Origin of the sequence: Spirosoma agri (genome assembly GCF_010747415.1) — a bacterium.
In the GTDB taxonomy this organism is placed as follows: Bacteria; Bacteroidota; Bacteroidia; order Cytophagales; family Spirosomataceae; genus Spirosoma; species Spirosoma agri.
The window spans coordinates 1-57,671 of sequence record NZ_JAAGNZ010000006.1 but is presented as its reverse complement, the minus strand read 5'-3'; the positions used below and the strand labels follow the sequence as shown (position 1 = coordinate 57,671).

Here is a 57,671-nt window from a genome sequence, read left to right as displayed (position 1 = left end):
TGGGTTAGTCCTTAAGCAGGCCAAAATTCCCTATCAACAGGCGTATGCACGATTTAGTCGGAGTGACCTCTGGAAACCGGAGCAGATGATTCAGATTATGGAGGTTCTTCGGCGCCTACAACTCTGAAACTAATCTTAAAATCAAAGGGACGTTTTTCTGAACGATTGCCGGGTTAGGTGGTCAAAACAAAGCCAACTGCTTGTTTTACAAAGCGTAAGCGAGTCCAGAAACTCGAAGTATTGACCGTTAATTGAACGATTTTGAGCGAGGGAGGGGGGCTTAATCCCTGTTAAATTCATAACACAAGTCTTAAACACGACGATTTACCAGTCGATTGGACTTGCATTGTAGCTTTCGATTTAGCTTTCCAGTACGGCAATGATTCTCGAAGAGCCCATATCAGTTTCTGTCAAGTAACTCGAAATGTTTCTTAGTAGGCTCTCGCGCGTCTAGAACCTTGGCCAGGACCTGCTGAGCGGTATCAGCTTGTTGTTTACCGACGCTAGTTTCAATCAGCGAAATCAGTCCCTTGAGTTGCGCTTCGTTGAGGCCTACCTGTAGGCCTGCTCCCATATGAAACTGCAACTGGGACTCAACACCGACCATGCTAGCAAGACTCGAAATGGTGACCAGTTCCCGCTGACGATACGTTAGCACATCGCGACTGAAGATGTCGGCAAACAGGTGTTCTTTTAGAAAGGTATCGATGACCGGCGCAAAGGCATTGGCACCCATCTCGGCCGTGATGTCCGGTTTACCCATCAGCACTTCCAGGGTTTTCTTGCCAACGGTGTATTTATCGGCCTTCTGGTCAATCGGTGTAGCGTCTTTACCAAGGGAGTCGTTTTTACCCATAGCTTTCCGATGGTCAACAACGGCCATCAACGCATTAATGCCATTCAGACTGCGGGGAAAGCCACAGTAGGCATAGAGTTGAACGAGCTCTTCCTTGATTTCATTGATTGTCAGGCCTACGTCAAGCCCGGCGTTCAGCGCTTGTTTGAGCTTCGGAATGTCGCCCATAGTAGTTAGCGCCGAAATTGTTACGATAGACTGCTGTTTGGCATCTAAAGATTCAGTAGACTTGGTCTGCGCGTGCATAGGATAACTTATACTGACAAATAAAATGAATAGAATCAATACCTGAGTGAGTAAACCCGTTAAGTTCCCAGAGGTTGAGGTGACTTTATGATCGCGCATAACAGTAGGGTAGCTAACTTTTAGTCGTCTTGAGTTGCCTGATGGATGGCTCTTACGAAGACTGATTCTGAACATGTTAAGCAACCAGAACAGCTACCAGCAGATGAATAAGGGCCGAGGTTCGAGCTATGTAAATTTATCGAACAATGATAGTCTGGACAGATCGAACGACCATTGCTAGTCAACTTATTTTTGGCTATACTCCGCATCCGTAACGGGCTGAAGCCACGTGACAATGCCTTTCTCCGTATTCGGAATAATATACAGGTGAGTCATCTTACTACCAGGGCTGGCTCCGTGCCAGTGAACCACATTGGGTGGACATTTAACCACATCACCTTTGTGAATCAGTTGCCTGGGCTCCCCTTTGATCTGATGATAACCGATCCCATCCGTAACAATGAGGATCTGCCCGGTCGGATGAGAATGCCAGTTCGAGCGCGCACCCTTCTCAAAAGCGACACTGCCGGAAATAGTCGTAAAGATCGAGTCATTGGGGACAAGGCTCGTTACCCAAACAGTTCCCGTAAACGTGTCGGCGGGGCCTCGCTTCGCTGCCTGCGAACCCGTAATGACATTACTTCTTTGTCCTATGGCTAGAGGAGTAATTGCAATCAGGACGACCAACAGCAGTATACTCGTGCGGGCTATGTTTATTAATTGCGGGGTTACTACGAAATAGCCTGAAAAGTGGGCTGTCCTGTAGTGGCTTGAATTTTCCATAATCATTTGGCTAGTTTTCTGTTGCTTCAACTACAGTGTCTTCACCACTTTTGCCGGTATCCCAGCAACCACCGTATTGGGTGGTACGTCCCGGCTTACAACCGCACCCGCTGCCACGATGGCGTTTTCGCCAACCGTAACGCCCGGTAAAATAGTAGCTCCTGCACCAATCCAGGCATTCCGTTTGATCAGAATGGGCTGGAGAATGACTGTTTTGCGGTCAGTGGGGTCTAACGGGTGATTTTCAGACGTAAGCTTGACGCTGGGGCCAATCTGCACGTCGTCTTCTATCGTGATGCCACCAATATCCAGAAACGAACAGTTGTGGTTGATAAAGACGTTTTTACCCAAATGAATAAACTGGCCAAAGTTGGTGTAAAACGGAGGGAAAATCGTGGTCGACTCGTCGATCCCGGTGCCAATGATGTCACTCAATCGGCTGCGGACCTGGTCCAGCTCGGTGGCCGTGGCGTTCATCTGGACACATAGTCGTATGGTACGCGCCACGACCGCTGAAAACTGAGCATAGTCAGGATCATCTTTTCGGAGCGGTTCACCCGCTCGCATCCGCTGGAAAATATTGCTGGTTTCAGTTGAATGACTCATGTTTATTCTTGTTACGTCGGTGTTAATCAGCAAAAATTTATATCGACATTGTGTCTTCTTTTGTACCCAGTTAAACGAATCGACCCGGTATTGTTCAGTAGGAATAAGCAAGGCTGACATTCCAGACAAAATCATCGCTTGGTATATCCGACTGAATCTTTTGGTTGATGATTGAGGAAAAAGCAATGGGAAAGGAGGGCTTTGTCAGGGTAAACGTAGCGGTCGCATAGTAACCCTGCCGTCCATCTATTGTTACCAAATACAGTTGAGGGGCTACCCTCATATAAACCGAACCAAAAAAAGGATTGGTTAAACCATTTCCAGTAAGCGATACAAAATGGGTGTTTTTGGACCCGCCCGAAAGACCGTGTGAGTATAAGTAATACATACCTACGCTGACTTTGCTGGTAATACGGTAAACGGGGGCTAGTTCGCCCGCAAAATAGCGAACCGCAGTCAGATTATCAGTGGCAGGTGTGCCGGTGGGCAACAGTGGGCTATTTACAAAAACTACTGATGGATGCAACCCTGTCCCCAGTCGAAACTTTTTGGTTTCCAGAAGCTTATAGCGTACCCAAAAGATAAAATACCAGGGTTTGGCATCTTTCAGCGCAAAGGTCAATTGAGGTTCGAAGCTCAAGCGGTTTTTTCGCATCGCTACATCGAAGAATACAGCCGGTTTGCCCAGGGTGAAGGTTGGAATCAGCGAAACGCCATTGTTGGTGACGGCAATAGCGCCCGTTAAGCCTTTCTGCCGCAGCAAACTATCTGTTTGTTGAGAAAAAACGAGATAAGGAGTAAGACTGAACAGTAAAACAGACAAAACGCGCTTTATTAGCAATTCGGGCAGGGACTATGATTAGGTCAAATACGGTGGGATAGACTCGTTACATCATCGTTCATAAAAACAGCCTGGTTAACAACTGCACTTGGTGCCACAATGGCATTTAATCATATCGTAAGAGCGGGTAAATAATTCCCGCTCTTACGCAGTTAAACCGTACGCAGTAGCTTATCAGGGGTGATAGGCAGGTCACGGACACGCTGACCGGTGGCGTTGAAAACCGCGTTGGCCACGGCTCCGGCAAATCCGATCAGGGCAATTTCACCCATCCCTTTGGCACCCATCGGATTGATAATCGGGTCGGGCTTGTCGATCATGATCGTTTCAATGGCGGGTACGTCGGCGTGAACCGCTACGTGATAATCAGCCAGGTTGTTATTGACGAAACGACCGAATCGGTGGTCAATGACCGCTTCTTCGGTCAGGGCCATACCGATGCCACCGGCCACGCCCCCGATCATCTGACTGGCCGCCGTTTTGGGGCTCACGATACGACCCGAATCAGCTACGCTTACTGCCTTACTCACCCGCACCACACCCGTCAGCGGATTGACCCGTACCTGTACGAAATGCACCGAAAACGAATACATCGAATATTTCTCTTGTTCCGGACTTCCCTTCGAATCTTTCGTTTTGTCGATCACGGTCAGCTTATTGGCCTGCATCAGGTCGCTGACGGAAACTTTCTTTCCCGAATCGGTTGAAACCGACAGCACGCCATCGGCCAGCGTCAGTTCGTCGGCCTGCCGCCCCGCCAGGGGAGCACCCGCCTTAAGGGCTAGCTCCATCAGTTCGTTTTTGATGCCTGTACAGGCATCAAAAACCGCCGACCCCACGGCGGAGACAATGGCTGATCCGCCCTGTGTGGGCGCCTTGGGAAGCGACGTATCTCCGTACTCAATCTTGATGCGGTTCATAGGTACGCCCAGTACGTTGTGCGCGATCATCGTCAGAGCCGTTCCGGTGCCCGGCCCGATGTCGGTCACGGCACTTTGAATCGTTAGTGATCCATCCGCCTTTAGTAAGGCACGGGCGCTGGCCTCCCAGCGGAAGGCGCTAAATACGCCGGTACTCATGCCATAGCCAATCAGCCAGTCACCATCACGGGTGCTGCCCGGCTGGTTCTTCCGCTCTTTCCAGCCAATGGCGTCGGCTCCACGCTGATACGCTTCTTTTAGGTTTTTGCTCGAATAGGGTCGGTTTCGTTCCGGATCAGTCTCGCTGTAATTGCGCAGGCGAAATTCTATCGGGTCGAGGTTCAGTTTGTGGGCCATTTCGTCCATGGCTGACTCCAGCGCAAACGCACCCGTGGCTTCACCGGGGCCCCGCATCCAGATCGGTACGCTCCGGTCAAGCCGCACGATGCGGTATCGGGTACTTACGTTGGGGCAGGCATACATGAACTTGGTCATGTTGACGGTCGCTTCGGTAAAATCCTCGTATCTGGCCGTTTCGGCGGTAGCTGCGTGGGCAATCCCGATCAGTTTCCCGTCCTGATCGGCCCCCATGTTGATCGTCTGCACCGTAGTGGGCCGGTGACCCACCAGCGTAAACATCTGACTCCGGTTCATCACCAGTTTCAGCGGTCGCCCAATTTTTCGGGCAATGGCTACCACCGCCGTTTCCTGTGGCCAGGTACGCAGCCCCATACCAAAGCCGCCACCCATGAACTCCGTATGCACATGGATGTTCTTGGGGTCGATTTTAAAGGCTTGCGCCATCGCATTTTGCGTAGCATTCACACCTTGTGTTTTGGCATAGATCAGTAGCTGCTTGTCGCCCGTCCAGTGAGCTAGTATACCATGCAGTTCCATGGGGTTGTGCACTTCCACTGGAATCGTGTAGTTGGCTTCGAGGGTAACCGGAGCGGTTTTGTAACCGTCGGCTGTTCCCCGCAGGTAGTTGCCTCCATCGGCTCCCCTTGGCGCAACGCCTTCCGACACATGTTTTTGCAGATCAGTGCGGGCTGCTTGTTTGGTATACGTCGCTTTGACGAGGGAAGCCGCATAGATGGCCCGTTCGTAGGTATCGGCCACTACGATAGCGATAGGCTGACCATCGAACAGGATTTTGGGACTGCTTAGAATCCTATAGGTCTCCTCCGTTTTCGGCTTGGGTGCTGGCCCGTCCGCTTCACCACCCACGGGGGCGTCCCAGCCCGGAATGGGCGGCATATTCTGGTGCGTAAACACACCCAGTACGCCGGGTGCACCCTGCGCTTTTTTGGTATCCAGACTAGTGATAGCTCCTTTCGCAATTTCGCTGCCGACGATGACGCAATAGGATGTATTTGGTAACTCAAAATCGGCGAAGTACTTGGCCCCACCAGTCACTTTCATCCGCCCGTCGATTCGATCAATCGGAGGATTTTTTGTGTTATTTGTCATGATCAGGCGGTTTTAGTGGCGGTTTTCAGCGCGTCAACAATCGAGTTCGGGGCCAGCGTGAGTTTGAAATCATTCTCGCCGTAGCCTTTCGCCCCTTGCATGGCCAGCGTGGCGGCCTGTTTAAAGTTGGCTTCGGTAGCGGCTTTTCCTTTAAGGAATTCCTCAGCCGCCGTCAGTCGCCAGGGTTTGTGGGCAACCCCACCCATCGCTAGCCGAGCGTTTAGAATCGTCTTGCCTTTCATGTCAAGTCCGACACCCACCGATATCAGCGCGAAGGCATACGAAGCTCTATCCCTCACTTTCAGGTAGTGCGAATGCTCCGCAAACTGGTTCGTCGGTAGATCAACCGACATAATCAGTTCACCAGGCTGCAGGGTATTATCTTTCTGCGGTAGCTCGCCAGGTAGCCGGTGGAACTCGCTGAACGGAATTTTACGGTCGCCCTTGGGACCCGACACATTCACCGTTGCATCCAGTGCCACGAGCGCAATACACATATCGCTGGGGTGAACGGCAATGCACTTATTACTGGTGCCAAAAATGGCGTGCATTCGATTGTGACCGCCAATGGCTCCGCAACCCGCTGGCCCATTGGCCTGTCCTTTGTCGGGACCTGCCTGTACGGAGCTACGCTTGTTGCAGGGCATCGACGTATCGTAGAAATACGCGCAGCGGGTGCGCTGCATCATATTGCCGCCAACCGTGGCCATATTTCGAAGCTGGGCCGAAGCACCTGCATTCAGGGCCATCGACAGCAGCGGAAAATGCTTCCTCACTAGTTCGTTGTCAGCCACGGCCGAATTTTTGGCCATGGCCCCAATCCGCAGACCGGTGGCTGTTTTTTCAATCGTGGCCAGCGGCAGCTTATTAATGTCGACCAAGCGTTCGGGCTTGATAACCTCGCGCTTTATCAAGTCGATGAGATTGGTGCCGCCCGCCAGAAAGTAGGTGCCACTTTCTTTCGTGATTGCAGTAATGGCGGCTTTAGGGGTCGTAACCCGCGTAAACTGAAACGGATTCATACCTTGGCTCCTCCTTTTTTTACGTCCATGATCGCATCGACAATGTTGGCATAGGCCCCGCAGCGGCAGATGTTGCCACTCATGTATTCGCGGATCTCGTCGGGACTGTTGGCGTGCCCTTCGCGGATGCAGGCCACCGCCGACATGATCTGACCGGGGGTGCAGTACCCGCACTGGAAACCATCATGCTTGATAAAGGCTTCCTGCATGGGGTGTAATCGGGCTGTCGCGGGTGATGCGGCCGGTTCGCCGGAGCGATTCCGATCTCCGTCCGTCAGGCCTTCAATTGTCGTTACCTGGCAACCTTCAGTGGTCATGGCCAGGGTCAGGCAGGCGTTGACCCGCGCACCATCAACATGAACCGTGCAGGCTCCGCATTGGCCGTGGTCACACCCTTTCTTGGTGCCAGTCAGGTGGAGTTGCTCGCGCAACAGATCGAGCAGCGTGACGCGTGGCTCAATGGATAGCTGCCGAATCGTCCCGTTGATATTGACATGAAGTGGCATCTGCTCAAACGCAGTGGCTACTTTTTCATTTAGTCCATTGTTGACCGCAGCCATGGCGGCTGGCGGAGTCATAACTAGCGCGGCCAGCGCAGACGATTGCTTCAGGAAAATCCGCCTGGATGATGCTGAGTTAGTTGACTCGTCTTCTATGTTTTTAATCTCATCCATATAGCTTTATTTTTAAGGTTAGGAGATTACTAGTTTCTGCTCTGGGTACCCATTGGGAGCCGGAAACGTTTAGGCTATTGTAGGTCGTAACTTACCGTTACACTACCCGATCCCAAGGCAGCTTCAAGTCCGGCTGGGTTATCGACCTGTCCCAGTTTGGTGTAACTATAGCTTGTCGGGAATGACTTATAAAAGAGTACCAATGTAGTGGACCCATACAACATCAGATCACCGGCATTAATCGTTCGGGGATTGGCTGAATTGGTAGGCAAGCCTGCGGGGAAATTGTAAAGTTTTTCGTTCCCGTTTAACTCACTCATCGAGACAGTCATGGGTAGCCTGGTTTTAAAGGCCGTGACAGTCGGATTGTCCAGCAGGGTTGCGGTGAACGTAGTGGCCCCGACTCGGATTCTAAGCTTATTGCCGAGCGGCTTAGTACTAGCCGTATCCGGTTCCGTGTTGCCGCTGTTTTCAGGCACAGCAGCCGAAGGAGCCCCATTGTCATCCATTTTGCACGCCATGATTCCGATAAGAAAAAATAGAAGTAAGGTAAGTCGCGACCCGTTTATTGTTTTCATACTGATTCATTGATAACGTTGAACGTTATGAAGTTGAAAGGATTACTTTTCAGTACACAAAATTACCCGAAAGACATGGGCTGGTTTATAGCAAAACCACAGCCTTTTTTATGAATACCGCATCTCTAGGCAGGATAGATAGGTGGGCGGATTAGTTTCCAATAAAGGTTTGTTCTGGCTGTTAAAGCTTATTTACTAAGGACTTAAACGTGCATCAGGAATAGCAATTGAGTAGAAAGGCATTTGTTGTAGGCTAAAAATTACCCGTTCAATTATGAAAATACGATTACACCAGCATGCTGGTGAACTGACTGTAGTACCAAGCCATTCGCACGATTAATAAAGGATATTATTCGTTTGTTTATGATTGCTTGGTGTGAAGTCTGCCTAGTAGGCTCATCGTTATAGACTATACGGTTTATGAATCAACCAGTCGCTTAGTTCAACCCGGCTTCTGGGTGAGCTTGATATAGGCTAGATAAGACGGGGAGAGGTATGAGCATCCAGGCCAAAACTTTATTGACCGGTTCGTACGTCCATGCCAGGCTTTTATTGATGCTGTCAATGTCATTGTACTGGTCAAACCGTTCGCAATGCGAGCCGAAATAGCGTTCGCAGTTTTTGCAAAACTGGTTTCGTTTATGATCATAGAAACCAGCGACCACACCAACGAGCGCAATATTTAGAATGAGTTGGTAACTCATCTCTTCTTCCAAACTTAACTGGGGCGGGTTTGTGCTCGCAGGATACCAGGCGTAGGGTCTAATTTTAGTTAAGAAATGGCCATTCATGCGTTTTTGTTAGGTTTGATGTGTCTGTAAATGTTGGTGATCAGATTACAATCAGTGACCCTTATCGCCGATCGATCCGGTACAATCTTCCTCCGTCTGTAATAGCATACAAAGCCCCATCTATCCCCTGGGTGACGTCCCTAAAACGCTGCCCCTCACCCGCCAGCAATCGTTCTTCACCAACCACCCGGTTGTTTGCGATCACCAGGCGGACCAGGTGCATCCCGCTCAGTGACCCAATGAACAGATTGTTTTGCCACTCCGGAATTCGATTGCTGGTATAAAACGTCATTCCGCTAGGGGAGATGACTGGGTCCCAGTAATAAACCGGTTGTTCCAGCCCTTCCCGTTGCTGAATACCCTCACCCACCCGGGTTCCACTGTATTCAATCCCATACGTGATGATCGGCCAGCCATAATTTGCGCCAGGTTGAATTCGGTTGATCTCATCACCTCCTCTTGGACCGTGCTCACTTTCCCATAGCTCGCCCGTTACCGGGTGAAAAGCCAGTCCTTGTGGGTTACGAAGGCCAAGTGAATAAACTTCGGGTAAGGCCCCGGCCGTAGTCGCCAAGGGATTACCGCTGGAAGCCGTGCCGTCTTTATTGATGCGAATGATTTTGCCCAGACCTGAGTTAATCGACTGCGCTTGCGGCCGGGTAACCAGGTCTGAACGCTCTCCCGTACTCACCAGCAAGTTCCCTGCTGGATCAATCACCAGCCGACCCCCATAATGCGCTATTCCAGAGTATGCGGGTAAGGCGCGGTAAATGACCGTTGCTCCCTCAATTCTTGTTTCATCGGGTGATAAGGTGCCCTTGGCCACTGCCGTTACGTTCCCATCAGGCCGCGCTTCGGAAAATACCCAGTAGATCATTCGGTTGGTACTAAAAGCGGGGTCAACCCGGACGCCCAATAGTCCCCCCTGACCCGCGGGATTAACCGCTGGAATTCCCGTGATGGGTCCACTAAGCTGACCAGCCGGGGTAGCCAAGCGCATGCTACCGGCCTTCTCGGTGATAAGCAGTCGCCCATCGGGCAGGTTGGTAATTCCCCAGGGACTTCGCAGTGATTCGGTTACTACGCTACTCGTGAAAGGAGTCGTGGTACTGACTCCTGCGATTCTGGTTTGGCCCGAAAAGGCTGGGCGATAGGTTGAGTTCGCCGGGTTGGTTTCAACCGCTGCTGAGCCGGTGGAGCCCGTTGGAGGATTTGCGTTATCGGCCACGTCGGGCGAGCAAGACGTAAGCCCAAAGCAGATACTGGCAATCAATATTAGGCCGTGATTTTTCATTTTATGTTGAGCGTTAATGGATAGAACAATTAAACTAAAGTCTCCGACGCTGGAGTTAATTGCCGTTCATGGATAGGCCCTATTTTCTCTTTCAGGAAACCGCCTGTCCGCTGGCTGAAAAAAGCTTTAATTTCAGATAGAATAGACAGCGCGATTTCATCCGGGGTTTCGGCCCCCAGGTCTAAGCCTATCGGAGAATGAACCCGATCTAGTTCCTGTTGTGAAAAATGGTGGCCCGTATTACGCCACTCATTTTGCATTTTTTCATATCGTTTGCGGGGGCCTAAAACGCCTACGTAGGGTACGATAGTAGCTAGCAGGTTTGTCAAAACAGCCTGGTCATACTTGTAATTATGGGACATTAAAACGGCGGCAGTCCGGTCCGTAATCGAAATTTTCTGGGTCACCGCCTGCGCGTCTACATACAGCACACAGGTGGCCTCGGGAAATCGTTTAGGCGACAGGTGCGCGATGCAGTCTTCGGTAATGGTCACCTGCCATCCGATTTCGGTGGCAAGACGCGTGAGCGGAATTGTATCGTAGCCAGCTCCAAAAATGACTAGTTCGATGCCGGTATCAATCCGCTCGATGAACATATCCACCAAGCCACCCTCCAGCAGGTAGGTCGTCGTCAAGGGTTTGCCCAGGTCCATAACGGCTTCCATATCGTTCAGAAGCCAGCCCGGAACGGCGTCAACCGAATTATCCGTACAGACAAACCGGGATCCTGCCGATAGCCTTGTCGCGGGGTCACTTCGGTAAACCGTAGCGATAACACGCTGATCCCGCAGCTGGACGAAGTCTCGTAACAGGGCAATGGGGTTGGTCTCATCCGTGGGATCAATGGGCTCGATAAACACATCGATGATGCCATTGCAACCCAGCCCGATCCCTAAGCTGTTCGCATCATCATCCATTGTGTCGTAGCGAACTACCATGGATTGACCATCCAGGATAACTTGCCGCGCTTTGCGGAGAGCATCACCTTCCAGACAACCCCCACTAATAGCTCCTTCCCAACGGCCATCGTCGCTGATAAGCATCCTGGCTCCGGGTCGACGATACGCTGATCCTTCTACGTAGACAACGGTGGCCAGTGCCAGCTTTCGCTGGGACAAGTCGATCTGGTCATAGATATCAAGTATGGCTTTAATCTCTTTCATGGTCAATCGTGTTGTTGATTAGCTTACGTTAAATGCTAACTCCAGGCTCAAGGATCAGCATTTCCTGATGATCGTTATCGTTTCTGGCCGAGAGAAATGACGTATAGTATAAACGGTTTAGCTCGCCTAATTAAATTATCAAGACCTCAACTTAAAAAAGCCAACTGATTCGTGATTCATTTACCGCCGGTATATCGACTTTAAGCAGTAAAGCGTGTTAACAAATACAAGTAAACACGGACTATAGACCTTGGCAAAATAACCTGAACTTGAGCAGACACTTTATAGTAAAATCGAATCATTATTTATGAAAAACGCATCTCTTGCAAAAAGATAAATTGAGTAATACGTTTGCAATAAATTTGAGGTTAAGCCGTTGACAGTTGATAATCAGATTAAAGTGCCCGATTTCCAGCTACCTTTCTGCACAAAATAGTTTATACTAATTTGATAATCATAAATTGCAATTATGAAAATGCAACGTGAAACCCAGCCCATCACGATGGTTTATGATAGTCCATCCGAGCTTCCCCCTGGCACCACGCCGGTGAGCCGACTGTACTACGAAGACTGGAACATTAAAGTCGTGGATCGGGAAAAAAGTGGCTGTGATAACTACCTCTCACCGAACCGACGGGATTTCTACAAGATCATGCTCATGACCAGCGGTACGGGTTGCCAAACCGTAGGGAAGGACAACTACCTCATTGATGAACGAACCATTTTATTCCTGCACCCCAATGAAATTGTGTGCTGGCGCAATGCCCCCGAAACGGTAGGAGGGGGGATCTTTTGCATGTTTAAAAAACGGTACCTGGATCAGCACCCTTCCCTAAAGCTGGTCATCGACCGATACCGGTTTTTTACCGAAAAAAAGATTCTGCGCCTTTCCGAAGAATCCACTCAGATGATTCACCAATTACTCACCCAGATGAAGATTGAAGCGGCCTCGGGCGGGGAGTTAGCCGAAGAAGCCATGCAGGCTTACGCGCAACTGGTTCTGATTGAAAGCCTGAAAGGAACAACCTACACGTCAACCGGTCCGATTTCTCATGAGTACCGGCATGTATATAATTTCTTCGAATTGCTGGAGAAGGAAACCAATCTGGCCAACCTGGACAAGCCCATTCGGATACGGACGGCTCAGGAGTATGCCCAGAAACTGAACTTGAACCCCAGTTACCTGAACGGGTTAGTGAAAAAGCATATCGGTCAGCCCATCAGCACGCTCATCAAAAATCGCTTGATCGAAGAAAGTAAAGCGCTGCTAATTCAGACCGATTGGAGTTTGCAGCAGATCAGCCAGATTATTGGCTTTGCAGATCAGCCTAACTTCAGCCAGTTCTTTAAAAAGTACGTGGGGATAACGCCCAATGAGTTTCGGCGTTCACCCATATCGCCAGCGTACGAGGACTGAATCGGCGATCTGTAGAATTTGATTATACCCACAACTAACCCGTTGCAATGGTCCATTTGAAGGACATTACAACGGGTTAGTTGTGGGTATAATACGTTACCTGTATGAGGGGAGAAGGTGTATCTCCCTTCTTATTTGCCGTTTAGTTGATCCTACCCGATGAGTTGTAGAGGTCAATGAGACTGCTGTCAGCACGGATTAGCTTAAAGTTCCTGGGATGTTGGACGGAAGATAATTTCATTGATATCGACATCCTCCGGCTGGCTGATGGCAAACGCTATTACACGGGCGAAACTGTCCGGGCTAATCCCTACCGCCCCTACATACTCTTTGTTGGCTTGCTGGATGTCTGCCTCGGTGATATGGTCCAGTAATTCGGTTTTAACCGCGCCCGGACACACGATGGTAGTCCGGATATTATACGGCTTCACCTCCATCCGTAGGCCTTCTGTCAGGGCACGCACCGCGAATTTGGTGGCCGAGTACACCGCCGAGCCAGTGAACACTTTATGACCCGCCACCGAAGCGGTGTTGATAATCTGACCTGATTTCTGTTCTTTCATGTGGGGGAGAACAGCGGCAATACCGTTAAGCACCCCTTTAAGGTTCACATCGATCATCGTGTCCCACTCGGCCACATTTAGGCGGTCCATGGGCGATAACGGCATGACACCGGCATTATTCAGGATGACGTCTACCCGGCCAAATTGTCCAACCGCTGAATCGACTAATTTCTTTACCTGATCCCGTTGCGTGACATCCGTAGCGATGGCCAGTGCTTTTCCGCCCTGATCCTGAATCTCCTTCGCCAGCGTTTCAATTCTGTCCGCTCTACGGGCGCCCAGGACAACCGTTGCCCCAAGGGCTGATAAGTGCCTGGCTGCCGCTGCGCCCATACCACTGCTGGCGCCTGTAATGACGATCACTTTCCCGTTCATGTTAATTTCCAAAAGTCGATTTTGAATAATTTTAGGGGGCTATGGGTAGTACGAAAAGAAGTTAGCTTCCAACTTTACCGATTGAGCGCCACATAGCCAGTTCCTGGCTGAAGCGATTATCAATTACTTCACAGGTCGAATCAATACGCATGGTGGGGCGGGTAGTTAGGTTATAAGCTGGCCACGCAGGAACATCTTTGGCGGCTGGTTTACCCGTCCGGGCGAAGGTGGTCCAGAGTTCGGCGAAGTGGCGGGAAGCCGTAAACCGTTCCGGCCGATTGCCTCCAAAATAGCTTTCCTTGGGGGCCGAACCGTCGCGGGGGGGCACCTCGTTGTTGAATTTAAACGAAATGTCCATCGCGTGGGGCGTACCCAGCGCATAGTCCGTGTCCGGAATTTTCTTTTCGGACTTGTAGCCGAAATTATACAAATAGACCGGTGCCCCACCTTGTTTCACCTTTTTCTCCGCAATGTCTATTGACCCCAGTCCCATCATACCGATCGACGATATGGCGACAAAAATAGCGGGGGCCGATGCGTTGGGGTTTGCTTTCCGGTACGTATCGACAATTTTCCCGGCATCAGTTCCGTATTGGGATTCCAGTTTTTTCTGGACGCCCTCAAAATCCAGTTTAGCAAACGCAGTGTCTTTACTTTGCCAAGCAAAAAACGTGTATTCGTCTTCGTTCCAGCCCACCAGTAGCGGCTTATCGCGCGAAATGGCCGGTGCGGTTGGGTCGAACGGATGATGGGGTAGCACTGTGCCATCCACCACTGGTCCAAACCCGCCGTAGTTCCGGCGCATCAGGCTCTGCGTCCGATTCTTCTCCTGAAACGGCGGTACGGACGGGAGCTTGTTCTGCATCGCCAGCAACGTAGCCGCTGGCACATCGAGCAATTTGCGCCAGTCTTTTGGGGCAATACTAAGTTCCTTGAGCAGCACGGCCGTTGTTTCGGCGGCTACGTCTTTGGGGAGCATGCGAACCCCCGGTCCGCTTTCAATCGAGGCTTTGTTGAAGTAGGGAGCCGCGTCGGGCATGGCGTACAAACAGGAGGTTTTCGCTCCCCCGCCCGATTCGCCCCAGATCATCACATTGTCAGGATCGCCCCCAAACTGGGCAATGTTGTCGTGTACCCATCTCAAGCCCAATGTAATATCGAGCATCCCCATGTTGCCCGAGCCGGCATAGTCTGCACCAGCCAGTTCGTCCAGATAAAGAAAGCCCAATAGTCCTAATCGGTGGTTTGTTTCCACGACGACGACGTCGAAGTTGCGGGCTAGATTTGACCCATCCTGCCCACCTGATGCACCGGAACCAGCCACAAATCCACCCCCGTGGCTGTAGAACATCACCGGGCGTTTGCGATTGTCGCTGGCCGGTGTCCACACATTGAGGAACAGGCAGTCCTCGGCGGGAGCCGGTTCGTTGCGCCGGGGAGGCTGAATGGCCGGTACACCAACCTGCAATGCATCCCGCACACCGGTCCAGGGGGCAAGGGGAGCGGGCCCTTGAAAGCGCCGGTTGCCGGAAACCCGCCCCCCGTAGGGTATTCCCTTAAAGATCGTTACGCCTTCAGCTCGAGCCCCTCTCAGTCGGCCGTGGGTGGTGGCTACTTCTACGAATTCGTCGGCTCGGCCAACGTTTGAGAACCCATATCCGGGTGCGGCAATGGCGGCCGTAGCCAGGGATAATCGGGTCAAAAATTCGCGTCGGTCTAAGGGGTTCATGGAGTTGGTGGTTTAGGCGTTTAGGTTTTGCTTGTAAAAAATTGGCTCTCTTAAATTTCTCTGCTTCTAGTCTCTCCAGTAGGGATGAGAATACCGACTGTCGTTTCGATATTACCCATTGACGCTGAGTTTATCGATCAGCTTGTCGAGGGTGATGGGGTACTCACGAACCCGAATACCCGTGGCGTTATAAACGGCATTGGCAACCGCTGGTGCCACACCAACCAATCCCAACTCACCAATACCTTTGGCTTTCATTGGCGACATGGTGGGGTCAACATCGTCGAGCAGAATGACCTCCTGATGTGGAATGTCGGCGTGCACGGGCACTTCATAACCCGCCAGATCGTGGTTGACAAAAAAACCAACCTGCTTATCCACCACCAGTTCTTCCATCAGGGCCGAGCCAACGCCCATGGTCATGGCCCCAATCACCTGACTGCGGGCGGCTTTGGGGTTCAGGATACGCCCGGCGTTACAAACGGCCAGCATGCGCCGGACGCGAATCTCCCCGGTATAGCGGTTCACACCTACTTCCACAAAATGAGCCCCGAAGGTATCCTGCGCGTACTCCTCAGAAAGGTTTCCGTAAGTCATTTCATCCGTAACAACCAGATCGGTGGCTTTGGCTGCGTCGCCCAACGCATAGCTGCGGTTACCTTCGCGTACCTTTCCGTCCACGAACTCGGCTTTCTCGATGCTAAGGCCTAGCGATTTAGCTACCGATTCGCGCAGTTTGACGCAGGCAGCATAGACGCCCGACGTGGACGAAGCCGCGCCCAACTGCCCACCCGAACCGGGCGATTCGGGAAATGTCGAATCGCCCAGTTTAACCACCACCTTATCCATGGTAATGCCCATCATCTCGGCCGCCGTTTGCCCGATTATGGTATAACTGCCCGTTCCAATATCGGTCATGTCGGTTTCGACCGTAACGATGCCTTCCCGACTTAGCCGTACGCGAGCCGCCGACTTTAGGATTGGTGCCCCCCGGATGGCCGACGCGACGCCCATCCCGATCAGCCATTGCCCTTCCCGGACGGTGCCGGGTTTGGCCTGCCGCTTGTTCCAGCCAAACTGCTCAGCCCCGGTTTTCAGGCACTCGACCAGTTTACGGGACGAAAATTTTCGACCGGGTTTTTCGGGGTCTTCCTGCGTGTCGTTTTTGATGCGGAAGATCACCGGGTCCATGTTCAGTTTCTCGGCCATCTCATCCATCGCAATCTCAAGCGCCATCATGCCCGTCGCTTCCCCCGGCGCGCGCATGGCGCTTCCTTCAGGCAGATCGAGCACCGCCTGCCGTAACTGCATGAACCGATTGGCACCCGCGTACAGCAGTTGGGTCGATGCGGTGGCCGTTTCGGATATTCCGCCGGGCAAATTACCCGACCAGCTTTCGTGCCCAATCGCGGTGATGGTTCCGTCGGGGGTAGCCCCGATCCGGACGCGTTGGATCGTGGCCGGGCGGTGGGTCGTGTTATTGGCAATCAGTGGCCGGGGCAGGGTTACTTTTACCGGTCGACCGGCGGCCCGGGCCGCCAGGGAAGCCGCGATGATGTCGGACAGGACGGTACCCTTCCCGCCGAAGCCGCCACCGATAAAGGCCGATATGAGCCGGATATTTTCTTTCGGGATGCCCAGCACCGTGGCGATGTCCCGAACGCCCCAGTTGATCTGTTGAATGGATGCCCAGCACGTCAGTTTATCCCCGTCCCATTTAGCAATGGTCGCGTGCGGCTCCATCATGGCGTGGGTCTGGTCGGGGGTGGTGTAGGTTTCATCCAGCTTAACCGGATCCGACGCAAAGGCCCCCTCAAAATTCCCCACGTTTGTTGTCGGGGGTGGACTATACGGACCCTGTTTGATAAGGGGTGCCGAATCTTTGGCTGCTGTTAGATCGTAGGCTCCTTTGGTTTTGGTATAGCTTATTTTCAGCAGGGAGGCTGCCGCGCGGGCCTGCTCGAAGGTCTCGGCCACCACCACAGCGACAGCTTGGTGATAATGGTCGATATTGGGTCCGGCTAGTAGCCGGTCTACGTAGAATTGACCCGGCTTGAGGGGTCCAGCACTGGCGGCTGTCACGATCGCCAGCACACCGGGCGCAGCTTTAGCCTTTGTTTGGTCGATGGCCTTGATGCGTCCTTTGGCAATGGCCGCGCCCACGACGTACCCATAAGCGGGATTCGTCACGGCTTCGTTATGCTCATAGGCGTATTTGGCCGTTCCCGTTGTTTTTAGCGGGCCTTCAATGCGGTCGGTTGGTTTCCCAATGACCTTGAGCTGGTCGATCGGGTTGATTCCGGCAGGCGTTTCAAATTTCATGTCAGTGGTTGGCTTCGTTTAAAACGGCTGCCAGGGTTCGTTGGACCAGGGCTACCTTATATTCATTCTCCTTCGTGGGCCGGGCCCCTTTCAACAGTTGGGCGGTAAATGCCTTCGCTCCTGATGGCAGCAGGGATTCGGCCGACTCTATCCGCCAGGGTCGGGGTGCTATCCCCCCCACGGCCACCCGGCCCGTGCCATCTTTCTGGAGAATAGCCCCCACCGAGACCAGGGCAAAAGCGTAGGAGCTACGGTCGCGTACTTTGTGGTAAATATGCACTCCACCCACCGGTGGCGGCAGGACGACACTAGTAATTAGTTCGTTTTTCTCCAGCGTCGTTTCCTGGTGCGGAGTCTGACCCGGCAAGCGGTAAAGCTGGTCCAGCGAAAGGGTGCGTTTGGCACCGTTGGCCTTTACCGTTTCTACCGTCGCGTCGAGGGCGCGCATAGCAACAGCCATGTCGCCCGGATAGGTAGCAATGCACGAGTTACTGGTGCCAATAATGCCCAGTTGCCGACTAAAGCCAGCAATGGCCGCGCAGCCACTACCGGGAACGCGCTTGTTGCAAAGCTGGTTGGTGTCATAAAAATAGGGGCAACGGGTACGTTGAAGCAGGTTACCGGCGGTGGAGGCTTTGTTACGCAACTGCCCTGACGCACCCGCCAGCACGGCTCTGGCCAGCAACCCATAATCCCGACGTACGATGGGATGAGCCGCCAGATCGGTATTGCTCACCAGCGCCCCGATGCGCAGGCCTCCAACCGGAGTTGATTCGATGGTATTAAGCCCAATTTTGCCAATGTCGATGATGTGCTGTGGCGCTTCGATTTCCAGCTTCATCAAATCAAGCAGGTTGGTACCCCCGGCCAAAAATTTAGCCCCCGGCGTTCGGGCCGCGGCAGCAGCCGCTTCGGCGGGCGTGTGTACACGTTCGTAGGTGAAAGTTTTCATAGGACACTAATGAGGTTAATCCCGGGACGGGTTGAAGATGGCGGAGACACGTTGTACTAAGCCGATTTCTGGGCCACTTCGCTCATCGCTTCGGCAATATTGGAATAAGCCCCGCATCGGCAGATGTTGCCACTCATCCGTTCGCGTAGTTCCATATTGGTAACCTGTGGTGTATCCAACAGACTGGCGCTCACGTGGCTGGGTATACCGGCCTTGATCTCATTCAGTACGCCTACCGCCGAGCAGATCTGCCCTGGTGTGCAATAGCCACACTGGTAGCCATCGTGCTTGATAAAGGCCGCCTGCATGGGATGGAGCTTGTCCGGTGTTCCCAGTCCCTCAATGGTCGTTATGGAATCACCCTGATGCTGCAGGGCCAGCGATAGGCAGGCATTGATACGCTGGTTATTGACCAGTACCGTGCACGCGCCACACTGCCCGTGATCACAGCCTTTTTTGGTGCCCGTAAAATGCAGGTGTTCCCGGAGGGTATCGAGCAGGGTAGTTCGGGTATCCAGTTCCAGGTCGTGGGGTTGCCCGTTCACCGTAAACGACACCTTTGCCAGCGATAGAGGAACGGTATGCTGCGGAGCCGCCTGTGTACCTGTCACGTTCACCAGGGTAATAGCGGCAATCGCAGCGGTCGTTCCCGCAATCATTTCACGCCGACTAATTGTCAACTCATTTGACTCTTCCATAGTATTGCCGTTTCACAGGGTTAATTGGTAGCTGTTCGTTTCAGCGAGCTAACACCCTCCTGGAGAGGGGTACCAAACACAAAGTTCGACACTTTATAGATTGAAACTTATACTAAAACCAGTGCTTGTTTTATGAAAACCATAGATTTCTACACTGACTTTAGTTTTAAAAGACACCATCTGAACAAGGAAAGCACATGCTGAATCGTGCTCCTAGATTGCCCATTGAAAAAAGAGAAATAGCCACCGGAGCCAGTTGGGCCTGACTGCTTCTGTCCTGTTCTCAAACCAGAGAAGGCAGAAGCTCCGCTTGTCTGGATTTATTTATTGATGGCCGACAATCTTATGGGGAATGTAAGGTTCTTCCAGAAAGGCTGTTTCTTTAGCGCTCAGTTCAATGGCTAAAGCACGTAGGGCATCTTCGAGATGGGAAAACTTCGTCGCGCCAATGATGGGAATGGTTACGGGTTGGCGTTGGAACAGCCAGCCCAGGGCAATCTCAACCCGTGCTACCCCCCGTTTTTCGGCGAGTGAAGCTACCCGGTCAATGATCACCCGATCCGCTTCGGCGGTTGCATCATATTTGGTTTTGGCAATCGAGTCCTTCTCGCTTCGCTCAGTCGTTGCGGTCGTGTCCCTGGTTAATCGGCCAGCAGCAAGCGGGCTATACGGAGTCAGGGCGATCTGTTCCGACTGACAGTAAGGAATCATCTCCCGTTCATCTTCCCGGTAAAGCAGGTTCAAATGATTCTGCATAGAGACAAAACGTGTCCAACCCTGTTGTTGAGCCACAGTGTTTGCCTTCTGGAACTGCCAGGCATACATGGACGAGGCACCGATGTAGCGGGTCTTACCGGCTCTCACCAGGTCGTGTAGAACCTCCATTGTTTCTTCAATGGGCGTTGTGTAATCCCACCGGTGAATGATGTAAAGATCGACATAATCGGTTTGGAGCCGTTTAAGGCTTTTGTCCATCTCGCTTAGGATGGCCTTACGGGAAAGCCCCTTTCCATTGGGTCCTGGGTGCATTTGGCCCCATACTTTGGTCGCAATGACCACTTCATCGCGGTTGGCACACTCCTTCAAAGCACGGCCCAGAATCTCTTCACTGTTGCCAAAGGCGTACACATTGGCCGTATCGAAGAAGTTAATCCCCAGTTCCAGCGCTTTCTGGATGATCGGGCGGCTTGCCGTTTCATCCAGTCCCCATGAATTGTGTACCCAATTTTCCGCCCGACCAAATCCCATGCAGCCCAGGCATACCTGAGAAACGTCTAATCCGGTGTTTCCAAGCTTTACGTACTTCATCACGTTACGTTTCGTTTTAGCGGCTCACTGACGGAGCGGAACCGAAAGACGTTGCAAAAGTAACTCCGTCAGACAGGCAGGGGTTAACAGATATCAAACCAAAAAGTAATGATTTCAACCTATTGTTTTCGGTAGGCATTAGGTACCTGATCGGCTACGCGTTTAAAGTAATTATTGAAGTGAGTGGGGTAGTCAAAGCCCAGTCCGTAAGCGATTTCGGCAATACTCCAATTGGTATGTTGTAAAAGTGCTTTGGCCTCACCCACAATTCGTTCGGCAATATGCGTAGTGGTTGATTTGCCCGTAGTGGTTTTAACGGCCCGGTTCAAGTGGTTAACATGGATCGACAGCCGGTTAGCATAATCCTGAGCCGTACGTAAGGTGAGAGGTCGTTGAGGGGCTTCAATAGGAAACTGCCGTTCCAACAGGTCTAAAAATAAGGCGGCAATGCGGGAAGCTGCGCTTTTGTTTTTAATAACCTTATCGGAAGGCTGGATTTTTAGGGCTTCATGCACAACAAGTTGAATATAATTTCGAACCAGTTCATCCTTAAATGGATAATCGCCATCCTGCTCCTGAAGCATTTTTTCAAATAAGGACTCAAGAAAGGCCTGCTGTCCCTGGTTCAGGACAAAGACAGGCCGCGCGCCAATTTTGAATAGGGGGGATTGCTGAATGCTTTCCAGCCGTCCGGCAACCTGGAGAAATGTTTCGTTGAATAGACAGGAATAGCCCGTATGAGTTGGCGAGAGCAGTTCAACCGAGTAAGGTACATGGGGGTTAGAAAAGAATAAAAAGGTTCCTTTCACTTCCATACTTTGGTCGGCATAATGAATGAGCATGTGGGAAGTGGACAGGACGATCTTATAAAAATCGCGACGATTATAGGTCGGGGCTCCACTTTCCGTCGCGTCAAATTGATACACATTAAAACCTCGAAGCTTTAAGTTCACGGTATTGGCCTCGTTGATCGGGTTCACTACTTGCTGATTCATGGCCTAAAATTAATGAAATCAAGCATTTTCCTAGGATCTAGAACCCCCTTAAATGCTTAAGGGTTGGTCAACCAGCATAAGGGGTAGGGGTAATGTCTTGTCCTGATTTTATTCGGACGTTTTTCTGGACGGAGGCTGGGTAGGAGAGATGGGGCGGGAAATGCCCCTTTTTGCGTTCAATAAATCCGTTCAGTTAAGTAGTTCACGATTTTTCGCTTAATCGTGGTTTTTCTGGACGATTTTTGTTTTGCAGGTTATTATTTCGATTAAGGTTATGTACAACATTGGTAAACTGTACAATGAGTAAACTTTATTTTATTTAACAATAAGACCTAGCAGCAGTAATTAGTTACTGATCATGTTGTTTCAGGATTTCATATTGACTATCCTATGATAAATGGGCTGTAGCTTTTGAGTAATCGTTTTCATTACCTCCGTGAATTCAAGCTGGGTATCCAGACTTGACTTATTCAGAAAGGCCATCCATTGCCCCGTTCTTTTAGCATCAGTGGCAAAGGCGTCGGTGAAGAGTGAGTGCGTTGGTTCTGCGACCGTTTGACGCCATGCGAATGTGTTGAAAATAGCTTGATTTAGTGTTGACTCCTCATACTGCTCCCCTTGAAGTAGTCGGTATACATCGTAGAAATCTTTCATACGGCTGTTTAGTTGAGCCAGATCAATCATCGCTTCGAATTTTTCAGCGATGATCGTCTCGATTGAATATGCCTGTACCTGAGGACTATCCATCTCCAACAGCGTAGGATAATCCATGCGGGTGGGAGCAGGGGTTAACACATCACCGAAACCAATATCTATCTGCATGACCTGACGAATATTCCCTAGACTGGCTGTCATTTTTATTCGAATGCCTGGATAAGTCCCTTCGTTAGTGATCGGTATTGCCGTAAGTGTACGCGTATCAAGTACAACTCCGTCAACATCGTACTCAATGAGTCCTATTTCTGTGAAAATATCGATTAATCGAGATGCTTCGTTGGAAAGCCGTAAAGCCAAGAAATCAATATCGAGGGTAGGACGGCTTTTTTCCTGCTCAAGTGCATATAAGAGTGCCCCTCCCTTCAGGCAAAAGTTGAGTGCATAATCGGAAGAGAACACCCGAAATAGTAATCGCTCTTGAAAGTAGCGGGTTATAATTAACTGATAGGCTTTTCCCTCCTGCTGGGCAATTTGTTTTAACCTGCTTTGGATGGAAGCAATATTATTTTTCATACCAGTATGTTCAGGTAGTTCGACACGTAGTTTTTCAATCCTAATTCACCAGCATACTCAACTAACTTAGCCAAGTTGCGGTCGGTTCGCTGGAGATACGTGACTACTACCTCCTTGACTATATCCAGGCCAACTTTATTGCGCTGCCGGATGATATCACATACGGTCTTTTCCAGGTCATACATCCGTATAGACACACCATCTTGCTTAATTTCAGTTTGTCCAGTCTGGTAAGAGTCTGTTTCCCAATAATATAACTTAATTGGAGGATAGTCAGGCAGGACGACTTTTGACTTTTTTGGGATGGCCAAATGATAAGAGGAGGCAACGAAGGTACTTAGTTCATAATATTGACAGGCTGTATACAGGCAGAATATACCCTCAGGAACTATGTGGGCTACTTCGGCCAATTCACTCTGATTCGAATCATTCCATTTATAGATTCCCTGCTTTACTTTCAGGACTTCTCCAGTCTGGATCAGTTGATTGAGCTGAAAATGGGTAAATCCAGCTTTTCGCAATTGTTTGGTGCGAATAATGCCGTCATTGGCTTTGAAAAAGTCCTGGATAAATTGCTTTTTCATGCTTCAGCTAGCGAATGGTAATTTCTGTCTAGTGTATAACTGATTTATTACAAATCTACGGCTTTTTATGAAAAAAGCCGTAGATTTGTAATAAATCAGTTATACACTAGACATGGCCCGGCAAAGACAGATAGGCTTAATAATTTCTACATAATATAGGCCACAGCTATTAAAATGGTGATGGCACATTAAGACACGAATGCATTACATAAAATGGCCCTTTTGTTTAACTTTATATCTCTATGAACTACCGTAAATATTACTTCGGGCCAGAAAAAGAACCTGCTACAACATTCCAGATACGGATTATAGATAATAGCAAAAGTAGTTCGATCAATATACTACAGGAGCTAGCTATTCGAGCTAATAGTCCGCAGGAAGCATTTGACCTCTCTGTTATAATCAGGGATGAAAGGCTGGATGGAATTAGTACTCAGACTTATGTAAGTGATATGGCAGGGCAGGTACTGTTGACAGGAGAAAATGAATCAAGTAACGATCTAACGTCAAAAATAAAGGTATCTACGTATAAGGTAACTGTAATTCGGGAAGCCGGCCCGGATGCTATTGGTGGTGGTTGGCATGAATATGCAGAAGAGCATTTAAGGATTCATGCGTTGACAGAGCAGGAAGCACATCAAATGGCGGATTTTATCTGCTGTCTGTCTTTCAGAGGACAAATTCGAAGAACAATTGTTGGGCAGGTTGAACATTTTAATGAGAGATATTAGCTAACAGATGGCAGATGTACACACACCCGAACAACGTAGCTATAACATGTCGCAGGTTCGAAGCAAGAATACAAAGCCGGAGCTAATTGTCCGTAAATTTCTTTTTGCACAAGGCTTTCGGTACCGATTACACGATAAGAAGCTGCCAGGAAAACCCGACGTTGTTTTACCAAAGTACAAAACAGTAATACTTATTCATGGATGCTTTTACCATGGACACGATGGATGTCGCTATTTTGTCATACCGAAAACCAGGACTGACTGGTGGCTAGACAAAATCAATTCAAACAGGCGTAGAGATGAAGAAAATTATGTCAAACTTACTGAAGCAGGCTGGCGAATTATAACCATATATGAGTGTGAATTAAAACCTGCTAAACGGGATGAGACATTACATATTCTTCTCAAACAATTAAATCAGACAAATAAATGATTACTAAAATAACAACGATAGCGGAGGTAGAGGGTTTTGCTCACCAACTTGTGACAGAAGGGCTGAATGGCGGTTTTCATCCGGACGATCCATTTGAAGACTATGTAAATGCGGCAGGAAAGCCACTCTATACATCAGAAGAAGCAGCTATTCGTAATATATTGATGGAGCAATGTTTTAAAGTCTGTGGTGATGATGTATACGAAATCGTTGGTCGTATTACATTTAAAGGAACTCCGTTTGAATCTATGTTTGATGAAAACCATGAACAGAAATATAATGCTTTCATGGAGAGTGTAGAAAAGGGAGAAAAAGAATACAAACCTAACGGTGTAATTAGCAGGTCAGTAATTGAAGTTGTTAAAGCAACATATAATTAACTATGGATTACTTCTTTCAAAAGTTTTCTATTCCGATAGTTAACAGGGATAACTCAACGGTCTGCTTAGGACAAAAATTCCAACAATATAATTAATAATAAAAATACAAATAATCTAATTAATTAGACCGAAATCCCTTGCTATAATTATTGGTCCAGCTTGGCTCGGGGCTCAATTCACATTTTTTTGGGAAATGTGAAATAGAATTAAAGCTGTCGCCTGAATATAAGTTTATAAAGAGTATATTGTAAAAAAATAACTTAACATAGAGATAAAACATTGAGATCAACTGTGTGCCGGCCTGCAATAATTAATTAACTAATCCATAACTTGCTAAGCAATAATAAGTATATATATTCCCTGTTTTTTTCTACAATAGGGTTGACAGTCTTGATCAATGACCAGCAATAGATTTAGTACCGGGCTTCCCAAAACCCTTCTCACAACTGAGGATTATTTTGTACATAAAAGAAATCGCCTACACTCAGGATTATCACCCCGAGCACTTGATTTGTTTGGTGGTTGTGGTGGGTTATCCCTTGGTTTTAAAAAAGCAGGCTTTGAAATAGTGGCCTCTGTAGAAATAGATGAAACAGCAGCAAAGTCACACGCAATTAATTTTCACCCCCATGACCCAGTGGAGAAACACAGTTCGCGGGATATCCAGCAGACTGAGCCTGCTGACTTGGTACGTCAACTCGGACTTCAAGGAGACACGGCTGCTCAGATCGATGTAATCATTGGAGGGCCACCATGCCAAGCTTTCACCCGAATTGGCCGAGCCAAACTTCGTGAAGTTAAAAATGATAGCAATGCTTTTCTGAATGATGCAAGGAGTCAGCTCTACAAACGCTATCTGCATTATGTCAGAGAATTCCGTCCACTTGCTATCCTGATGGAAAATGTTCCTGACATTCTCAACTATGGTGGTATCAATATTGCAGAAAGCATATGCGATGACCTATCTGCCCTCGGCTACCGCTGTGCCTATACATTACTGAACTCGGTTTATTATGGTGTTCCGCAGATGCGCGAACGAATGTTCTTAATCGGTCTGCATGAAAGCGTAGAAACTGAAATCTTCTTTCCAATACCTACTCATACAGCAGATTTGCCCAGAGGTTATCATGGATCCCGAAATGTGGCCTTGCAGACCATTTTACGTCAAAGCGTACATCAATACTTCCGACAACCGCCTGATGCTGATTCACATAGTCTTATTCCTGCGGTCACCGCAGAAGATGCACTGTCTGATCTGCCTCGTCTAACCGACCACCTTAACAGTAAGTTTCGCCGTGGCACCCGTCGTATCTCAGATGTAATTGCTTACGCAAATCAGTGTGATCTCAATGAGTATCAGCAACAGATGCGCAACTGGGAAGGATATGAAACCAATGGTTTGGTCAATGCCAACCTGATTCGGTACCTGCCCAGAGATTTTTCAATTTTTGGTCGAATGAATCCGGGCGACCAGTACCCGCAGGCCTTGCAAATTTCCAGGGAGCTTTTTCAAAGCAGGCTTCAACAGATATCAGAAGGAAAGAGAATACCTGGGGAAAAGACACGTGTATACCAACAATTGAAAAAAGCGACTATCCCACCATATAGTGATGAGAAATTTCCGAACAAATGGAGGAAAATGGAGGCTGATAAACCGAGTAGAACGCTAATGGCGCATCTCGGAAAGGATAGTTACTCCCATATCCATTATGACAGTCTGCAGGCCAGAACCATTTCAGTCCGGGAAGCCGCAAGACTACAGTCTTTTCCAGATGGTTTTGAGTTTGCCGGCGCCATGAATGCGGCATTCCGGCAGATCGGAAATGCTGTACCACCATTGATGGCCTCAAAACTGGCTGGATGCCTACGACATATGCTGGCATCAATCTAATAACAATGGTGGAAGGAGAACTGATTGAAAGACTGATCTTTGGGGATAGTTTAACGGAGGATAAGGAGCTATTTCCCCCACTCCTGCAGCTCGCGTTAAAACACGTTGAAGCTTTTTTAGATAATCCAGGTCTGGATGTCGGGCTTTGTATTGTCATGCCCGTAAAAAAACAAGCATCCCAGTGGCTGTCTATACCGCTAACACTTGACCGTCTCAGGAAAAATTACCATACGTATAAAGGCGAAATTTATCGCTCACATGAACATTATCAGATCGGTGACCGGCTAATGCTAAATGATTCGGCTGTGGTAGCCTGGGCTGGTTCCAACGAAAATAGTATCCGATTCTGGACAAAATCCGAGAAGAATAGTAGTAGCCCTGAGATATCAGTTAAGTTCAGAAACATTGCTAAACTTAAGCCTGCGCCATTAGGGAGAAAGGAGTTATCAACGTTCAAAAAGGTCAAAGAAGCTTTTTCAACAATTGAGAATCTACCAGCTCAAAGGTTGCTCGGCATTAATTTGCAAGGCAATGATATGTTCAATAAAAAAAGTATATGTCTGGTAGGCACATTCAAAAACTTTCAGGTTGCCACTGAACGATTGAACATTAATGATGCGGTAATAAGCGATTATTTTACTACCGGAAGAATAAGTGATTCTGGCAGTAAAACTAGCAGTCAGCCCTTACTTCTATCAAATGATCTAACCGAAATGGCAACATTTGACGGACTCGCAGATCGCATCTGCTTACTGATGATCGATGGAGCAGGAATAGTCAAAAGCAACCTGACTAATTTACATGATATCAAAAATTACGGAATACCTGTAGTGGTAATCACCGAACTTTCAGAAATCGAACATTTTCCTCTAATCGCAGACCTTGGTTTAAAAATTTTAGATCTGACCGGAGAAGACCAGACTTTAATCAGTGACCAAGTCTGTTCTGGTCCTTTTCTCTCATTCAAAAAGCAACTGGAAGTTTACAATAGATTCACGGTGGACATTGAACGCTGCGAGAACACAGCGCTTGAAAACCTTGTCAGTAAGGTTTCATCTATAAGCAATGACGAAAGCAATATCGATCTTATCAACCTGAGAAGTATGTTGGTTAGGTTTTTCAATTATGCCGCGTCCCTGGTGCACAATCCTTCAGACATAGAAATACAACAATTGCAGGTAAAGGAGAATCAGATAAGTGAACTTTACCAAAAAAGTCAGAACTGGCTTGGCGAGTCGGCCGAGGAAGTTAGTGATGCAATTAGCACCTTATCAGCGGTGACTACTAGTCTTTCAATACAGCCGCCATCAAAATATCTTCGTCTGCAGGAGCTTCTGTCCAGCCAGTGTATCGACTATATTATTTGTTCCAGAGCGTCGGAAACTGCCGCAGTTGAATCTATGCTAAACGAAACCAAATGCTTATCCCGACCCCACGTCATTACAGCCGCGGATATCCCCAGATTAGGCCCGCTCGAAGAATCTGCCAGTGCATTGGTGATCAGTTGGCTACGGATAAAATATATGACAGATCTAATAAACTGTTACCGTTTTACGCGGTTGACACTCTTATTTTACGAATTTGAAGTCGGCTTTTTTCGTTCTCTCGAGCGACAGATTGCACAACAGGCTAATAGCCTTGGGGTAAAAACGCGAACTTGGTATAATAACGGAGGAATATCGCAAACTGCATTTATCAGTACCGACAAAGCTGTAGAAGAGCGCCTGTTCAGACTGGCGGATACCAGCATTATTGGAAATACTGTGACTAGTCAGTCAACAGAAATACTCTACACCAAAGCAATCATATTTGACAATGATCAATGTTTTTATGCTACAGAATCCCATAAATTCTATGTGATTTCTGATGTGAAGGAAGTCCGCAATACAAATATTCAATTAAATTCATCACGGACTGATTCACTCAGTCCTAAGGATATAATCGCGCTGATTAGCACTCAAAGGGATATAGTTGTTGAACTCATTGAGAGAAGCGCAGACCCTGAAAAACTAAAAACTGTCAAGTATTGGACCGGATTATGGAAAAAGCTGATTCAGGAGCATTACCGAAAGTCAAATAGGAATTTTGCTGAATTAGTGTCCAGTCTCCGCGAAAATGGCTGTAAGCGTCATGAAGCGACCATTCGAAATTGGTTGCAGGACAATAATCAGATCGGTCCGGATGATGACAGCGACCTCATCAGCATTTCCCTTGTAACCGGTTCAGAGTTGCTTTATGAAAATATTGATCAGGTTAGACACTGCATCAATATTATGACTGGCTGGCGGATGCGCGCTGCTGAACAGGTCATGTTACTAATTCGCAGGCAACTTCAACGTGGTGACATAGATGACCTGTTATATAACTTCGGTGGCACAATCGTTGTTCCCGGCCTGGGAACCGTTAACCTGCTACGCATAAACTTTATTGATGATCTCTATCGCCGTCAGGACGCTCGTTATGTTAACCGACTATTAAATCAAGGAGGAGTATAATGGCTCATATGTTACCTCCATACGTGGACAAATCGTGTAAAAGCACAGCAGAAAAAAACATTTTTCATCTGCTATCCAGCAGTGCATTCAGTGCAAACTGGACCGTGTTACATTCATTGAATCTGGCAAGACATTCAAAAAGACTGTACGGAGAAATCGACTTTCTACTTCTTATACCCGGTAGTGGAATTTACGTGATGGAAGTTAAGGGTGGCGACGTCCGCTGTACAGACGGTGTTTGGTATTTTACAGACCGGTTCGGCAACGTGAATTCCAGCAAAAGTCCATTTGTACAGGCACGTGATGCCATGTTCTCTCTACTTTCTGCAATCGAAAAAGAATTTGGCAGAGGTTACCATTTAACACGTAAGCTCATGGGCTTTTTCTGCTGCTTTCCGGATATTTCATTTTCAGAACACAGTGTAGAATATGAACAATGGCAGATTCTTGATCGTGATACCCTCCGTACAAACCCAGAGGCTTTTTTTGAAAGACTGAAAAAACAGACCTTATTAAAACACCGGAATCAACGCTGGTTCTCTGAATCAGAATCAATTCTTTCTTTAAAAGACATTGATGAACTCTGTCATTTCCTGAGAGGGGACTTTGAGCGCATAAGAACTTCTAAAGAGAGACTCGAAGCATTTCACAAGCAAGTAAAATCCTACACGACCGAGCAGTTCCGTATCCTTGATCATATTCATTCAAATAATCGTTGTTTAATTCAGGGTAGCGCCGGAACAGGTAAAACTATGGTCGCTATGGAATCAGCAGTTCGAGCTGCCGCAACCGGAGAGCGCGTTTTTCTGACATGTTTCAACCACATGATCGGCACGTGGATGGCTGAACTAATGGCGCCCTGGAAAGAAAATATCAGTGTCGTTAACCTGCATGCTTATCTTTTCGAAGCTTCGCGAGGTTTTGATTACAATCAACAGCAAACTAACAATCAGGATTTTTACACGGAGTTTCTGCCAAATCTGCTGACGCGCATGTTTGCCAAAGGAATTCTACCCCAGTTTGACAGACTAATTATAGATGAAGGACAGGATTTGATTCGTCCAGCATACCTACAGCTTTTTGATGCTATGCTCAAAGGAGGTCTGGAAGGCGGTCGTTGGGAGATTTATGGTGATTTTGAACAGCAGGCAATATTCGCAGAACTCTCGCGAAGGGAAATGATCGATCTGCTTAATAGTTATGTAAGTCTTGCTAATTTTAACCTCCGCATTAATTGCCGTAATACAAAGCAGATTGGTATGGAAACTGCCCTGTTATCTGGATTTGAGCGGCCACCTTTCTTACTTGAGCATCTAGAAGGAGCACCAGTGAATTACCTGTGGCCAGGAACTGGTAAAGAAGTGGATATTCTAACATCCTGTCTTGATCAACTTGTCAATGAACAGGTGCCTCGGGAGGAGATTATTATTATTTCCCCAAGAAGATTGGCGCGGTCAGTAGCAGCAGACGTTACCCGCCACAATATTCGTGAGATACGGACAGCAGGCGAACTAAGTATTAATCAGGATTTTTTTGCGTTTGCAACAATCCAGTCCTTTAAAGGCATGGAAGCAGGCTATATCGTACTGACTGATATTGATGATATAAGTAGTGATCAAATGCGAAAACTGCTATATATAGGTATGAGCCGCGCACGTTTTGTTCTGATGATACTACTTGCCGAGACAGTAAAAGAAAAGTACAAAGCAATACTCCGAAACCAATTACCTGTCAAATGAGGAACGATATTCTGAATTTTATCCGAAAAGAACTGATTGGTCCGGATCCAGTACAGCCCCATGTTCAGGCCAACGGTGAAGAAATTCTGATCAACGAACCTCCACGACTCCGATATGGTGCCGGTATTCTTTTTCCATGTACCGTCCCTTATTTACGGGCTGACAGTAATACTCAGGTAGAACAGGACCTGATTTCTGCTGACGAAACTATACCGGATGGGATTGAAAGCCCTGTCACACTTGGTGATAGCCATGCACCAACTGATATGGGAGAAGACTTTGAGGAAGAGATCGGTTTGGCCAACAGCTACCTTCCAGCTGCAATGGGTATTAGTTGCTTTATCGAGGTTCCGCAAGAAGGATTCATTATCACCTTCACTGCAGCTCGTTATGAAGTTAGAGACTATTCGTTTCAGACTGAAGATGGGCATTTGCTTAGCCGACGTTGTTACTTTCGGGTGCCGCTTGACCAAAGTTTGATTATTAAAGCCAATGAGTTGCCGCTCGATACAGGTAGCGACTGTGACTTTTTCCTAAAGGAATCAGATGGTAGCGACTTGGCTCTCAGACTAAACATTCGTAATCGCACGCATGGCAGCGATCGTCCCAACCTTCATCTGCTAACGTTTACGTTAATTAACCAAAACAATAGTTCACAGGAGAATATTCGGAATGAAGATTGCTTTTTCCAGACAGGTTTTACTGTCTCAGCAACTGCACCTTGCTTTCACCCTTATAAAACTGCAGTTTCTGAAGCAGATACAGATGATGAGCGTTCTAATCAGTTGCTGTTTCGGAACATACACACTTTTGCTGTTGGGCATGGGTGCTCGCCAGCCTGGAATGACGAAGACAGCCCGGTCATAAATGAATTGAAGACAACTGTATTACCCAGTTATGAAATAAAACCAGTGCTGCCCGCCAGTTTACCTGGGGTAACACTTGAAATGGATGAACTGAGTGATCTCAGTGAAAGTGATCTTTCTGTTCCTTTAAACCGACTTACCGAATCCTATGACAAATGGATCAGTCAGCAGGAAGAGATAGCTGAGACTACATTGGACGGAGATTTATTAATTACCGCCCTCCGGCATATAGATAACTGCCGCGATTGCTTACATCGGATGCAGGAAGGTATTACCCTGCTTTCTACAAATGATAAAGCGGAAAAGGCATTTCGCCTGATGAACAGAGCCATGCTGCTGCAGCAACTGCGATATGCCGTGCCTATACGTATGTGGCCATTAGATAGCCGCAGCAATATAAATCCATTGCCTGATATGGAGCTACCTGATGTGAAAAATCGTTCAACATGGCCTAATGGTCTTGGCAGTTGGCGCCCATTTCAGCTAGCCTTTATACTTATGAATCTCCAGTGCATGCTGGAACCGGACCACATTGATCGCGAAATGGTTGACCTGATCTGGTTTCCGACAGGCGGTGGTAAAACAGAAGCTTATCTCGGTCTGAGCGCTTACACCATTTTTGTCAGGCGGCTTCGTGACCAGAACGATAACGGCACTTCGGTACTGATGCGTTACACTTTGCGTTTATTGACGGCCCAGCAGTTCCAGCGCGCGGCTTCACTGATCTGTGCATGTGAAACTATCCGGCAGGAAAACACTCAACAACTCGGCCGTGAGCGTATTACAATTGGTTTGTGGGTGGGTGAAAGTCTTACGCCAATTTACCGCAGTGATGCGGTCAGTAGTTTTACAAAGATGGAACAGGGACGTGAGGATCAGAATCCATTTATTGTACTTAAATGTCCATGGTGCGCTGCGCAGATGGGCTATATTAAAGAATCTAAAGCAAATCGCATCAAAGGTTATAAACTTCAGAATGTCAGTGGCAAAAAAACAGTAGTATATCGTTGCGATAATCCCAACTGTGAATTTTCGGCACCATCAAACAACTTACCTCTCATAGTTATTGATGAAGATATTTATCAACATCCACCAACTCTGATTATTGGTACAGTTGACAAATTCGCTATGTTGACTTGGCGGCCGGATGCTCGTTCACTATTTGGTTTCACTGACACAGGTCATCGCAATAGTCCACCTGAACTCATTATACAGGATGAGTTGCACCTGATCTCTGGTCCACTTGGCTCAATGGTAGGGCTCTTTGAAACGATGGTTGAAGAGCTTTGTACAATAAATGGTATAAAACCGAAAATTATAGCTTCTTCAGCAACCATAAGCAGGGCCCGAGAACAGATCAATGCGCTTTATGGTCGGGGTACACATAATGTGACAATATTTCCTCCTCAGTGCCTGAATGCCGGTGATTCTTTTTTTGCCAAAGAGGATCGGTCGGTGCCTGGAAGATTATACACCGGCATCTTTGCTTCGGCATTGCCTTCGCACGCAACTGCACAAGTTAGAGTCATTTCTGCTCAGCTACAGGCAGTCCGGTCAGTACCAGCTAAGGAAGAAATTCAGCGCGACCCTTATTGGACTTCGCTAATATACTTTAATAGCATTCGTGAGTTAGGTCATGCTGCTACACTCATCAGGGCAGATATAACCGAGTACATGAATTCGATTTGGAAACGCAAGTTAATTCGTGGAGATGAGCGACGCTTTATCAATCGGGATATCGAACTTACCAGCCGTATGGAAAGTAGCGATATCCCTGAATACCTTGAACAACTCTATGTCCAATGGGATGGCGCCCGAAATACGTGGCCAGTAGACGTATGTCTGGCAACAAATATGATCTCTGTTGGGGTTGACATACCACGACTTGGCTTAATGACCGTGATAGGGCAACCCAAGACAACTTCAGAATATATACAGGCTACCAGCCGTGTTGGCCGTGGCCGTAATATGCCTGGATTAGTATTTACAATCTATAATTGTTCAAAGCCACGCGACCGCTCCCATTTTGAGCAATTTCAAAGTTATCATGCCCGTATTTATAGTAAAGTCGAGCCCACAAGCGTAACGCCGTTTTCCACGCCAGCACGAGAAAGGGCATTACATTCTATCCTGGTCGGCCTAATCCGCTATTACGGTGCTTATAGTCTGGATAGTCCCAATCCATACCCTGAGCCAAATGTCATCGAACGTGTACAGGAAATTATAACGAATCGTGTAGGGCTAATTGATGAGGCTGAGCTGGAGTCAACTGTTCGTATGTTAGAGGAAAAACTAACTTATTGGCGGAATGAAATGCCAATGGATTATGGCGGATTCAGATTAGGACCAAATACTCCATTATTGTATCCAGCAGGTAGTAACCCTCCGGAACAAATTCGTGATCGTGCTTGGTCTACACCAACCTCTATGCGCAACGTTGACAGCACCTGTGAAGCAACAATAATCAGAGAGTATCACAACATAGATGATCGATAAATGCCAGCAAAGAAACCAGTCAGAAGAGCACAGCTAATCTCACCCTGGGGAATAGGACAAATGATCAATTTCCCAAAAGATGAATCCCTGATGGTAGCTGGTCTTGACCTTTGGGAAGAAAGATTTCGTACTCTGGACAGTGCCGAAGAGTTTCGTATCAAAGAAGAACGGCTGGCACGCCGTCTCGGCGTTACTGATTTCCGAATGCCACCTGATTTCCGTGAGCCCGGTAAGGATGTTCAGAATCCTTCGTTAATGATACCCTTTATCAGGTTTCCAAGATGGCATTATTGCACGCGCTGCGGGCATATGGAACAAATATCCATCTATGAGCCTCGTAAGCCGGTCTGTCCTGGCATACCTTTTACTACTGGTCGTAGCTGTGCAGATTTGCCACAGAACCGCCGTCAACGGTTGATACCTGTACGGTTTATTGCAATTTGCCAAGAGGGACACATACAGGACTTTCCTTTTAGACAATGGGTGCACAATGGCCCGCAACCAGAAGGGCTACACCGCTTACGACTACGTGCAGGCAGAAGTTCCGGAACTTTATCAGGCATCGAAATCAGTTGCGAATGTGGCGCTCACAAAACGATGGCTGGCGCATTTAATGAAAAGATACTGACACGTATTGGAGTAACATGTTCCGGCGACCGACCATGGCTTGGTGAGGAAGCTAGTCGCGGGAATGCAACTCACTGTGGAAAAGACCTGATTGTTGTTCAGAAAGGAGCTTCCAATGTTTATTTCCCGCATGTCCGTAGTTCCATTTATCTACCATTATGGGAGAGGTCTGTCGATAGAAGAATAGTCGAAGTGATGGAAAAGAACTGGAGGTACTTGACTAATGGTCTTGACAATGGTGTGCTTTCCAGGGCAAGGTTTGAATTCGTTACCGAATATAATTTCCCGAACACACCAACCGCCCAACAGGAGCGATACGTTGATAAAATGCTCGAAGCCGCAGAGCGACGACTAAATCTTGTTCCTCAGCCCGAAATTAGTGATTCAGAAGAAAGTTACCGACGAATGGAATATGAGGCAATTCTAGGAGAAGCAGGTGGTGATAATCAGGACTTTTATGTAACCAAAAAATATATAAATGAATATGATTGTCGAGGATACTTAGCGATAATGCAGGGGTTCAGCAGTATAGGACTTCTTCACAAAATCCGAGAAACCAGAGCATTAGTAGGATTCACCCGCCTGTTACCTGAAAACGGCTCTTCAATTGAAGATAAAAAAAATAATATTATGCTTTCCCGTCAAATTGACTGGCTGCCGGCAATTGTTGTAAAAGGTGAAGGAGTCTTTTTTGAATTCAATAGGCAAGAACTCAATGACTGGGCTATTCAGCCTGAAGTTACAACCCGCGTAGCTTCACTGGTAAGAAATTATAATGGATCTCGCGCTGGTCGTGGCCAACAACTTAGGGCTATCACTCCAGAGTTCCTGCTAATACATACGTTCGCACATTTGCTTATAAATCAATTCAGTTTCGAATGTGGTTATGGAAGTTCATCACTACGGGAACGCATTTATTGTAATTTGGAAAGTACAGACGACGAAATGCATGGTGTTCTGATTTATACGGCTTCTGGCGATTCTGAAGGATCATTAGGTGGCTTAGTCAAGCAGGGAAACCCGGACAATCTTGAAAAAATTGTCTACCATGCAATTGAAAACGCACGATGGTGTTCTGGCGATCCGGTTTGTATTGATAGTAGAGGACAGGGGCCAAATTCATGTAATCTTGCGGCCTGTCACAATTGTGCTCTATTGCCTGAAACCTGCTGCGAGGAATCAAACATGTTACTTGATCGTGCGCTACTAATTGGTACACTGGATGTTCCTGCTGTTGGATATTTCAACCGTTTCATTTGAATTGAGCTTTAAACTGACCCCAACGGTACTCTAGTGCAGCAAAAGAAGGAGATCTATCTTTCCAGCCAGTTTGCAATTTGCGACCACTTAGCTCCTGATAATAACTTCCAACAATACTTGGATGCAGTTCAATTGTCAAAGCGTTTGGTTCAATGCCAATTAAATTGGCATCAAAAAGCTGATGCAAATCAGTGCGAAGTAACAGACCATTATAGGGATGATGGTCTTTTTTACCCCTGTAAGGACAAATATGGCTGGCTTCGATTGCAGCATGTACTTCACAACCAGTGATCATACAACGTAAGCCATAGATTTCTATCAGCAACGATTTAAATTTAGACTGCCCTATTCGAATAGCCTTAGAGGTAGTTTTGTAGTCTCTTTCGTCAGTGTGTGAAGGTATGTAAGCTTCATAAGCCTGAAAATTGATTTGATCGGCGCCCAAACGTTTCTCCAGATCTGGATATTCGATTTTGAAAAAATCAGGGCTCGCCTGCTGAATCGAATAATAATAATTTCTTTTCAAATAATATGGATCCAGAACTTTAACACTTGTTTGAATAGAAGCCCTGACAAATGTTGTTGCATAGTGAGCTATATATTCGGTTACGACAATCGACTCAGACACGGGAATGTCAAATGTGTGCTTATTCCGGCATTGGTATTTCGGCTGAATTTTTTTTCGGATATAATGCTCCTGTGTATTACACTCTGGGCAACGGAGTCTGACTTTCGGCACATTTGTGCGCATTTCTATATATGATACTGTAGCATACCCAATAATGTGTTCTTTATCAGCAATAATTACCCGATCTCCTTCAGCCAACTTATCATAATTCCTAACATTCGTATCATAGACGTAATGAGAAGTTGGCTGATCAGCATAGCCTAAATTTCCACCAAATGCAGCCTGATCACCTTTTGCTTTTAAAATCCAAACCTTGTACCCGTTCATCATGATATTTTTCTAATTACGGTTTTGAGTTCATCAATAGCAGACTAATACATATTCGCTAATATGCTGATAATAAACCATTTGTGATCGGAAAAAAAATAAAAAGACCCTGACAAAAGTTAAAAGCGGCATCTACTTAAGATAGTAAGATATGTAAAACCAATTAAGAATTTAGTATTTGGAAATACGGCACTTGCTCTAAATTATTATATATTATTATCTCTGGAAGTTTAGTGTATCTATAATCAAACATATTATAGATACACTAAACTTCCAGAGATTGCGCAGTTATATACATTCGAGTAATATATAAATTATTTCATATGATACATAATTAAAAGATGATAATGTCTTCAATATGCTTTGTAGGGAAGCGTCCAATGATAAGCACCAGGGCCTTAAAATGTATGTAGTTAGTAGCACTTTGTCAAATTACATGTCATTGTAAATCAGTGTCATATGGATTTTTGCGAATAACTTAGGCATCCACAAGTTTATGTTAGCTTAAAATAGTTAAATGAACGCGGCTGAAGTTCCTGATAAGTACTGAGTATTTAGAGTACTTTTGCAAAGTTGAAAGTAAGTTACGCTTTTGTAAAAGTGTAAAACATAGCATTTTATGAATAAAGAGGAGATTATATATTTGATTTTGGAAGAACTTAATAAAAAAATCTCTCCAGTGGAATTCGGAAAATTCTTTTTAGAAGCAGGACAAGGCTTTGGAATTGACAATTTCAGAAACTTTCTGGACGAACTTCATCAAGAAGGGCTGGTCACAAAGCTTGAAAAGCCTGGGGAATATATACCAATTATAGGAAGGAGCGCACTGGATTTACGTTATGGGATAAGTATTGCTGGAACACAATATTTAAAAAGTCAAAAAATGGAAGAAGCTAAAATGCATAAAAATAATTCTGACAGGATTACCGTATTTGTAACATATAGCTGGGATAATGATGAGCATAACGATAAAGTACTTTCTTTTACAAACTTTCTTAGAGACAATGGTTTCGAAGCAGAAGTTGATAAGATGCTGATTCAAAATGAATCAGCAAAAGATTTTAATGTAATGATGCATAAAGGAATGACTGATTACAAAAAAGTAGTAGTTATTCTTTCTTCAGGATATAAGGCGAAAGCAGAAGAATTTAGGGGAGGAGTAGGAAATGAATTTTCATTGATATTAAAAGATATTCAAAATAACCCTAATAAGTATATCCTAGTTTCATTTGAAGGTTATAAGGATGAACTAATTCCATTATTTTTCAAAGGTAGAGAAATAATAAATTTAAGTGAGAATAATGAAAATGAGAAGCAGAAATTATTTGCAAAGTTATTAGATAAAAAATTATATGAATTTTCAGCTGTAGCTGATGTATTACCAGTAGTTACTGCTAAGAAAACAAATTCATTATTTTCAGAAAACTCGAATCCGATTGAAGATATTAAGTTGCAAATAAGAGAAGATAATTCTTCCTATTTTGCACAACTAATTAAGAATATTGAGTTTCAGCCTAGATTAACTTTTAAAAATTCAAGTAAGAGCCCCATTAATGAATATAGCATAGAGATTTATTACCCAAGAGGTACAATTTCGTTTGAAGTAAATGGGCGAGTTGAAGGGGAATATATAGTAGTAACATTAGACGAAACTACAAGATTATTTCCGCAACAAATAAAATCAATTATCCTTAATAATTTTACTCTTAGAAATTACACTATTGATCAAGTGATTGATAAATCTATCATTGTGAAAATTTACACTGACGAAGGAATATCGGAAAAATCCTTTCCAATCAAGGAATTTACAATAAAGAATTCATTTATAGGTGAACACAAAATCGATACAAAACTATTCCTAAAGGAGTAGATAATAAACTGATAGAAGTGTGTACATTTTATTTGGAAAAATTGTATACGTTTTGTTATAGTGAGTTTAAATATCTAAAAAGGACATGAAGAAATATATTTATTATCCAAATTTTGAACCACCTACTAATGAGTGGCTCAAATTTGCAGTTTTATATTTAGATAAATTTGAAAGTATTGTACCCTATTATAGACAACATCTGATCAGTGAAGAATATCGAAGATTAGCAAACGAAACAGATTTGGTTGGACTATTTTCTCCAGAATATTCACAGGGAGATAGGGCATCAATCAAAGCAATTATTGAAGCTGAAAGATTTTTGAGAAATTCTCACCAAATTAGTTCTCTGTTCAATAGAGTAAATATAAATAGGGATTGGAAAAATCCAGCTACGTGGGATTATCAGATATATGGCGAGAAATACTCTTTTTCTTGGGGTGAATTTTGTGAACAAGAAAAAATAGGCAAATTAAATGACGATGGCATCCTCCTACCCAAAAGCCTTGCTTTTATATACATGACACATTTGGCAAAGGAGATTGCGTTCGATAGAGATGGAAATATAATCACTGATAACTTAGAATATGATAGTTATACCAGCTATTCAAGAATTAAGTCGACAAATTCCAATATAAGAGATAAATTCATGAGAGGGATAATTAATATTATAGTTCCTAAAAACTTAAATTCAATAAGTTTTAATAAACTCATTGAATTTAGAAATAATAATCGAGAATTGATTAGCGCTTTTAATTCACAAATTAATATTATTGAAAGTTCTATAAGTAATGGTTTAACAGAACAACAATTTATTGACAACTATACTAGCACTTTTAATGATATAACAAAAGAAGTTATAAAACTAGGGGTTGATATGGTTACAATTCCACTTGCTTTTTATACTTTAATTCAAAATTCAGCGGCATTAACTCAAGAGTATATAAAGGAAATTCTAGCAGGATTAGGGATAATTGGAGGAGGCTATTTCGGAGTTAGAAAGTCACTTTATGACAAGAGAGAAGAAAGGCTATGTAAAAAATATCTTACTAGATTAAGCCATTTAAGTTAAATGCATAAGTAGCTTATTTTCTAAATGTATTTTGCGCTTATCTATTGTATCCGAAATTAATATCATAGGTGATAGATACATTATTGCTTCCCCATTCAGAAAACTTTCTCTCCACTATTTGATATAACCATTTTGTTTCAATTACATCATTGATCATAGGAGGAACACCGGCTATGATTAAGTTTTTTATTAAATTAAAGAGCAAAATCATTTCATCCATAGCCTTTTCATCTGTTAAAGAATCTAACATAAATAAAAAATCAATAGGCTTACATACAACAATCTGTAGATAAAGGTTTGGTTTAGTAAATCCCTTTACCTTAGCGGCATAAAAAGTATTATTTTCTTCGGTCAAAACTCTCAAATGCACGTTTATTTCATTTTTCTCGACATTTAAGTTGCGATCATTCATACTTGATTATAGTTGCCTTAAGTTGAATAATTTTGTCAACCTAAGAATAAGATATTCTGAATTGAAAACATCTTTAATAGGGGTTTAACAGAATCTTACTTAATTATTACGGCAAGCAGTTTTAAAAGAGTTTGTATTGTACTTTATGTAAGTATTAGTTTTCGCCTTTTCACTTAAAATATATTAAGATTAAAAACTAGAGGGGGAGTCTAACAACTCGATTACTCGCTGAACCTGCATGACATGAAAAGGCTTACCACGCCGAGTGCGAAATCCGTTACTGTTTAGCGTCTCAGCAATCTGACTCCAGTTCTGCCCAGCTTGCCGTAAGGAGCGGGCTAGTGTTGCTGCTCGTCGATTATTTTCATCTTGGCGGGCATTAGCTTGGCGAACATGACGACTCTTCAGAATGGCGGCTGCATCCAGGTTGGCGGGTGTCCCCAGCTGAGCACCCTGTCGCTTTTTCTCAGCTAGCGCTTTGCGCGTACGCTCACCGATTAACTCTCGTTCGTACTGAGCCATAGTGGCCATAACACCTATGGTGAGCGTATTGGCCTCAGGCATATCGGCACACACGAATTCTATGCCCGAATCCCTCAATGTAAAAATAAAGGCCACGTTCCGAGTTAGACGGTCCAGCTTGGCAATTAATAGGACTGCCCGTTGCTCTTTACAGTACGCGATGGCAGCTAGTAATTGAGGCCGGTCATTTTTCTTCCCTGACTCAACATCGGTAAATTCGCCTACCAGCACTCCGTTACCACCCAGATAGGTATTGACAGCTGAGCGTTGGGCTTCCAGGCCCAGGCCACTTCGTCCCTGTTTCTGAGTTGACACCCGGAAGTAGCCTACATAGGGTCGCTGCATCATTTGAGTTGTATTTAGACAATTTGTGTCCGAATCAATGTTCCACGGCACAAACGCCAAGCATTTACGGTAAAGGTACTCGGATTTAACATTTAACAAACGCTCGTTTAATAAATGTTAAATCCACTAGTCGACATTTTATAAGCTGTTATAAGGATAGTCAAATCGATTAATTTATAAGTCAGGCTACTTTTTAATAGCAATGAAGGGGGAGGGTGCGGGGAAGGATATGTTAATGTAGAAGGAGATTTAACTGGGCCACTTTTCTAAGCCAGCGGCAATGCGCAAGGCTCGTTGGACATCTTCCCAATAGTAGCCACTGTCATAACCCGTTGACAACCGATCACAGATCGTCAGAAAATCATTAGCGGCATCAAACCGTATTTTCTCAGGAACTGGTTGCTCGGGTTGAGCCGGGAGTTGATCAGACACGCCTTCCATGTCAGAAATAATTAGTAGTAAAGAATACGAAAAAGCCCCACGGGTCGTACCAATGGGGCTGAAATAACGTAACAGATCTAAAACGTCTGTTTAAGCTTTTTATTGTGTATCCAGAAACAGGAGAGACCTTATTTAGCACTTTATTTCTACCCGCTCGTTTGCTAACCTGGTTCACTTCATAGGGAGGGTTCTTTTCCTGAAGGCCAGTCGGACTGTTATCGATGAGGCCGAAAAAAGGATCGGATTGAAATCACTTCAGTTAATCTGCAGCCAAGGGTGGATTATACGTACCCGAAACTAACTCTGTATTACAGGCGTCAATCCCTTCTTTCAATTCCGATATCGCCCGCTTATTTTCCGGCAAATCGGCTAAATCAGTCAAGGCGGTCTGCAGGGCGATCTTCCGGGCCCAAACCTCTTTAATTTGTTCTTGTGTCATGGTCATCTTTGTGCGTTGTTTGATTGCTGCATGGATTCCAATCAAGGGTAGCTAGCTAGATTACCCGTATTGATTTTGTCAATGGCTATACTTGTTGTTTATCGGCCAACTTCTTCACATCCTCAGGGTTGACGAGTTTTGAGCTCTGGCATTTGTCCCCATCAGGCTGGACTTTAAGTTTGCCCGATGACATCCACCCAACCACGGTGGCTTTGTACGATTTACGCGTAATGCCATTTTTGAGGGGTGTGACCATCACTCGATCCCCCGGCGCAATGACTCGGTTCATAATTATGTCAAGGTAAGCTTACTTTGCCTCCAATATATCTTCCCAACGGGTCGTAGGTCGTTTGCTGAGATACTTTTGCTTCATTGGCCAATCGGGGTTGTATTGCTGACTCGCTAGCCTGAGTTTGTCCTGACCGTAACGCCGGTTTACTTTGTCAACCACCGAAGAAAGCGCGATTAGTTTCTCATTCGGCCCTTCGACGAATACGCCCTTTTGCCGGTAATCACCAGGCACTAGATCCGACAGCATAATGCCCACTTTGAGGTAGTTATAGCCAAAGCGAAAGATGGCTTTAAGCCCTGATTCAGCGTATTTGAGTAGCTCCGTTGTTGAGTTGGTGGGATGAGGCAAAACAAGGGTAATGCTGCCCGCGTACTGCTTGGCAGGGAGACCATTACCGGGTGTTCTACGGAACCGATCGGTGTGCAGAAACACAGTAATTGCTCCACATAATGAATCCTGTTTGCGGAGCTTCTCGCAACTTCGGGAAAGGTGAGTCGTCAGGGCATCGGTGATGATGGCCAGATCCGGAATGAGCTTCCCAAAGCTCGGCGCTGCACAAATCGTTTTCTTGGCAGGTGGGCTAACGGCCAATAATTTGCAGGGAAGGCCCCGTAATTCATGCACGAGCCTGAGGCCGTTTACGGTCATCGCCTGTCGTATCCATTCATTATTCACCTCTCTAAGCTGATAGGCCGTGCGAATGCCTTCTTTTTTTAGCTTGCTAGCCAACCGGCTCCCAACGCCCCATAAATCCTCAACCGGGAAGCCCCACAATGCCTCCTCTATCGCTTCGGGGGTATCGAGTACGCAAACGCCGTTTAGTTCCGGTGTTTTCTTGGCCAGTCGGTTGGCTAGTTTGGCAAGCGTTTTGGTTGGTCCAAAACCCACGCAGACGGGGAGCCTCAGCCATTGGTCCACCTTCTCTCGGATAGCGGCTCCCAGGTCCTGATAGGTCGGGTATAAGCCTACATATTCCTCAATCCATAGGAATGCTTCATCAATCGAATACACCTCCACATCGGGCGCAAACTGCGTCAGAACGCTCATAAGTCTTGCCGAAGTGTCACCGTAAAGCTCATACGCCGAAGAGAACACAACGATATCATGCTGCTCTCGAAGCTCCTTTGTTTCAAAAAAAGGTTGAGCCATTTTTATCCCCAAGGCCTTGGCTTCATTCGAACGGGCTATTACATTTCCGTCTCTATTACTGAGCACAATAATCGGTTTACCCTCTAGCGTAGGGTCAAAGCTTCGGTGGGCTGAGCAGTAAAAATTATTCCCATCCACTAAGGCGTACATACTTGGGCGGTTTAGACACAATGAACGTTACGACACCTAGCACCCGAAACTGATCCTTACCCAGATGAACGTAGATCGGCGGGTACTTCTCATTGCTGGATTCGAGCATGATCATATGCCCTTTGCGGACGAATCGCTTCACGCAGCATTCCCCGTTGACCCAGGCTACCACGACACTCCCCGAAAAAACCAGCTTCACCGAATCCACGACCAGAATTGAGCCTGGATAGATATAGTCGGGTGTCATGCTCTCCCCTACTGCCTTGACGAAGTACGTGCAATCCGGATGCACCACGCATAGCTCATCCAAACTCAGTTTTTCGCGGATGTAGTTCTCCGCTGGCGAGGGAAACCCGGCCGGTACCAGCGCATCAAAAAATGGCAGCCGTTTACGCCGGGCGGGATTAACCAGGTAGATATTTTCGGGTGGAATGCGGTCTAAGGTATCAATCATGGGCGGTAGGTGAATAAGGCAACAAACCACTATATTATACTTTTGTTATATGTATTGCAACTATTACACATCCAGCATCATATTGGCTACCTACTTTTCGTTATAGTATTCCTATGTCAGATGAAGCAATTGCCCTGAATGCTTTAGCCGTTCGACGGCTGGTTTTTGTGGATGATGTGACGTTTCCTACCAATGTCCCCCTGATTTTTGTGGAGCTGTCCCCCAGGCTGGTGTCCATTCTGCCGGTCGAATACCACGCCCTGCAACTACTGCGGGAAAGTTTCACGGTAACGAATGTGCTAGCTCGTTATGAACGTTATGTCGAGAAACTAAAGCGGCATGGGCAGGAAGACGCCATCGAGGTGGCCGAGGAAATGCTACGAATTGCTACTATCCAAGCTACCAGACTGTAAGAGGTATGGACAATGATGGGTCGCATTGGGGATGAATGGCTGAGTTGCCATCGGACCGTACTGCGCCGAAGTAGAGTCGCGCCGAAACCTCAGCGTTTACATTAATTGAGATGTACTTGCTTTACAGCATGGAGTTGGTTGGTTAACTCCTCTAGTTGGTGGGCTTGCCGTTGAATCATGGCCCACTGCTCTTTGACCAACTGTTCCTGCTCTCGTAGCGATTGGATGTATCCGCTTCGTTCAGCCTCCAGTCGCTCTAATTGCTCGGCAAATGTCTTCTTTTCAATCTGCTGCCTCTGGCGAAGCGCTGTATTTCTGGCTGCCACGTAGGCTACGATGTTCACCAATATGAAGGCCACCCACTTATCATGGGAGGGCATATGGCTCAGGAAGTAAGTCAAAAACTCGTGCATGGCTAATCCATCGTGAAAAGGTTCTCAAAGCGTAGGTTATTGATCAACGGCTATGAAACCCAGCTATCAATTTTAAACGTAATTCTTGTTTGTTCTCAAACCTGCCGAAGATAGAGGGTTGTAATACCTTGTCGGAGTTGAATAGGGTAGTTTTTCAACTCCCGGTCAATTAATTTATGATCGTGGGGCACCGCTTCATTGATGTATTCGGGATCAATGAAGATGATGTTGAGCCGTTCATGCACTTCATGGCCAACTCGCTCGGTGTGCTTGAGCAAATGCTCACTGGAAGTGGTCGTTTTCATCGTGGCCAGATCATCAAAATAGCGGTAGGTGCAATACCAGTAGTAGTATTTGTGGTGATAATTGGAAAAGCAGGCCTGGTAGGCATCGGGTTGCTCCCGCACGGTACGCAGCAATTCGTCGGTTTCTCTGAGTTCTTTCAACTGACTTACGCTGAGCTGCTCCATCAGAGATCGGTTTAGCAACTCATCGCGGTAATTCTTGATGTGCTGCACCACATCCCCATGAGTAACACTTCGTTCAATGGAGTACTTATGCTTGTAAAAAAAGGAAAGGGAAATGGCTGGCTTGTCATAATTGACGAGTTTCAGGTTCTTCAGCGGTTTACCAGGCCGGTTGTAGGCTTGGTACTGCTTCATATATTGCATGGGAATAAAGTAGTATTCTAATTGGGGATCAGTCGGGGGCGGATTGCTAATCTGGTTGATTCCGGGAGACAGGGTAACCGCCTGGGTTTTCAGGACTGTACGCAGGCCATCGAGTGGCGCTTCGTCATTGCGTTTGGCGGGTTTTCTGGGCATTATTACAAGTTCTAAATGTTGGCGCTTTATTTACTATAAAAGTAAATAAGTAATTCTACTTTTGCAAAAACCCTTTTCCCCTTTTACACCAAATTTTTCGATTGATCCATTATCCTTTTTATCAATATTTATTTTGATTGATTTAGTAGCTGTCTAACAGTTTGATCATCAGTCATTTACAGCCAAAAAAAAGAGGTTTGTAAGGAACGAAAAAGAGGTTTGTAGGGACATGTATTGTTAAAAAAAGAGGTTTGTAAGGAACGAAAAAGAGGTTTGTAGGGACAATAAAAGAGATTTGTAGGGCATTGAAATTCAAAAGAGAGGTTTGTAGGGTAATGGCAATTTTAGGATAAAACCTGCCAGATTTGGCCTAAAATTGACTCGATACCAAGAGATTTGCCTAGTTATTGTCGGACAAAAAAGAGGTTTATAGGGTGCTGACTAAGGTGTTATTTCCTGCATAACTTGTTGTTATTCAGCTAAGTTGTACTTATATCCATCGTACAGTCATTAGACTCTTTTTAATAAAAAACTTTGTTTTAAAAACAGAGTTTGTTTTAAAAAGCTCTGTTTTGTATGTTTGACAAGTTATCTTCTGTTAACCTATCCCCTTCGCTTTATGGAATTAGACGTAAAATCTAAACAGAAAGCATTGCTCTTTCACAAGCGTCCTACCAATTATCAACCCAATGTATTTACTGAATCAAAACAGGAGTTCACGGAGTTGGAGAAGAATATAGTGACCCTGGTTATTAATCAGATAGGCCACATGTCTTTGAAAGGGGAAATTAAGCCAAATGTTAACTTAGTTTTTCATATACCATTTGCTGAACTAACAAAGAAAAATCACTCGGTTATAGCCGATGCAGCGCTTACACTTCAATCGAAGCGGCTTATTTACCGAAACGATAAGACCGAGCAATTAGATGCTATTACTCCATTTCCTCGGGTGAAGTTTGATACCCTCGACGGTAAAAAGATTATTGAAGTAACCATGTTTGCGGATGTGGTTCCCCATTTTTCCGAATTAGGGAAGCGGTACACTAAATACGAATGTGACATAATGCTGTCGCTCAGTTCCGTATATGCGAAGCGTATGTTTGATATTGTTAGTATGTATCAGTGCAGGGGACAATTTCAATTTAATTACCAAGTAGAACACCTCATGGAGATGCTAAACTGTCCGGAGGGATATACGTTTAATGATTTTAGGAGAAACGCTCTATTAGTGGCTCAGCGTCAACTTTTGGAAAAGGCCAATATTGTGCTTGAATGGATGCCGGCCAAAAAAATTGGGAAGAACATCGTTGAGCTTGACTTCATTATTAAAACCCAGCTGCAAATAGCTTCTGAGGGGGTAAAACAGGATCAACAGACTGTCAATAATATGTCAATCAATGAAGCCTATACAACGGCTTGGCAGTTGATGAAAGGTTATAAATTGAAGGGCTTTCAAAAAGATCGTATTTTGTCTGATCATAGCCTGCTGGATACCTTTTTCCGAATTGATTCTGAATTAGCTAATGGTGTTCGCCAAAATGTCAAGAATCCAACGGCTTATCTGGTTAAATCTCTTGGTATCGATCAGTTGAAAGACCCCAAACCCAAGACCAAATCTGAGGCTAAAACAGCTCCATCAACGCTTTCACTTTTCCCTCAGGGACCAACCCTCCGAAGTGGGTCAGTCAAATCCATAGGTGCCATTTTTGGGGATATGATTATGAACGAATAACGCAATTACGAAAACAATTGTAGAAAAAATAGTGGTCTTTAATACAATTAGAGTATTCTAGTAATATTGTAGTCGATCAGTATTTAAGTAAATGTGAAATCTTTGTAAACTTGTAAATTAGTTTATCATTTTACTTGTCAACTTCTTTACTATTTTACAAGTCTACAAAACGATTAGAATTTTAAAATCTATTTATATTAGGAGATCTTGTTGCAAACTGGTCGCAATGGCCAGTACATAGTGGAAATTATCGTTGCATAGATGTTATGTCCTAAAATAGGGCATAACCAAATAAAAAGGCCGGGCCGTCGTTACGGCAAATCATTCATTCGTGCCTAAAATCCCAGAAAAATTAAATTTATTGAGTTAATAAACGTCTCACAAACTCAGCTAAAATGTGAGATTTTGAGTATGATTTGTGAGATAACAATTTGAGAAAGAAACTTATACAGAATGACTTTGCCATGACAATTACTGTACCAATCGCTTAAAATGGGCGTTTTTTGCTACTCCTCTATGACCCGCCGTGAATACCTGTCGAGTGAAGACAGCACCCGTTTTGATGCGCTCGCAGTAATTTGGATAATTAAAAATACAAGCCTATTAAGTAGTAACTACAAGCCCAATTTTTTAAATAACTCATCCCGATAATTTTTTCCAATAGGAATTTCCTGTTCACCAATAAATACTCTATTTCCCTCGATGCGCCTGACCTTTGATTTATTAATAATAAATGATCGATGCACCTTGACGAATTGAGTGGCAGGCAGTTGCTGCTCTAAGCTGGAGAATGACATAGCTGGTGTTAATGGTTTATCGGTGGTGATGATCTTCGTATAATTGCCATTCGCCTCGGCAAATAGCAATTCGTCATGGTTTATCCTGTATAGCTTGCCTTCCGTTTTTATAAAAAGATGATCGTCTGCTTCCTTAGCTACCGGGTTATGGTTATTCAGGGAGCCGATGTTTTCCGTGGCTTTATCGACCGCCCTAATAAACCGTTCCAGCGAAAACGGCTTGACCAGGTAATCACAGACCGCTAAGTCGAATGCATTCACAGCGTACTCTTTATAAGCGGTGGTCATAATGACCTGTGGCCTGGTTTTTAGCGTTTGCAGAAAACCAATACCATCCAACACGGGCATGTGAATATCCAGAAACAGGATGGCAATGGCTTTTTCCTGCAACATCGTTTTTGCCTCGAAAGCGTTACCACAAACGGCCTCAATCCTGAGCTGCGGCAGGTAACCGCAATAGGTTACCAGAAGCTCCCTGGCTAACGGCTCGTCATCGACTAGAAGGCAGGTGAACTGATCCATTTAGTTTACTTTAAGGCTAAGTTCTACTTTAAATCGATTTTCAGTATGGGTTTGGTTTAGGGTGTATTCACCGGGGTAAAGCAAATCCAACCGTTTGATTACGTTGGCTATACCAAAGCCCGAATTGCGTTTATCCGTACGATCCTTCGCTCCGTTTTCACTGTAACTATTCGTCACATCGAAATAAATATGGTCATTTACAATTTTGCAATTGATACCGATTTGGATTTCACTCTCAAGCGTATTCCGGGAATGTTTAAACGCGTTTTCAACGAATACGACCAGCAGCATGGGGGCTATTTTCAAACCGGCGGGTGCATCCGGTAGAGAAACGTTGAGCGAAAGCCTGTCCGCGCTTCGGATGGTTTCCAGGTCGATGTAATTGCGGATATAGTCCAGTTCATCCTTTAACTGAACCAGGGGCTGATCGGCATCATAAACCGAATAACGCAGTAACTCTGACAGTTTCAGCAATAAAGCAGGCATCTGGTTTGGTCGGTTAATGGATAGGCTGTACATATTGTTGAGGGTATTAAACAAGAAATGCGGGCTTACCTGCGAACGCAAGAGGCTCAGCTCGCTTCCCTTTTTTTGTTCGGCAAGAATGAGCCCATTCATCTTTTCCCGGATTGCGCTCCTGATCACCGCCAAAAAAAAGCCACCAAAGAGCAATAGGAAGGTCACCACCGTACTATTTATACCCGATTCGATGATATGATTTAACGGCAGATTCGGTTCAAAAAAATAAATGTAAACTCCAAGTCCGAGCCCGCCAAGCCCTATCAGGGCAACGATAAGCATCATCACCAGGCCAACCCACTGTCCAGTAAGCAACCAGTTGCGGCACAGCCATCGGCCCGTGTAAACGCAAGCGATAACCCAGCCATAGCTCATGAATGCGCCCGGCGCATAACGCCCGTTGCGGCTGATGGAAAGCACAAAGACCAATAGAATTAATAAAGCCAGGAAAACCAACAGGTGTATCCTTTTGCCTTTTTCAAAAAATACGTCGAAGTAGTTGGCCGGTAATTTCATACGGCAAATATCCGGGTATAGTCATGAACTACAGCCTATCACGGACCAACGAATGGCACGACAGGTCATATGGCCGTAAACGGCTGACAAACGATCTGGTCAGGACAGAACAACTGTTCGTCAGCGTATTCGGGTTGTCCGACCGGTTAGTTCTTCTTTCCCACTTCGCTCCGCCATTTTTGACCCATAGTCAAGAAAAGTAGCGATGAAATTAGTGATCGACAATTTATCTAAAACCTATCCCAACGGCGTTCGTGCCCTTACGAACGTTTCACTACGTCTTACCAACGGGCTATTTGGCTTATTGGGCCCAAACGGCGCGGGGAAGTCATCCTTAATGCGCACGATTGCTACGCTACAGGAAGCGGATACCGGCCGTATATTTCTGGATGACCTGGATGTATTAACGAACAAGACTGAAGTGCGGCAACTACTGGGCTACCTGCCCCAGGATTTCGGCGTTTACCCTACCCTATCCGCCGAACGTTTATTAGATCATATCGCGCAAGTAAAGGGCGTGGGAAATAAGACCGAACGCCGGGCCTTAGTGGAAGCCTTGCTGGCACAGGTTAACCTGTTTGCTGATCGCAAAAAACAGCTTGGTACGTTTTCGGGCGGGATGAAACAGCGTTTCGGTATCGCACAGGCATTGATCGGCGATCCAAAACTGATCATTGTTGACGAACCAACCGCCGGACTTGACCCAACGGAGCGCAACCGTTTTTATAACCTGCTCAGCAGCCTGGGCGACAATACAATCGTGATCCTTTCGACCCATATTGTCGAAGATGTCAGTACACTTTGTTCCCGGTTCGCGATCATCAGCCGGGGTGAGGTACTCTACTCGGGCGAACCGGGTGAAGCTATTAAAGCTCTAACCGGTAAGATCTATAGCAAAGCCATTCCAACGGCTGAACTCGACCAGTATCAGACGAAGTACGACGTAATTTCAACCCAATTAAAAACAGGTAAACTGCATATACGGATAATGGCCGAACAAGAAGCAGGGAACGGATTTATCCCGGTTGAAGCCAGCCTGGAAGATGTTTATTTCTCCCAGATCATGAATCGGGCTACCCATGTTTACTAAATTATTTTGGTTCGAACTTCACATACAGTTCCGGCGGCCCGCTACGTATTTATATTTTGCCGCTGTACTGATTTTTAGCCTGGGCACGTTTGCTACCGGTTCTGTACCCTTATCGGAAAAAGAGCATATCAATGCGCCTTATGTACTCGCCTTATGGTGCGCGGCCATGAGTATGATCCTGGCCATGATCAGTTCATCGGTGATGGGTTTGCCGATCTACCGGGACATTGACTACCGCACGAAACAGTATTACCTTACGTATCCCATCAGCGAGGGCGGTTATTTCTGGGGACGATACCTTGGCGCTTTTAGTTGCCTGCTTTTTATCGCCAGTGGACTGATTATTGGCGCTTATGGGGGTACGCTGCTTGGCCCTGTCATGGGTTGGCGCTATGCCGAACAATACGGAACAAATGCGCCAGCTTACTACCTGCACCCATTTTTCACCATCGCCCTGCCGAATGTATTCTTTACGGCCTCCTTGTTTTACGGGCTGGTTTCATTAACGCGCAGTGTAAAAGTGATCTATGGGGGTGGGGTGCTTTTATTCCTGGGCTATTTTTTGTCTTTCTTTTTCCTGATGCATGACCACAGCGCAACGGTGGTAAACCTGGCTGACCCGTTTGCCATTAACGGGGTCATGCTGCAAGCCAATGAGGCGACCATTACTGAGAAAAATTCTTCTCCGATCGCCATCAGCGGGACGTTTTTAGCAAACAGGTTGCTATGGACAGCGATTGGTTTGGCCATCTTGTTTTTGGCTTATGGCCGGTTTAGCTTTGGCCGTTTTTTTAAGGAGCAAACAGCCAAAAAGCTCGTTGTTGACACCGCTTCAGCTACACCTGTATCATCCATCCCAAACGTTCATGTCAGTTTTAAAAACCCGTATAGCAGGCGCATAGTGGTAAGCCTGGTCAAAACAGAATGGCTGAATTTGGTTACCGATAATTATTTCTGGATCATTTTATCCAGTGGTGTCTTTTTTCTTTTGTTGACTTTTGGGATGGGTGTTTCCCCATTTGGCATACCCGAGTTGCCGCGTACGGTTTTGCTGTTTACTATTTTCAATGATACGTTTCCCTTTTATATTTTCATTTTCCTCCTGTTTTATACCGGCGAACTAGTGCATCGTGAGCGTGGCAGCGGATTTGCCGTCATTAACGATACCTTACCCCCATCGAACCGCATTTTAAACGCGGCTAAACTACTCACGTTACTTACACTGGGCATTAGTGTGGCCCTAATCCCGGTAATCTGCGGCTTAGGTGTGCAGATCGCCCAAGGGTTCTTCCAATTTCATTTCGGATTATATGCTACACAGGTTTTTGCGCTGTTGATACCCCGATTATTACAGATTGTCATCTTTTGTTATGTGGTGCATGTACTGGTTAATCAAAAATTTGTCGGTCATACCATCGGGTTACTGCTTTGGCTAGCGTTGTTTTTTTTAAATAAATCGGGCACACTGGATTATCACCTGCTGCTTTATGCCATTACTCCCACTTATCAATTGTCCGATATGGACGGACTAGGGCATATGGTAGTACCGGTAAGCTGGTTTAATACCTATTGGCTGCTGTTTGGCGGGCTGCTCATTACCCTTTCTGCTTTAGGCTATAATCGTGGAATAAGTAGTACGTTAAAAGACAGGTTCAGCTTGGCTACACAACGTTTTGATAAGACGACTAAACGCATAACCTTGGTTGTCTTAGCCGCTTTCCTGATTGTCGGTATCTTTATTTATTATAACGTAAGCTACCTGAACAATTACCTGACCCAACACGAGCAAACAGAACGTAAAGTACGTTTTGAAATTGCCTTAAAACAGTTTGCCGGACTGCCGCTGCCAAAAGTAACCCGGATCAGATCACAAGTTGACCTCTACCCAGATAAACAGCAAGCGTTGACCCATGCCTGGGTTACCATCCAAAATAAAACAAAGCAGCCAATTACCCAATTACTCGTCGATGGTGAGGAATTAACCGATTTTAGGATCAAAACCAGCGGGAAAGCAATCCCCTATACCTATCCCCTCTATTACCATCGCGGGCTATTTAATTTTTTCAGGCCAGAACGTGAACCGGCTGAATACCGGCTGTATCAGTTTGACCGGGCGCTGCTGCCGGGTGATTCTTTGCTGCTGGAAGTCCAATCCTCGCAGGGCTATTCTGGCTTCCGCAATGATACCTACGCCGAAACTATGCTGCATAACGGCACTTTTTTTCAAGGCGGATTGCCAAGCCTGGGTTATGATACTTTCGAGGAGCTGACCGATCCGTTTGAACGCCGAAGATACCATTTACCTAAAAAAATCGAGCCCGGTGCTATTCCGCAGGATGACCCTGCCGGACGGGCAACATTGAAAGCAGGCCCGACTATTGACTTATTAAAGCTGGACCTAACCGTTAGCACCTCCGCTGATCAAACGGCGCTCGCGCCCGGAACATTGGTTAAACACTGGAAGCAGAACGGCCGCAATTATTTTCAGTATACACAAACCGATCCGGGACTTTATATGCCCATCGGTATCCTATCGGCCCGCTATGCTGTTTTGCAGGATACGGTGCAATTGGATCACCCGGTGGAAATCGCTATTTATTATCATCCGCAACATGCCGCCAATATAAGCCGTTTCATGGCCGCCTATAAAGATGGGCTGCATTATTTCAGCCAGGCTTACGGGGATTACCCATTCAAGACTATCCGCCTGGCTGAGACCAATGTTTATCAAAACAAAATAACTTCGCTGGCTACGCTCGATGCCTATACAGAGGATTTTGCCTGGAACGCTCATTTCAGCGACCCGAACCAGTTCGATTATACATATTTCCGTACCGCCCGTACGTTGGCCCAGCAATGGTGGCGCTTCCAGGTAGCGCCCAATAATACGGTTGGCTCATTGATCATCTCCGAGGGGCTGGCTACTTATAGCGCGCTGGCCTTACTGGAAAAGGAGTACGGAGCAACTAATATGCGTGCTATCGTTTTGGATCAGTTGACTGATTACCATTACCGGAGAAGCCGGTTGAACGAACCCGAACAACCGCTGATGACGATGAACTTCCCAGAGCAAAGCGCTAAAGCCGGAGTGGTCCTGTATGGCTTAAAAAACTTAATCGGCGAGAAGAGTTTAAATGCCGCTTTGCGTGATTTTAAACAGGCTTATGCCTTTAAAAACAAACCGCCGTATGCCGGTGATCATGATCTTTACGATTATCTGCAAAAGCATGTGCCCGACTCCCTAAAATACTATTTAGCCGATAACTGGCTAAGGGTAACCGTGTATGATAATAAGATACTAGAGGCTAAAGCCATTCCGATTGACAAAAACGAATACCAGGTTATCTTTTCCGTGCATGTTGCCAAAACAGCGCTGGATAAAACCGGTAAAGAAGTATCTGCCCAAACAACAAATGATTACATAGATCTGGGTGTTTTCGCAAAGGACACCATTAATAAAGCCGGACAACGGCAAACGAATCCTTTATATGTAAATAAGTATAAGCTACAGGCGGGAGCGCATACGATTAGCGTCAAGGTAAAGGGCCGGCCGGAATTTGTGGGCATAGACCCCTATGCTAACTTACTGGACAGAAATGCCGGGAATAATTTGAAACGCTTAAACTGACATTCATTTTTTAAAGGCTGTTCTCAGGAGGGCAAGACAAGGTCATGTCCTTTTAAGAATTTAATCCCCTTCCATAATCTCAAAATACCCTATCGGCTAAGACGAAAGAGCCTCATGGCATTGCCTAAATTTTTGGGCATTAAAAGAGACAATAGTTTAGGCGATCACCCGAGCTATTGAGCGGTTCAACGTCAGCTTGCCAAGTCTGGAAGAAAATACGAGTTATGGATTTTGTCGCAAAATAACATCTATACGCATAGTCCTAAAACCATGACCGATCTGTACCATGATCCCTTCTCCGAATGGCAACCGCTTCGTTGGGCCAGCCGCTAAACTCAATCGCTTCACCAATAGCATGCTTAATAATTACGTCAAAAGTGCTTGGCGCAGTGTAAAGCGCCAGAAACTGGCTTTATTTATTAATCTGCTCGGATTGATCGTCAGTGTAACCAGTTGTGTGCTGATTATGCTGTATGTGCAGCATGAACTTAGTTATGATAATTACCACCTCAAGGCCAACCGCATTTTCCAGTTAACGACTCAATTGACCGTCGATGGAAAAGAAAGTCATACGGCTTGGGCTCCTAACTTTATTGGCCAGCAGCTAAAGGCCGACTATCCCGAGGTCGAAGAGGTCATTCGACTGCAAGCCAATCCTGGCCACGTTTCCTTTAAACTTGCCGCTCAGCCAACCCCTAAAGCGCCACGTGTAATTAGTCTGGATCAGGTGTACACCGTGTATGATCCAACCTTTTTGACCGTCTTTACCTATCCCCTGTTGACCGGTGATCCCAAAACGGCCTTAGTTCGCCCCGGATCGCTCGTCATGACGGAAGGGGTAGCCCGGCGATTGTTTGGTAACGACTGGAACCAAGGCAAAGGGGTCGTTGGTCAACTGCTCCAGTCAGGGGGCAATAGCTATCAGATCACAGGCGTGCTGCGCGACATCCCCTCCAACACCGATATGCCCTTCCAGGTACTGATTGCCCAAGAGCCTGGGAAACTAGAGAAGCAGGCGTGGTGTAGTAGCTACGTGTTGTTTAAACAGACCGCTAGTGGTAGCGACTTTTCCCAAAAACTGGCCCAAGTCGCTCAGCCCATTCAAGCGGACTTTGCCAAACGGGGTGGCCACATAACTTTTGTCTTAGAAAACCTGAGGGACATTCACTTGGGGGAATCTAAACTCTTTGATACACCCAAAGCCAATCAATCCTACTTACTGATCTTCTCGCTGGTAGCCGGGTTTCTGTTGCTGATTGCCTCCATCAATTATATCAATCTTTCTCTGGCTCAATCCGTTGGGCGAAGCCGGGAAGTGGGCGTTCGGAAAGCCATTGGAGCCGCTCGCTTCCAGGTGCTGATTCAATTTCTGGGCGAGTCTTTACTGTTGACCGGCCTAGCCATTGTGCTCTCGCTGCTACTGGTAACGCTGTTATTACCCGTTTATAACCAGATAACGGATATGCACTTCACGCTTTCCTCCTTGCTGACTTGGCCGGTGGGGGGCCTGCTGGGCGCTATTTTTGTCATCGTGGGTGTTCTAGCCGGGAGCTATCCCGCTTTCTACCTGGCTTCTTTTCAACCCGTAACGGCACTAAAGGGCAAACTTGGTGCGGGCAGCAAATCTGCCCGAGCACCAATCAGTCAGTTGCTAGTGGTGCTTCAGTTTACGATTTCGATTACCATCATCATTGGCACACTGGTCGTCTATAAGCAATTGCACTATCTGCAACAGAAGAATTTGGGCTTTCAAGGGGGACAGGTATTAGTGTTAGCTGTTCCTCAGGAAGCCGTTAATACTGGCACTATAGCCTCCTTACAAAAGGCACTATCCGGCTTAGCGTATGTACAGAGTGTAGCGCTAATCGGCTCCCATTCGCTACCTAGCCAGGAAATGAATCTGTCCGCGTTCAATCTGGAAAGAGACGGAAAAATGCTACCACTGCCCCAACGCTCCATCGACGTAGATGAAAACTACCTGACTGTATTGGGTATTCCTCTCCTCGCCGGTAGGAATTTCGTCGATGCCAGGGTGAGTAGCGATAAGGACGGTGAAGTAGTCCATGAGGTACTCGTCAATGAAGCATTGGTGAGCAAGATGGGGTGGAAAGTAGAAGCCGCCATCGGTAAGGGCATCAGTCAAGGCCCACTTGGCGCAGAAACATGGCGCGGGCGGGTGGTCGGGGTCGTCAAGAATTTCCATTTTCAGTCCCCCCAACAGCCAATCGAGCCGATGGTCTTGCAAAACAATGCCTGGCAAGGGCCGGAAAAAGTGCTGGTACGTTTATCCACCGGCGCGCTAAGGGATCAGCTTAACTTAGTCGAAAGCCAATGGAAACAAATCTTGCCGGATCATGCGTTTGAGGTTACGTTTCTGGATGCCACCTTTGCTCAGCAATACCGGCAAGAACAACGCCTGGTTAGGATCTTTACCTATTTCAGTCTGCTAACGATTGTCGTAGCCTGCTTGGGTTTATTCGGTCTGTCTTCTTTTGCCACCGCTCAGCGAACTAAGGAAATAGGGGTTCGTAAAGTAATGGGTGCTCCCTCGTATAGCCTAATCTACCTGCTATCGAGGCAATTTATGGTGTTAGTTGGCTTGTCCATTCTATTAGCGAGTCCACTGGCTTGGTTTACGATGCAGCGCTGGTTACAGGATTTTGCCTACCATATTTCGATTGGCCCTGGCGAATTTGTACTGGCTGGCATCATAGCCTTTTTGATTGCTAGTCTAACCACGAGCTA

The 57,671-nt window shown here is 46.2% G+C and carries 49 protein-coding genes (1 of these 49 running past the window's edge); 17 read left to right on the top strand and 32 right to left on the bottom strand.

Translation table 11 applies throughout. The features are described 5' to 3' along the window. Positions 1-127 carry the final stretch of a hypothetical protein gene (locus GK091_RS27280; RefSeq protein ID WP_164043866.1) on the top strand. It extends 281 nt beyond the left edge of the window, so the window shows 127 of its 408 coding nt (coding positions 282-408); the start codon falls outside the window, past its left edge; it ends in the stop codon at positions 125-127. 273 nt (positions 128-400) lie between these two features. Here GK091_RS27280 and GK091_RS27275 read toward each other — a convergent pair whose 3' ends face one another. The 11 genes from GK091_RS27275 to GK091_RS27225 all read right to left on the bottom strand — a co-directional run bounded on the left by GK091_RS27275 (position 401) and on the right by GK091_RS27225 (position 11,283). Next, complete coding sequence (locus tag GK091_RS27275; RefSeq protein WP_164043912.1) at positions 401-1,201, bottom strand: carboxymuconolactone decarboxylase family protein; 801 nt, start codon at positions 1,199-1,201, stop codon at positions 401-403. A 186-nt stretch (positions 1,202-1,387) separates the two neighbouring features. Further along, complete coding sequence (locus tag GK091_RS27270; protein ID WP_164043911.1) at positions 1,388-1,924, bottom strand: (R)-mandelonitrile lyase; 537 nt, start codon at positions 1,922-1,924, stop codon at positions 1,388-1,390. A gap of 30 nt (positions 1,925-1,954) precedes the next feature. Beyond that, complete coding sequence (locus GK091_RS27265; RefSeq protein WP_164043910.1) at positions 1,955-2,530, bottom strand: sugar O-acetyltransferase; 576 nt, start codon at positions 2,528-2,530, stop codon at positions 1,955-1,957. 94 nt (positions 2,531-2,624) lie between these two features. Further along, a complete protein-coding gene (locus tag GK091_RS27260; RefSeq protein ID WP_164043909.1) occupies positions 2,625-3,293 on the bottom strand; it encodes a hypothetical protein in 669 nt (222 codons plus the stop codon). A 230-nt stretch (positions 3,294-3,523) separates the two neighbouring features. After that, on the bottom strand, positions 3,524-5,761 hold the full coding sequence (locus GK091_RS27255) for a xanthine dehydrogenase family protein molybdopterin-binding subunit (RefSeq protein ID WP_164043908.1): 2,238 nt from the start codon (positions 5,759-5,761) through the stop codon (positions 3,524-3,526). Positions 5,762-5,763: 2 nt separating this feature from the next. After that, a complete protein-coding gene (locus GK091_RS27250) occupies positions 5,764-6,783 on the bottom strand; it encodes an FAD binding domain-containing protein (RefSeq protein WP_164043907.1) in 1,020 nt (339 codons plus the stop codon). After that, a complete protein-coding gene (locus GK091_RS27245) occupies positions 6,780-7,457 on the bottom strand; it encodes a (2Fe-2S)-binding protein (protein ID WP_164043906.1) in 678 nt (225 codons plus the stop codon). The genes GK091_RS27250 and GK091_RS27245 overlap by 4 nt, the downstream gene beginning before the upstream one ends. Positions 7,458-7,531: 74 nt before the next feature. Further along, entirely contained in the window at positions 7,532-8,035 is a 504-nt protein-coding gene (locus GK091_RS27240) for a cyclophilin-like fold protein (RefSeq protein ID WP_164043905.1), read from the bottom strand. A 437-nt stretch (positions 8,036-8,472) separates the two neighbouring features. Further along, the gene (locus GK091_RS27235) at positions 8,473-8,826 is read right to left on the bottom strand and encodes a hypothetical protein (RefSeq protein ID WP_164043904.1); all 354 of its coding nucleotides are present in this window, start codon (positions 8,824-8,826) and stop codon (positions 8,473-8,475) included. 61 nt (positions 8,827-8,887) lie between these two features. After that, entirely contained in the window at positions 8,888-10,120 is a 1,233-nt protein-coding gene (locus GK091_RS27230; RefSeq protein WP_164043903.1) for a PQQ-dependent sugar dehydrogenase, read from the bottom strand. A 29-nt stretch (positions 10,121-10,149) separates the two neighbouring features. Then, positions 10,150-11,283 carry an XdhC family protein gene (locus tag GK091_RS27225; protein WP_164043902.1) on the bottom strand — a complete coding sequence of 378 codons (1,134 nt, stop codon included), beginning with the start codon at positions 11,281-11,283 and terminating at the stop codon, positions 10,150-10,152. A 475-nt stretch (positions 11,284-11,758) separates the two neighbouring features. On the opposite strand from GK091_RS27225, the gene GK091_RS27220 reads away from it, so the two are divergent. Further along, complete coding sequence (locus GK091_RS27220; protein ID WP_246202447.1) at positions 11,759-12,700, top strand: helix-turn-helix domain-containing protein; 942 nt, start codon at positions 11,759-11,761, stop codon at positions 12,698-12,700. 203 nt (positions 12,701-12,903) lie between these two features. On the opposite strand, the gene GK091_RS27215 is transcribed toward GK091_RS27220, so the two are convergent. From GK091_RS27215 to GK091_RS27175, 9 genes are all read right to left on the bottom strand, one after another. Continuing rightward, positions 12,904-13,650, bottom strand: a complete 747-nt coding sequence (locus GK091_RS27215; RefSeq protein ID WP_212593018.1) for an SDR family oxidoreductase — start codon at positions 13,648-13,650, stop codon at positions 12,904-12,906. Between the two features lie 49 nt (positions 13,651-13,699). Further along, a complete protein-coding gene (locus GK091_RS27210) occupies positions 13,700-15,367 on the bottom strand; it encodes a carboxylesterase/lipase family protein (protein ID WP_164043900.1) in 1,668 nt (555 codons plus the stop codon). A gap of 111 nt (positions 15,368-15,478) precedes the next feature. Continuing rightward, the gene (paoC, locus tag GK091_RS27205; protein ID WP_164043899.1) at positions 15,479-17,689 is read right to left on the bottom strand and encodes an aldehyde oxidoreductase molybdenum-binding subunit PaoC; all 2,211 of its coding nucleotides are present in this window, start codon (positions 17,687-17,689) and stop codon (positions 15,479-15,481) included. Position 17,690: 1 nt separating this feature from the next. Then, positions 17,691-18,641, bottom strand: a complete 951-nt coding sequence (locus tag GK091_RS27200) for an FAD binding domain-containing protein (protein ID WP_164043898.1) — start codon at positions 18,639-18,641, stop codon at positions 17,691-17,693. Between the two features lie 56 nt (positions 18,642-18,697). Next, positions 18,698-19,339: an aldehyde dehydrogenase iron-sulfur subunit PaoA gene (paoA, locus tag GK091_RS27195; protein WP_164043897.1), complete on the bottom strand. Its 642-nt coding sequence runs from the start codon at positions 19,337-19,339 to the stop codon at positions 18,698-18,700. Positions 19,340-19,663: 324 nt separating this feature from the next. Next, a complete protein-coding gene (locus GK091_RS27190) occupies positions 19,664-20,647 on the bottom strand; it encodes an aldo/keto reductase (protein WP_164043896.1) in 984 nt (327 codons plus the stop codon). 119 nt (positions 20,648-20,766) lie between these two features. Beyond that, a complete protein-coding gene (locus GK091_RS27185; protein ID WP_164043895.1) occupies positions 20,767-21,642 on the bottom strand; it encodes a helix-turn-helix domain-containing protein in 876 nt (291 codons plus the stop codon). 366 nt (positions 21,643-22,008) lie between these two features. Beyond that, positions 22,009-22,872 carry a nucleotidyl transferase AbiEii/AbiGii toxin family protein gene (locus tag GK091_RS27180; protein ID WP_164043894.1) on the bottom strand — a complete coding sequence of 288 codons (864 nt, stop codon included), beginning with the start codon at positions 22,870-22,872 and terminating at the stop codon, positions 22,009-22,011. After that, positions 22,869-23,456 carry a type IV toxin-antitoxin system AbiEi family antitoxin domain-containing protein gene (locus GK091_RS27175; protein ID WP_164043893.1) on the bottom strand — a complete coding sequence of 196 codons (588 nt, stop codon included), beginning with the start codon at positions 23,454-23,456 and terminating at the stop codon, positions 22,869-22,871. The genes GK091_RS27180 and GK091_RS27175 overlap by 4 nt, the downstream gene beginning before the upstream one ends. 242 nt (positions 23,457-23,698) lie before the next feature. Between GK091_RS27175 and GK091_RS27170 the strand changes: the two genes are divergently transcribed. The 8 genes from GK091_RS27170 to drmB all read left to right on the top strand — a co-directional run bounded on the left by GK091_RS27170 (position 23,699) and on the right by drmB (position 36,374). Further along, positions 23,699-24,187 carry a hypothetical protein gene (locus GK091_RS27170; RefSeq protein WP_164043892.1) on the top strand — a complete coding sequence of 163 codons (489 nt, stop codon included), beginning with the start codon at positions 23,699-23,701 and terminating at the stop codon, positions 24,185-24,187. Positions 24,188-24,194: 7 nt separating this feature from the next. Then, positions 24,195-24,620 (top strand): very short patch repair endonuclease, encoded by a 426-nt coding sequence (locus GK091_RS27165; protein ID WP_164043891.1) that lies wholly within the window; start codon positions 24,195-24,197, stop codon positions 24,618-24,620. After that, a complete protein-coding gene (locus GK091_RS29480) occupies positions 24,617-25,000 on the top strand; it encodes a hypothetical protein (RefSeq protein WP_212593017.1) in 384 nt (127 codons plus the stop codon). Before GK091_RS27165 ends, GK091_RS29480 begins: the two co-directional genes overlap by 4 nt. 397 nt (positions 25,001-25,397) lie before the next feature. After that, positions 25,398-26,891, top strand: a complete 1,494-nt coding sequence (locus GK091_RS27155) for a DNA cytosine methyltransferase (protein WP_164043890.1) — start codon at positions 25,398-25,400, stop codon at positions 26,889-26,891. A gap of 5 nt (positions 26,892-26,896) precedes the next feature. Further along, a complete protein-coding gene (locus tag GK091_RS27150; RefSeq protein ID WP_164043889.1) occupies positions 26,897-29,386 on the top strand; it encodes a DrmE family protein in 2,490 nt (829 codons plus the stop codon). Beyond that, positions 29,386-31,125 carry a nuclease-related domain-containing DEAD/DEAH box helicase gene (locus GK091_RS27145; RefSeq protein ID WP_164043888.1) on the top strand — a complete coding sequence of 580 codons (1,740 nt, stop codon included), beginning with the start codon at positions 29,386-29,388 and terminating at the stop codon, positions 31,123-31,125. Before GK091_RS27150 ends, GK091_RS27145 begins: the two co-directional genes overlap by 1 nt. Further along, positions 31,122-34,487: a helicase-related protein gene (locus GK091_RS27140; protein WP_164043887.1), complete on the top strand. Its 3,366-nt coding sequence runs from the start codon at positions 31,122-31,124 to the stop codon at positions 34,485-34,487. The genes GK091_RS27145 and GK091_RS27140 overlap by 4 nt, the downstream gene beginning before the upstream one ends. Next, complete coding sequence (gene drmB, locus GK091_RS27135) at positions 34,488-36,374, top strand: DUF1998 domain-containing protein (RefSeq protein WP_212593016.1); 1,887 nt, start codon at positions 34,488-34,490, stop codon at positions 36,372-36,374. It abuts the gene before it with no gap. Here the strand turns inward: drmB and GK091_RS27130 are convergent. Then, complete coding sequence (locus tag GK091_RS27130) at positions 36,367-37,332, bottom strand: HNH endonuclease (protein ID WP_164043885.1); 966 nt, start codon at positions 37,330-37,332, stop codon at positions 36,367-36,369. The genes drmB and GK091_RS27130 overlap by 8 nt on opposite strands. A 616-nt stretch (positions 37,333-37,948) precedes the next feature. Between GK091_RS27130 and GK091_RS27125 the strand changes: the two genes are divergently transcribed. Further along, the gene (locus tag GK091_RS27125; RefSeq protein WP_164043884.1) at positions 37,949-39,199 is read left to right on the top strand and encodes an SEFIR domain-containing protein; all 1,251 of its coding nucleotides are present in this window, start codon (positions 37,949-37,951) and stop codon (positions 39,197-39,199) included. An 85-nt stretch (positions 39,200-39,284) separates the two neighbouring features. After that, positions 39,285-40,268 carry a hypothetical protein gene (locus tag GK091_RS27120; RefSeq protein WP_164043883.1) on the top strand — a complete coding sequence of 328 codons (984 nt, stop codon included), beginning with the start codon at positions 39,285-39,287 and terminating at the stop codon, positions 40,266-40,268. Positions 40,269-40,305: 37 nt separating this feature from the next. Here the strand turns inward: GK091_RS27120 and GK091_RS27115 are convergent, their stop codons facing one another. From GK091_RS27115 to GK091_RS27085, 7 genes are all read right to left on the bottom strand, one after another. After that, the gene (locus tag GK091_RS27115) at positions 40,306-40,680 is read right to left on the bottom strand and encodes a hypothetical protein (RefSeq protein ID WP_164043882.1); all 375 of its coding nucleotides are present in this window, start codon (positions 40,678-40,680) and stop codon (positions 40,306-40,308) included. A 189-nt stretch (positions 40,681-40,869) separates the two neighbouring features. Then, positions 40,870-41,550 carry a recombinase family protein gene (locus tag GK091_RS27110; protein ID WP_164043881.1) on the bottom strand — a complete coding sequence of 227 codons (681 nt, stop codon included), beginning with the start codon at positions 41,548-41,550 and terminating at the stop codon, positions 40,870-40,872. Between the two features lie 246 nt (positions 41,551-41,796). Further along, a complete protein-coding gene (locus GK091_RS27105; protein ID WP_164043880.1) occupies positions 41,797-41,988 on the bottom strand; it encodes a hypothetical protein in 192 nt (63 codons plus the stop codon). Positions 41,989-42,247: 259 nt separating this feature from the next. Then, positions 42,248-42,427, bottom strand: coding sequence for a hypothetical protein (locus tag GK091_RS27100; protein ID WP_164043879.1), 180 nt, complete (start codon positions 42,425-42,427; stop codon positions 42,248-42,250). An 85-nt stretch (positions 42,428-42,512) separates the two neighbouring features. Then, a complete protein-coding gene (locus tag GK091_RS27095) occupies positions 42,513-42,716 on the bottom strand; it encodes a hypothetical protein (RefSeq protein WP_164043878.1) in 204 nt (67 codons plus the stop codon). Between the two features lie 18 nt (positions 42,717-42,734). Continuing rightward, entirely contained in the window at positions 42,735-44,018 is a 1,284-nt protein-coding gene (locus tag GK091_RS27090) for a Y-family DNA polymerase (RefSeq protein WP_164043877.1), read from the bottom strand. After that, a complete protein-coding gene (locus GK091_RS27085; RefSeq protein WP_164043876.1) occupies positions 43,993-44,472 on the bottom strand; it encodes a LexA family protein in 480 nt (159 codons plus the stop codon). Before GK091_RS27085 ends, GK091_RS27090 begins: the two co-directional genes overlap by 26 nt. A 113-nt stretch (positions 44,473-44,585) precedes the next feature. Between GK091_RS27085 and GK091_RS27080 the strand changes: the two genes are divergently transcribed. Continuing rightward, the gene (locus GK091_RS27080) at positions 44,586-44,885 is read left to right on the top strand and encodes a hypothetical protein (protein WP_164043875.1); all 300 of its coding nucleotides are present in this window, start codon (positions 44,586-44,588) and stop codon (positions 44,883-44,885) included. Between the two features lie 101 nt (positions 44,886-44,986). On the opposite strand, the gene GK091_RS27075 is transcribed toward GK091_RS27080, so the two are convergent. Both GK091_RS27075 and GK091_RS27070 read right to left on the bottom strand, forming a co-directional pair. Beyond that, positions 44,987-45,298: a hypothetical protein gene (locus GK091_RS27075; protein ID WP_164043874.1), complete on the bottom strand. Its 312-nt coding sequence runs from the start codon at positions 45,296-45,298 to the stop codon at positions 44,987-44,989. Positions 45,299-45,393: 95 nt separating this feature from the next. Next, positions 45,394-46,122, bottom strand: a complete 729-nt coding sequence (locus GK091_RS27070; RefSeq protein WP_164043873.1) for a hypothetical protein — start codon at positions 46,120-46,122, stop codon at positions 45,394-45,396. A 619-nt stretch (positions 46,123-46,741) separates the two neighbouring features. Between GK091_RS27070 and GK091_RS27065 the strand changes: the two genes are divergently transcribed. Beyond that, on the top strand, positions 46,742-47,854 hold the full coding sequence (locus tag GK091_RS27065) for a replication initiation protein (protein WP_164043872.1): 1,113 nt from the start codon (positions 46,742-46,744) through the stop codon (positions 47,852-47,854). Between the two features lie 614 nt (positions 47,855-48,468). Here the strand turns inward: GK091_RS27065 and GK091_RS27060 are convergent. Together GK091_RS27060 and GK091_RS27055 are read right to left on the bottom strand one after the other, a co-directional pair. Beyond that, on the bottom strand, positions 48,469-49,173 hold the full coding sequence (locus tag GK091_RS27060) for a LytR/AlgR family response regulator transcription factor (protein ID WP_164043871.1): 705 nt from the start codon (positions 49,171-49,173) through the stop codon (positions 48,469-48,471). Then, positions 49,174-50,208, bottom strand: coding sequence for a sensor histidine kinase (locus tag GK091_RS27055; RefSeq protein ID WP_164043870.1), 1,035 nt, complete (start codon positions 50,206-50,208; stop codon positions 49,174-49,176). It lies immediately after the preceding gene. Positions 50,209-50,413: 205 nt separating this feature from the next. Between GK091_RS27055 and GK091_RS27050 the strand changes: the two genes are divergently transcribed. From GK091_RS27050 to GK091_RS27040, 3 genes are all read left to right on the top strand, one after another. Then, complete coding sequence (locus GK091_RS27050; RefSeq protein ID WP_164043869.1) at positions 50,414-51,298, top strand: ABC transporter ATP-binding protein; 885 nt, start codon at positions 50,414-50,416, stop codon at positions 51,296-51,298. A gap of 202 nt (positions 51,299-51,500) precedes the next feature. Continuing rightward, positions 51,501-54,926 (top strand): ABC transporter permease/M1 family aminopeptidase, encoded by a 3,426-nt coding sequence (locus GK091_RS27045; protein ID WP_164043868.1) that lies wholly within the window; start codon positions 51,501-51,503, stop codon positions 54,924-54,926. 286 nt (positions 54,927-55,212) lie between these two features. Continuing rightward, positions 55,213-57,671 (top strand): ABC transporter permease (locus tag GK091_RS27040; RefSeq protein WP_164043867.1); only part of this gene is annotated, 2,459 nt, incomplete at its 3' end.

Excerpts from the sequence above, each read along its gene's own strand:
- GK091_RS27275 (WP_164043912.1), bottom strand. The coding sequence starts at position 1,201 with ATGCGCGATCATAAAGTCACCTCAACCTCTGGGAACTTAACGGGTTTA.
- GK091_RS27270 (WP_164043911.1), bottom strand. The coding sequence starts at position 1,924 with ATGGAAAATTCAAGCCACTACAGGACAGCCCACTTTTCAGGCTATTTC.
- GK091_RS27265 (WP_164043910.1), bottom strand. The coding sequence starts at position 2,530 with ATGAGTCATTCAACTGAAACCAGCAATATTTTCCAGCGGATGCGAGCG.
- GK091_RS27255 (WP_164043908.1), bottom strand. The coding sequence starts at position 5,761 with ATGACAAATAACACAAAAAATCCTCCGATTGATCGAATCGACGGGCGG.
- GK091_RS27250 (WP_164043907.1), bottom strand. The coding sequence starts at position 6,783 with ATGAATCCGTTTCAGTTTACGCGGGTTACGACCCCTAAAGCCGCCATT.
- GK091_RS27245 (WP_164043906.1), bottom strand. The coding sequence starts at position 7,457 with ATGGATGAGATTAAAAACATAGAAGACGAGTCAACTAACTCAGCATCA.
- GK091_RS27240 (WP_164043905.1), bottom strand. The coding sequence starts at position 8,035 with ATGAAAACAATAAACGGGTCGCGACTTACCTTACTTCTATTTTTTCTT.
- GK091_RS27235 (WP_164043904.1), bottom strand. The coding sequence starts at position 8,826 with ATGAATGGCCATTTCTTAACTAAAATTAGACCCTACGCCTGGTATCCT.
- GK091_RS27230 (WP_164043903.1), bottom strand. The coding sequence starts at position 10,120 with ATGAAAAATCACGGCCTAATATTGATTGCCAGTATCTGCTTTGGGCTT.
- GK091_RS27225 (WP_164043902.1), bottom strand. The coding sequence starts at position 11,283 with ATGAAAGAGATTAAAGCCATACTTGATATCTATGACCAGATCGACTTG.
- GK091_RS27220 (WP_246202447.1), top strand. The coding sequence starts at position 11,759 with ATGCAACGTGAAACCCAGCCCATCACGATGGTTTATGATAGTCCATCC.
- GK091_RS27210 (WP_164043900.1), bottom strand. The coding sequence starts at position 15,367 with ATGAACCCCTTAGACCGACGCGAATTTTTGACCCGATTATCCCTGGCT.
- paoC (WP_164043899.1), bottom strand. The coding sequence starts at position 17,689 with ATGAAATTTGAAACGCCTGCCGGAATCAACCCGATCGACCAGCTCAAG.
- GK091_RS27200 (WP_164043898.1), bottom strand. The coding sequence starts at position 18,641 with ATGAAAACTTTCACCTACGAACGTGTACACACGCCCGCCGAAGCGGCT.
- paoA (WP_164043897.1), bottom strand. The coding sequence starts at position 19,339 with ATGGAAGAGTCAAATGAGTTGACAATTAGTCGGCGTGAAATGATTGCG.
- GK091_RS27190 (WP_164043896.1), bottom strand. The coding sequence starts at position 20,647 with ATGAAGTACGTAAAGCTTGGAAACACCGGATTAGACGTTTCTCAGGTA.
- GK091_RS27185 (WP_164043895.1), bottom strand. The coding sequence starts at position 21,642 with ATGAATCAGCAAGTAGTGAACCCGATCAACGAGGCCAATACCGTGAAC.
- GK091_RS27180 (WP_164043894.1), bottom strand. The coding sequence starts at position 22,872 with ATGAAAAATAATATTGCTTCCATCCAAAGCAGGTTAAAACAAATTGCC.
- GK091_RS27175 (WP_164043893.1), bottom strand. The coding sequence starts at position 23,456 with ATGAAAAAGCAATTTATCCAGGACTTTTTCAAAGCCAATGACGGCATT.
- GK091_RS27170 (WP_164043892.1), top strand. The coding sequence starts at position 23,699 with ATGAACTACCGTAAATATTACTTCGGGCCAGAAAAAGAACCTGCTACA.
- GK091_RS27165 (WP_164043891.1), top strand. The coding sequence starts at position 24,195 with ATGGCAGATGTACACACACCCGAACAACGTAGCTATAACATGTCGCAG.
- GK091_RS29480 (WP_212593017.1), top strand. The coding sequence starts at position 24,617 with ATGATTACTAAAATAACAACGATAGCGGAGGTAGAGGGTTTTGCTCAC.
- GK091_RS27155 (WP_164043890.1), top strand. The coding sequence starts at position 25,398 with ATGACCAGCAATAGATTTAGTACCGGGCTTCCCAAAACCCTTCTCACA.
- GK091_RS27150 (WP_164043889.1), top strand. The coding sequence starts at position 26,897 with ATGGTGGAAGGAGAACTGATTGAAAGACTGATCTTTGGGGATAGTTTA.
- GK091_RS27145 (WP_164043888.1), top strand. The coding sequence starts at position 29,386 with ATGGCTCATATGTTACCTCCATACGTGGACAAATCGTGTAAAAGCACA.
- GK091_RS27140 (WP_164043887.1), top strand. The coding sequence starts at position 31,122 with ATGAGGAACGATATTCTGAATTTTATCCGAAAAGAACTGATTGGTCCG.
- drmB (WP_212593016.1), top strand. The coding sequence starts at position 34,488 with ATGCCAGCAAAGAAACCAGTCAGAAGAGCACAGCTAATCTCACCCTGG.
- GK091_RS27130 (WP_164043885.1), bottom strand. The coding sequence starts at position 37,332 with ATGATGAACGGGTACAAGGTTTGGATTTTAAAAGCAAAAGGTGATCAG.
- GK091_RS27125 (WP_164043884.1), top strand. The coding sequence starts at position 37,949 with ATGAATAAAGAGGAGATTATATATTTGATTTTGGAAGAACTTAATAAA.
- GK091_RS27120 (WP_164043883.1), top strand. The coding sequence starts at position 39,285 with ATGAAGAAATATATTTATTATCCAAATTTTGAACCACCTACTAATGAG.
- GK091_RS27115 (WP_164043882.1), bottom strand. The coding sequence starts at position 40,680 with ATGAATGATCGCAACTTAAATGTCGAGAAAAATGAAATAAACGTGCAT.
- GK091_RS27110 (WP_164043881.1), bottom strand. The coding sequence starts at position 41,550 with ATGATGCAGCGACCCTATGTAGGCTACTTCCGGGTGTCAACTCAGAAA.
- GK091_RS27105 (WP_164043880.1), bottom strand. The coding sequence starts at position 41,988 with ATGGAAGGCGTGTCTGATCAACTCCCGGCTCAACCCGAGCAACCAGTT.
- GK091_RS27100 (WP_164043879.1), bottom strand. The coding sequence starts at position 42,427 with ATGACACAAGAACAAATTAAAGAGGTTTGGGCCCGGAAGATCGCCCTG.
- GK091_RS27095 (WP_164043878.1), bottom strand. The coding sequence starts at position 42,716 with ATGAACCGAGTCATTGCGCCGGGGGATCGAGTGATGGTCACACCCCTC.
- GK091_RS27090 (WP_164043877.1), bottom strand. The coding sequence starts at position 44,018 with ATGTACGCCTTAGTGGATGGGAATAATTTTTACTGCTCAGCCCACCGA.
- GK091_RS27085 (WP_164043876.1), bottom strand. The coding sequence starts at position 44,472 with ATGATTGATACCTTAGACCGCATTCCACCCGAAAATATCTACCTGGTT.
- GK091_RS27080 (WP_164043875.1), top strand. The coding sequence starts at position 44,586 with ATGTCAGATGAAGCAATTGCCCTGAATGCTTTAGCCGTTCGACGGCTG.
- GK091_RS27075 (WP_164043874.1), bottom strand. The coding sequence starts at position 45,298 with ATGCACGAGTTTTTGACTTACTTCCTGAGCCATATGCCCTCCCATGAT.
- GK091_RS27070 (WP_164043873.1), bottom strand. The coding sequence starts at position 46,122 with ATGCCCAGAAAACCCGCCAAACGCAATGACGAAGCGCCACTCGATGGC.
- GK091_RS27065 (WP_164043872.1), top strand. The coding sequence starts at position 46,742 with ATGGAATTAGACGTAAAATCTAAACAGAAAGCATTGCTCTTTCACAAG.
- GK091_RS27060 (WP_164043871.1), bottom strand. The coding sequence starts at position 49,173 with ATGGATCAGTTCACCTGCCTTCTAGTCGATGACGAGCCGTTAGCCAGG.
- GK091_RS27055 (WP_164043870.1), bottom strand. The coding sequence starts at position 50,208 with ATGAAATTACCGGCCAACTACTTCGACGTATTTTTTGAAAAAGGCAAA.
- GK091_RS27050 (WP_164043869.1), top strand. The coding sequence starts at position 50,414 with ATGAAATTAGTGATCGACAATTTATCTAAAACCTATCCCAACGGCGTT.
- GK091_RS27045 (WP_164043868.1), top strand. The coding sequence starts at position 51,501 with ATGGGTTTGCCGATCTACCGGGACATTGACTACCGCACGAAACAGTAT.